Source organism: Spirillospora sp. NPDC052242, from assembly GCF_040679555.1.
Lineage (GTDB): Bacteria > Actinomycetota > Actinomycetes > Streptosporangiales > Streptosporangiaceae > Spirillospora.
Genome location: NZ_JBFAUZ010000051.1, coordinates 1 through 57671 on the forward strand (window position 1 = coordinate 1; position 57671 = coordinate 57671).

General features: G+C 75.9%; 48 protein-coding genes (1 of these 48 running past the window's edge). 31 read left to right on the forward strand and 17 right to left on the reverse strand.

Annotated elements, in window-relative coordinates; genetic code table 11:
- Positions 1-110 precede the first annotated feature (110 nt).
- From AB0L25_RS32670 to AB0L25_RS32700, 7 genes are all read left to right on the forward strand, one after another.
- Positions 111-1685, forward strand: coding sequence for a DEAD/DEAH box helicase (locus tag AB0L25_RS32670; RefSeq protein WP_500176606.1), 1575 nt, complete (start codon positions 111-113; stop codon positions 1683-1685).
- A gap of 68 nt (positions 1686-1753) precedes the next feature.
- Positions 1754-2116 (forward strand): STAS domain-containing protein, encoded by a 363-nt coding sequence (locus AB0L25_RS32675; protein WP_500176607.1) that lies wholly within the window; start codon positions 1754-1756, stop codon positions 2114-2116.
- 65 nt (positions 2117-2181) lie between these two features.
- On the forward strand, positions 2182-3084 hold the full coding sequence (sigJ, locus tag AB0L25_RS32680) for an RNA polymerase sigma factor SigJ (protein ID WP_500176608.1): 903 nt from the start codon (positions 2182-2184) through the stop codon (positions 3082-3084).
- 275 nt (positions 3085-3359) lie between these two features.
- A complete protein-coding gene (gene chvE, locus AB0L25_RS32685) occupies positions 3360-4487 on the forward strand; it encodes a multiple monosaccharide ABC transporter substrate-binding protein (RefSeq protein ID WP_500176609.1) in 1128 nt (375 codons plus the stop codon).
- Positions 4488-4510: 23 nt separating this feature from the next.
- The gene (gene mmsA / locus AB0L25_RS32690; protein ID WP_500176610.1) at positions 4511-6052 is read left to right on the forward strand and encodes a multiple monosaccharide ABC transporter ATP-binding protein; all 1542 of its coding nucleotides are present in this window, start codon (positions 4511-4513) and stop codon (positions 6050-6052) included.
- A complete protein-coding gene (gene mmsB / locus AB0L25_RS32695) occupies positions 6049-7290 on the forward strand; it encodes a multiple monosaccharide ABC transporter permease (RefSeq protein WP_500176611.1) in 1242 nt (413 codons plus the stop codon). The genes mmsA and mmsB overlap by 4 nt, the downstream gene beginning before the upstream one ends.
- A 42-nt stretch (positions 7291-7332) precedes the next feature.
- Positions 7333-8343 carry a LacI family DNA-binding transcriptional regulator gene (locus AB0L25_RS32700; protein ID WP_500176612.1) on the forward strand — a complete coding sequence of 337 codons (1011 nt, stop codon included), beginning with the start codon at positions 7333-7335 and terminating at the stop codon, positions 8341-8343.
- 93 nt (positions 8344-8436) lie between these two features.
- On the opposite strand, the gene AB0L25_RS32705 is transcribed toward AB0L25_RS32700, so the two are convergent.
- From AB0L25_RS32705 to AB0L25_RS32715, 3 genes are all read right to left on the reverse strand, one after another.
- Positions 8437-8751, reverse strand: coding sequence for a PGPGW domain-containing protein (locus AB0L25_RS32705; RefSeq protein WP_500176613.1), 315 nt, complete (start codon positions 8749-8751; stop codon positions 8437-8439).
- 98 nt (positions 8752-8849) lie between these two features.
- A complete protein-coding gene (locus AB0L25_RS32710) occupies positions 8850-9845 on the reverse strand; it encodes a pirin family protein (protein ID WP_500176614.1) in 996 nt (331 codons plus the stop codon).
- Between the two features lie 74 nt (positions 9846-9919).
- Complete coding sequence (locus tag AB0L25_RS32715; RefSeq protein WP_500176615.1) at positions 9920-10087, reverse strand: hypothetical protein; 168 nt, start codon at positions 10085-10087, stop codon at positions 9920-9922.
- Positions 10088-10224: 137 nt separating this feature from the next.
- Between AB0L25_RS32715 and AB0L25_RS32720 the strand changes: the two genes are divergently transcribed.
- Positions 10225-10995 carry an SAM-dependent methyltransferase gene (locus tag AB0L25_RS32720; protein WP_500176616.1) on the forward strand — a complete coding sequence of 257 codons (771 nt, stop codon included), beginning with the start codon at positions 10225-10227 and terminating at the stop codon, positions 10993-10995.
- A gap of 7 nt (positions 10996-11002) precedes the next feature.
- Here the strand turns inward: AB0L25_RS32720 and AB0L25_RS32725 are convergent, their stop codons facing one another.
- From AB0L25_RS32725 to AB0L25_RS32740, 4 genes are all read right to left on the reverse strand, one after another.
- A complete protein-coding gene (locus AB0L25_RS32725) occupies positions 11003-13852 on the reverse strand; it encodes a DUF4132 domain-containing protein (protein ID WP_500176617.1) in 2850 nt (949 codons plus the stop codon).
- Positions 13853-13855: 3 nt separating this feature from the next.
- Complete coding sequence (locus tag AB0L25_RS32730) at positions 13856-16933, reverse strand: DUF4132 domain-containing protein (RefSeq protein WP_500176618.1); 3078 nt, start codon at positions 16931-16933, stop codon at positions 13856-13858.
- A 164-nt stretch (positions 16934-17097) separates the two neighbouring features.
- Positions 17098-20133, reverse strand: a complete 3036-nt coding sequence (locus AB0L25_RS32735; protein WP_500176619.1) for an AAA family ATPase — start codon at positions 20131-20133, stop codon at positions 17098-17100.
- Positions 20134-20200: 67 nt separating this feature from the next.
- Positions 20201-21334 carry an exonuclease SbcCD subunit D gene (locus AB0L25_RS32740; RefSeq protein ID WP_500176620.1) on the reverse strand — a complete coding sequence of 378 codons (1134 nt, stop codon included), beginning with the start codon at positions 21332-21334 and terminating at the stop codon, positions 20201-20203.
- A 124-nt stretch (positions 21335-21458) separates the two neighbouring features.
- On the opposite strand from AB0L25_RS32740, the gene AB0L25_RS32745 reads away from it, so the two are divergent.
- Positions 21459-22145 carry a RibD family protein gene (locus tag AB0L25_RS32745; protein ID WP_500176621.1) on the forward strand — a complete coding sequence of 229 codons (687 nt, stop codon included), beginning with the start codon at positions 21459-21461 and terminating at the stop codon, positions 22143-22145.
- A 16-nt stretch (positions 22146-22161) separates the two neighbouring features.
- A complete protein-coding gene (locus AB0L25_RS32750; RefSeq protein ID WP_500176622.1) occupies positions 22162-22590 on the forward strand; it encodes a cytidine/deoxycytidylate deaminase family protein in 429 nt (142 codons plus the stop codon).
- A gap of 55 nt (positions 22591-22645) precedes the next feature.
- On the opposite strand, the gene AB0L25_RS32755 is transcribed toward AB0L25_RS32750, so the two are convergent.
- Positions 22646-23281 carry a mycothiol-dependent nitroreductase Rv2466c family protein gene (locus AB0L25_RS32755; RefSeq protein WP_500176623.1) on the reverse strand — a complete coding sequence of 212 codons (636 nt, stop codon included), beginning with the start codon at positions 23279-23281 and terminating at the stop codon, positions 22646-22648.
- Between the two features lie 139 nt (positions 23282-23420).
- On the opposite strand from AB0L25_RS32755, the gene AB0L25_RS32760 reads away from it, so the two are divergent.
- From AB0L25_RS32760 to AB0L25_RS32785, 6 genes are all read left to right on the forward strand, one after another.
- Positions 23421-24854 (forward strand): aldehyde dehydrogenase, encoded by a 1434-nt coding sequence (locus AB0L25_RS32760; protein WP_500176625.1) that lies wholly within the window; start codon positions 23421-23423, stop codon positions 24852-24854.
- A gap of 174 nt (positions 24855-25028) precedes the next feature.
- Entirely contained in the window at positions 25029-26234 is a 1206-nt protein-coding gene (locus tag AB0L25_RS32765) for a hypothetical protein (RefSeq protein ID WP_500176626.1), read from the forward strand.
- Positions 26231-26791: a hypothetical protein gene (locus AB0L25_RS32770; protein WP_500176627.1), complete on the forward strand. Its 561-nt coding sequence runs from the start codon at positions 26231-26233 to the stop codon at positions 26789-26791. Before AB0L25_RS32765 ends, AB0L25_RS32770 begins: the two co-directional genes overlap by 4 nt.
- Positions 26784-27440 carry a DprA-like winged helix domain-containing protein gene (locus AB0L25_RS32775; RefSeq protein ID WP_500176628.1) on the forward strand — a complete coding sequence of 219 codons (657 nt, stop codon included), beginning with the start codon at positions 26784-26786 and terminating at the stop codon, positions 27438-27440. The genes AB0L25_RS32770 and AB0L25_RS32775 overlap by 8 nt, the downstream gene beginning before the upstream one ends.
- On the forward strand, positions 27437-30553 hold the full coding sequence (locus AB0L25_RS32780) for a coiled-coil domain-containing protein (RefSeq protein ID WP_500176629.1): 3117 nt from the start codon (positions 27437-27439) through the stop codon (positions 30551-30553). Before AB0L25_RS32775 ends, AB0L25_RS32780 begins: the two co-directional genes overlap by 4 nt.
- Before the next feature lie 20 nt (positions 30554-30573).
- A complete protein-coding gene (locus AB0L25_RS32785) occupies positions 30574-30972 on the forward strand; it encodes a hypothetical protein (RefSeq protein WP_500176630.1) in 399 nt (132 codons plus the stop codon).
- On the opposite strand, the gene AB0L25_RS32790 is transcribed toward AB0L25_RS32785, so the two are convergent.
- A complete protein-coding gene (locus AB0L25_RS32790) occupies positions 30963-31313 on the reverse strand; it encodes a hypothetical protein (protein WP_500176631.1) in 351 nt (116 codons plus the stop codon). The two genes, AB0L25_RS32785 and AB0L25_RS32790, sit on opposite strands and share 10 nt — an antisense overlap.
- Before the next feature lie 112 nt (positions 31314-31425).
- Here AB0L25_RS32790 and AB0L25_RS32795 point away from each other — a divergent pair, with 112 nt between their 5' ends.
- A complete protein-coding gene (locus AB0L25_RS32795) occupies positions 31426-34767 on the forward strand; it encodes a hypothetical protein (protein WP_500176632.1) in 3342 nt (1113 codons plus the stop codon).
- 75 nt (positions 34768-34842) lie between these two features.
- Positions 34843-36366 carry a nitroreductase/quinone reductase family protein gene (locus tag AB0L25_RS32800; RefSeq protein ID WP_500176633.1) on the forward strand — a complete coding sequence of 508 codons (1524 nt, stop codon included), beginning with the start codon at positions 34843-34845 and terminating at the stop codon, positions 36364-36366.
- A 4-nt stretch (positions 36367-36370) separates the two neighbouring features.
- Here AB0L25_RS32800 and AB0L25_RS32805 read toward each other — a convergent pair whose 3' ends face one another.
- Both AB0L25_RS32805 and lon read right to left on the reverse strand, forming a co-directional pair.
- Entirely contained in the window at positions 36371-36856 is a 486-nt protein-coding gene (locus AB0L25_RS32805; protein ID WP_500176634.1) for a VanZ family protein, read from the reverse strand.
- A 154-nt stretch (positions 36857-37010) separates the two neighbouring features.
- Positions 37011-39407 carry an endopeptidase La gene (gene lon / locus AB0L25_RS32810; protein ID WP_500176635.1) on the reverse strand — a complete coding sequence of 799 codons (2397 nt, stop codon included), beginning with the start codon at positions 39405-39407 and terminating at the stop codon, positions 37011-37013.
- Positions 39408-39715: 308 nt separating this feature from the next.
- On the opposite strand from lon, the gene AB0L25_RS32815 reads away from it, so the two are divergent.
- From AB0L25_RS32815 to AB0L25_RS32835, 5 genes are all read left to right on the forward strand, one after another.
- Positions 39716-40534 carry a GNAT family N-acetyltransferase gene (locus AB0L25_RS32815; RefSeq protein ID WP_500176636.1) on the forward strand — a complete coding sequence of 273 codons (819 nt, stop codon included), beginning with the start codon at positions 39716-39718 and terminating at the stop codon, positions 40532-40534.
- A gap of 52 nt (positions 40535-40586) precedes the next feature.
- Positions 40587-40814: a GNAT family N-acetyltransferase gene (locus AB0L25_RS32820; RefSeq protein WP_500176637.1), complete on the forward strand. Its 228-nt coding sequence runs from the start codon at positions 40587-40589 to the stop codon at positions 40812-40814.
- Between the two features lie 62 nt (positions 40815-40876).
- Entirely contained in the window at positions 40877-41527 is a 651-nt protein-coding gene (locus tag AB0L25_RS32825; protein ID WP_500176638.1) for a GNAT family N-acetyltransferase, read from the forward strand.
- 24 nt (positions 41528-41551) lie between these two features.
- On the forward strand, positions 41552-42439 hold the full coding sequence (sigJ, locus tag AB0L25_RS32830; protein ID WP_500176639.1) for an RNA polymerase sigma factor SigJ: 888 nt from the start codon (positions 41552-41554) through the stop codon (positions 42437-42439).
- A 76-nt stretch (positions 42440-42515) separates the two neighbouring features.
- Positions 42516-43634 carry an NAD(P)/FAD-dependent oxidoreductase gene (locus tag AB0L25_RS32835; RefSeq protein ID WP_500176640.1) on the forward strand — a complete coding sequence of 373 codons (1119 nt, stop codon included), beginning with the start codon at positions 42516-42518 and terminating at the stop codon, positions 43632-43634.
- Here AB0L25_RS32835 and AB0L25_RS32840 read toward each other — a convergent pair.
- A complete protein-coding gene (locus AB0L25_RS32840; protein WP_500176641.1) occupies positions 43594-44385 on the reverse strand; it encodes a PP2C family protein-serine/threonine phosphatase in 792 nt (263 codons plus the stop codon). The genes AB0L25_RS32835 and AB0L25_RS32840 overlap by 41 nt on opposite strands.
- A 236-nt stretch (positions 44386-44621) precedes the next feature.
- Between AB0L25_RS32840 and AB0L25_RS32845 the strand changes: the two genes are divergently transcribed.
- The 5 genes from AB0L25_RS32845 to AB0L25_RS32865 are packed head-to-tail and all read left to right on the forward strand — an operon-like array spanning position 44622 to position 48346.
- Positions 44622-45848 (forward strand): MFS transporter, encoded by a 1227-nt coding sequence (locus AB0L25_RS32845; RefSeq protein WP_500176642.1) that lies wholly within the window; start codon positions 44622-44624, stop codon positions 45846-45848.
- Between the two features lie 15 nt (positions 45849-45863).
- Positions 45864-46445: a helix-turn-helix domain-containing protein gene (locus AB0L25_RS32850; RefSeq protein ID WP_500176643.1), complete on the forward strand. Its 582-nt coding sequence runs from the start codon at positions 45864-45866 to the stop codon at positions 46443-46445.
- 37 nt (positions 46446-46482) lie between these two features.
- Complete coding sequence (locus tag AB0L25_RS32855) at positions 46483-46608, forward strand: hypothetical protein (RefSeq protein WP_500176644.1); 126 nt, start codon at positions 46483-46485, stop codon at positions 46606-46608.
- Positions 46605-47552, forward strand: coding sequence for an ATP-binding cassette domain-containing protein (locus tag AB0L25_RS32860; RefSeq protein WP_500176645.1), 948 nt, complete (start codon positions 46605-46607; stop codon positions 47550-47552). Before AB0L25_RS32855 ends, AB0L25_RS32860 begins: the two co-directional genes overlap by 4 nt.
- The gene (locus tag AB0L25_RS32865) at positions 47549-48346 is read left to right on the forward strand and encodes an ABC transporter permease (protein ID WP_500176646.1); all 798 of its coding nucleotides are present in this window, start codon (positions 47549-47551) and stop codon (positions 48344-48346) included. Before AB0L25_RS32860 ends, AB0L25_RS32865 begins: the two co-directional genes overlap by 4 nt.
- Before the next feature lie 62 nt (positions 48347-48408).
- Here the strand turns inward: AB0L25_RS32865 and AB0L25_RS32870 are convergent, their stop codons facing one another.
- A complete protein-coding gene (locus AB0L25_RS32870) occupies positions 48409-49689 on the reverse strand; it encodes an alkyl sulfatase dimerization domain-containing protein (RefSeq protein ID WP_500176647.1) in 1281 nt (426 codons plus the stop codon).
- 13 nt (positions 49690-49702) lie between these two features.
- Positions 49703-51004, reverse strand: a complete 1302-nt coding sequence (locus tag AB0L25_RS32875; protein ID WP_500176648.1) for an MFS transporter — start codon at positions 51002-51004, stop codon at positions 49703-49705.
- 91 nt (positions 51005-51095) lie between these two features.
- On the opposite strand from AB0L25_RS32875, the gene AB0L25_RS32880 reads away from it, so the two are divergent.
- The gene (locus tag AB0L25_RS32880; protein ID WP_500176649.1) at positions 51096-52301 is read left to right on the forward strand and encodes a PucR family transcriptional regulator; all 1206 of its coding nucleotides are present in this window, start codon (positions 51096-51098) and stop codon (positions 52299-52301) included.
- A 1091-nt stretch (positions 52302-53392) separates the two neighbouring features.
- Here AB0L25_RS32880 and AB0L25_RS32885 read toward each other — a convergent pair.
- The gene (locus tag AB0L25_RS32885; protein WP_500176650.1) at positions 53393-53857 is read right to left on the reverse strand and encodes a DoxX family protein; all 465 of its coding nucleotides are present in this window, start codon (positions 53855-53857) and stop codon (positions 53393-53395) included.
- A gap of 114 nt (positions 53858-53971) precedes the next feature.
- Between AB0L25_RS32885 and AB0L25_RS32890 the strand changes: the two genes are divergently transcribed.
- On the forward strand, positions 53972-54433 hold the full coding sequence (locus AB0L25_RS32890) for a MarR family winged helix-turn-helix transcriptional regulator (protein ID WP_500176651.1): 462 nt from the start codon (positions 53972-53974) through the stop codon (positions 54431-54433).
- A gap of 1 nt (position 54434) precedes the next feature.
- The gene (locus AB0L25_RS32895) at positions 54435-55577 is read left to right on the forward strand and encodes an FAD-binding protein (protein WP_500176652.1); all 1143 of its coding nucleotides are present in this window, start codon (positions 54435-54437) and stop codon (positions 55575-55577) included.
- A 213-nt stretch (positions 55578-55790) separates the two neighbouring features.
- Here the strand turns inward: AB0L25_RS32895 and AB0L25_RS32900 are convergent, their stop codons facing one another.
- Positions 55791-56435 (reverse strand): response regulator, encoded by a 645-nt coding sequence (locus tag AB0L25_RS32900; protein ID WP_500176653.1) that lies wholly within the window; start codon positions 56433-56435, stop codon positions 55791-55793.
- Positions 56426-57671: the 3' portion of a sensor histidine kinase gene (locus AB0L25_RS32905; protein ID WP_500176654.1), read on the reverse strand. It continues 47 nt past the right edge of the window; the window shows 1246 of its 1293 coding nt (coding positions 48-1293); its start codon lies off the right edge, out of view; it ends in the stop codon at positions 56426-56428. The genes AB0L25_RS32900 and AB0L25_RS32905 overlap by 10 nt, the downstream gene beginning before the upstream one ends.

Below are 57671 nucleotides of genomic sequence, written 5' to 3' on the forward strand. Positions count from 1 at the left end.
CCGGGGCGGGGGCGGGCCCCCCCCCACGGCCCCCCCCCCCCGCCGCACGCCACGGCATCGCCCGCACGAGCGTGCGACGCGACGCACCGCTCCTGTGGAAGGCTCCCAGCATGCCCCGTCCCGCACGAACCCGCTCGTCCAGACCGCGCCCGGCCAAGGGCGACCGCCGCCCCGGCGCCGAGCGGGCCGCCGAGTTCGCGACCCCGAAGGGGTCCACTCCGCCGCTGCCCCCGGTCGAGGCGTTCGCCGACCTCCCGCTGCCGGCGCCGATCCTCGCGACGCTCGCCGAACAGGGCGTGACCGAGCCGTTCCCGATCCAGGCCGCGACCCTCCCGAACGCGCTCGCCGGACGGGACGTCCTCGGCCGCGGCCGCACCGGGTCCGGCAAGACCCTCGCCTTCGGCCTGCCGCTGCTCGCCCGCACCGCCGGCCGCCGCGCCGAGCCCCGCGCCCCGCTGGCGCTCGTCCTGGTGCCCACGCGGGAACTCGCGCAGCAGGTCACCGAGGCGCTCGAACCGTACGCGCGGGCGCTGGACCTGCGGCTGACCGCCGTGGTCGGCGGCCTGTCGATCAACCGCCAGGCGACCGCCCTCGCCCGCGGCGCGGAACTCGTGGTCGCCACCCCCGGACGGCTGGCCGACCTCATCGAACGCGGCGACTGCCGGCTCGGCCGGGTGCGGATCACCGTGCTCGACGAGGCCGACCAGATGACCGACATGGGCTTCCTGCCCCAAGTGACCTCGCTCCTCGAGCAGACCCCGCCCGACGGGCAGCGCATGCTCTTCTCCGCGACGCTGGACCGCAACGTCGACCGGCTCGTCCGCGCGTTCCTCAGCGACCCCGTCACCCACTCGGTCGACCCGCCGACCGGCGCGGTCACCACGATGGAGCACCACCTGCTGCACGTGGCCGACACCGACAAGCACGAGACGACCGTGCACGTCGCGGCCCGCAGCGACCGGGTGATCATGTTCGTGGCGAAGAAGCACGCCGCCGACCGCCTCGTCCGCAAGCTGACGTCCCGCGGCGTGCGCGCCGCCGCGCTGCACGGCGGCAAGAGCCAGTCGCAGCGCAACCGCGCCCTGGACGGCTTCCGCACCGAGGCCGTCACCGTGCTGGTCGCCACCGACGTCGCGGCCCGCGGCATCCACGTCGACGACCTCGACCTCGTCGTCAACATCGACCCGCCGGCCGACCCCAAGGACTACCTGCACCGCAGCGGCCGCACCGCCCGCGCCGGGCGGCGCGGCACCGTGGTCACCCTCGTGGTCCCCGACCAGCGGCGCGACGTGGACGCCATGATGGCCGCGGCCGGCATCACCCCGCGCACCACCAGCGTGAGCCCCGGCGACCCCGAGCTCGCCCGCATCACCGGCGCCCGTCCCCCGGCGACAGCCGCCCCGCAGCACGGCGCCCGCGACGGCCGCCGCGAAAACGGGCAGGCCGCCGAACCCCGCCGCGGGAACGGGCAGGCCGCCGAACCCCGGCGCGGGAGCACGCAGGCCGCCAAGCCGCACCGCGGGAACGGGCAACCGACCGCCGAACCCCGGCGCGGGAACGCGCAGGCCCCCAAGTCTCGTCGCGGAAACGCGCAGCCGGGCGGCGCCGAGCCGCGCCGCGGGAACGCGCAGGGCGCCGAACCGCGCCGCCGGCCGCGCCGCCGCCCGTCCGCCCAGAACACCTGAGGGCACGGTGGGCGACCCGTCCGCGGCCGTGGAATGACCGGCCGCCCAGGGGGCACATCCTGGACACCATGGCCCTGACCGTGCACAGCCGGTTCCATCCGATCCACACCGACCTGGCCGTCGTGACGCTCGAAGGCGACGTGGACATCTCCACCGCCGCCCGGCTGCGCGACGACCTGGCCGCGCTGCTCGGCGACGGCGCCCGCCACCTGGTCCTGGACTTCGGGGACGTCGAGTTCATGGACTCCAGCGGGCTCAGCGTGCTGGCCGGGATCTCCCCCCTGCTGCCCGACGCGGGCGCGCTCGCCCTGGTCGCGGTGAGTCCCCGCATCCGGGACGTGCTGCGCACCACCGGGCTCACCCGCCTCTTCCCGATCTACTCGTCGGTCGACACGGCGATCCTCGTCCTGCGCTCCGAAACCGGACCGTAGGGCGGTCACATCGGCGCGGTCCCGTTCGTCAATGCTGTGACGATCACCGAGGACGAGGGGCGACGATGGACGAGCGCGATTTCCTGGCCGAGCGGTTCGAGGAGCACCGCACGCACCTGAAGGCGGTGGCGTACCGGATGCTCGGCTCCCTAGCCGAGGCCGACGACGCCGTCCAGGAGGCTTGGCTGCGGCTCGCGCGCACCGCCGGCGACGACATCGACAACCTGGGCGGCTGGCTGACCACGGTCGTCGGCCGGGTGTGCCTGGACATGCTGCGCTCCCGCCGGACGCGCGGGGAGACCCCGCTGGAGGCGCGGCTGCCGGACCCGATCGTCGGCGAGGAGGCCCCCGGCGCCGACCGCCAGGACCCCGAGCGGCAGGCGATGCTGGCCGACTCGGTGGGGCTCGCGCTCCTCGTGGTGCTGGAGTCGCTGAACCCGGCCGAACGGCTCGCGTTCGTCCTGCACGACATGTTCGGCATGCCGTTCGAGGAGATCGCCCCCATCGTGGACCGCACCCCGGCCGCGGCCAGGAAGCTCGCCAGCCGCGCCCGGCAGCGGGTGCGGGGCGCCGCCCCGGCCCCGGACCCCGACCCGGTCGCCCGCCGCCGCGTCGTCGACGCCTTCCTCACCGCGGCGCGCGGCGGCGACCTCGACGGCCTGGTGGCCGTGCTCGACCCCGACGTCGTGCTGCGCGCCGACGCGGGGACGCTGCTGCCCGGCGGCATGCGGGTCCTGCGGGGCGTCCACGAGGTGGCGGGCCAGGCCGCCACGTTCCGGCGCATGGCGACCACCGCGGTCGCCCGTCCCGCCCTGGTCAACGGCGCGCCCGGCCTGGTGAACACGGTCGACGGCGAACTCTTCTCGATCATGAGCTTCACCGTCTCCGCCGACCGCATCGTCGCGATCGACATCCTCTCCGACCCCGAGCGCCTCGCCCGTCTCGACCTGACCGCCCTCGAGCCCTGATCCCGTCCCCGCCCCGGCCATGCGGGCGGTCCTCCCCGTCGAGGGCCGCCCCCGGGCGGGCGATGTTCACCGGCGGCGAGGCACGGCGCCCGTCCGCGGGTCGCGGTGCGGGTGGGGGGACGTCGGGCCTGGTGAGGGGCGGGATCCGCGGGCGGCGGCCGTCCCTCACGGGGGGATCACGGTTGTGATGCGGAGCACACCGGGGTCTTGACATGCTTGTGTGACCGGTAACAGTGTGGCTCGCGAACCATCCGCCACCACCCCCGAGGTGAGATGTGAAGCCACGGAAGCTCGTCACCATGGCACTGGGCATCGGGCTCGCGCTCGGCATGACCGCGTGCGGGTCCAGCGAGAAGACGATCGACAAGGAGCGGGCGAACGCGCCGGTGAAGGGCGCGCTGATCGGCGTGACGATGCCGACGCGGTCGTCCGAGCGGTGGATCCACGACGGCGACAACGTCAAGAAGCAGCTCGAGGGGCTCGGCTACAAGGTCGACCTGCAGTACGCCGAGGACGACATCCCGACGCAGGCCAACCAGATCGACAACCAGATCACCAAGGGCGCCCGGCTGCTGATCGTCGCGCCGATCGACGGCACCGCCCTCACCACGCAGCTGCAGAAGGCCGCCGACCAGGACATCCCGGTCATCTCCTACGACCGGCTGATCCTCAACTCGCCGAACGTCGACTACTACGCGACGTTCGACAACTACCAGGTCGGCGTGCAGCAGGCGACGTCGCTGCTGGTCGGGCTGGGGGTGAAGAAGGCGGACGGCTCGGAGGGCGCCGAGCAGGGCCCGTTCAACATCGAGCTGTTCGCCGGCTCGCCCGACGACAACAACGCCAAGTACTTCTACGACGGCGCGATGAACACCCTGAAGCCCTACATCGACAAGGGCACGCTGGTCGTGAAGAGCGGGCAGACCGACTTCGAGACCATGGCGACGCTGCGCTGGGAAGGGGCACGCGCGCAGGCCCGCATGGAGGACCTCATCACGCGGCACTACCGCGACGGCGCGAAGGTGGACGGCGTCCTGTCCCCGTTCGACGGCATGTCGATCGGGATCCTGTCGGCGCTGAAGTCGAACGGCTACGGCGGCGGCGCGCAGCCGTACCCGGTGGTCACCGGGCAGGACGCCGAGGTCGCGTCGGTGAAGTCGATCATCGCGGGCGAGCAGTACTCCACGATCTTCAAGGACACCCGCAAGCTCGCCGAGGTCACGGTGAAGATGGCGGACGCCGTCCTGAAGGGGCAGGACCCGCCGGTCAACAACACGAAGGACTACGACAACGGCGAGAAGGTCGTGCCGTCCAACCTGCTGCAGCCGGTGATCGTCACCAAGGAGAACCACCGGAAGGTGCTCGTCGACAGCGGCTACTACACCGCGGGCGAACTGCAGTAGCGGCGTCCCCCGGGAGGAGGAGCATGACGGACGCGATACTGCGGATGCGCGGGATCACCAAGAGCTTCCCCGCGGTCAAGGCCCTGCAGGACGTGAACCTGGACGTCGCGCGCGGCGAGATCCACGCGATCTGTGGCGAGAACGGGGCCGGGAAGTCGACCCTGATGAAGGTGCTGTCGGGCGTCTACCCGCACGGCGACTACAGCGGGGAAATCGAGTTCGACGGGGAGCCGTGCCGGTTCTCGGGCATCCGCGACAGCGAGCGGCGCGGCATCGTGATCATCCACCAGGAGCTGGCGCTGAGCCCGTACCTGTCGATCGCCGAGAACATCTACCTCGGCAACGAGCGGCGCGGCCGGTTCGGGCTGATCGACTGGAACCGGACGAACGCCGACGCGGCGGCGCTGCTGGAGCGGGTGGGCCTGCGGGAGAACCCCGTGACGCCCGCGATGGACCTCGGCGTCGGCAAGCAGCAGCTCGTCGAGATCGCGAAAGCGCTTTCGAAGGAGGTGCGGCTGCTGATCCTGGACGAGCCGACCGCGGCGCTGAACGACGCCGACTCCCGGCATCTGCTCGACCTGCTGCGCGGGCTGCGGGCGGACGGCATCACCTGCGTGATCATCTCGCACAAGCTGAACGAGATCCGGTCGATCGCCGACTCGACGACGATCCTGCGGGACGGGCGGACGATCGAGACGCTCGACATGCACGGCGACGGCGTCTCGGAGGACCGCATCATCTCCGGGATGGTGGGCCGCGACCTGGGCCACCGGTACCCCGAGCGGGTCCGCGACGTGGGCGCGGAGGTGTTCCGGATCGAGGACTGGACGGTGCACAGCCCCACCCAGCGGGACCGGGTCGTGGTCGACGGCGCCGCGCTGTCGCTGCGCCGCGGCGAGGTCGTCGGGCTCGCGGGGCTGATGGGCGCGGGCCGGACGGAGCTCGCGATGAGCGTGTTCGGGCGCAGCTGGGGCGCCCGGATCAGCGGGCGGGTGTTCAAGGACGGCGCGGAGGTGCGGATCCGGACGGTCGGGGACGCGATCGCGCACGGTCTGGCGTACGCGACCGAGGACCGCAAGACCTACGGCCTGAACCTCATCGAGAGCATCACGCGGAACGTGTCGGCGGCGGGGCTCGGCAAGCTCGCGAAGGCGGGCTGGGTGGACGACGGCCGCGAGTACGAGGTCGCCGAGCGGTTCCGCCGGGAGATGAACATCAAGGCGCCGAGCGTCCTGGCGCCCGCCGGGGAGCTGAGCGGCGGCAACCAGCAGAAGGTCGTGCTGTCGAAGTGGATGTTCACCGACGCCGACGTCCTGATCCTGGACGAGCCCACCCGCGGCATCGACGTCGGCGCGAAGTACGAGATCTATTCGATCATCAACACGATGGCCGAGCAGGGCCGGGCCGTGCTGGTGATCTCGTCCGAGCTGCCGGAGCTGATCGGGATCTGCGACCGCGTCTACGCGATGGCGGAGGGCCGCATCACCGGTGAGGTGTCGCGGGCGGAGGCGACGCCCGAGCGCCTGATGCAGTACATGACCCAGACCGAGGAGGCCAGTCCATGAGCAGCGTCGCCAAGGCCGGGGAGGCCGTCTCCCCGCCGGCGTCCGGGCCGCCGAAGGGCCGCCGCGGCCTGCCGGTCAACCTGCGGCAGAGCGGGATCTACATCGCGTTCGCGATCATCGTCGCGCTGTTCGCCGTGCTGACCGACGGGCAGCTGCTGTCGCCCGGGAACATCTCGAACATCATCGTCCAGAACTCCTACATCCTGATCCTGGCGATCGGGATGATCCTGGTGATCATCGGCGGGCACATCGACCTGTCGGTGGGGTCGGTGGTGGCGCTGACCGGCGCGATCGCCGCGGTCCTGATGGTGGACCACAACGTGCCGTGGCCGCTGGCGCTGCTGCTGACGCTGCTCGCCGGGGCGGCGATCGGCGCGTGGCAGGGGTACTGGATCGCCTACTTCGGGATCCCGGCGTTCATCGTGACGCTCGGCGGGATGCTGATGTTCCGCGCGCTGACGCTGACCGTGCTCGACAACCAGCGCATCGGCCCGTTCCCCGACGACGTCCGGACGATCGCGAACGGGTTCCTGTCGGGCTACCTCGGCAACATCGGCCTCGGCTTCCTCGGCGGCGCGGACCTGTTCACGCTGCTGGTGGCGCTCGCTCTGGTCGGCGGGTTCGCGGTGCTGGGGTGGCGGCGGCGGCAGGCCCGGATCGGGTACGGGCAGCAGGTCGATCCGATCGCGGTGTTCGCGGCGAAGAACGCGCTGGCCGTCGTCGTGGTGATGTTCATCGCCGTGCAGCTCGCCCGGTTCAAGAACCTCCCGTGGGTGCTCGTCCTGCTCGGCGCGCTGGCGCTGGCCTACACGACGTTGACGAACCGGTCGGTGTTCGGGCGCCGCATCTACGCGATGGGCGGCAATCCCCTCGCGGCGCGGCTGTCCGGCGTGAACGTCAAGTCGGTGACGTTCTGGCTGTTCGTGAACATGGGCGTGCTGTCGGCGGTCGCCGGGATCGTGTTCGCCGGGCGGCTCAACCAGGCGGGCCCGACCGCGGGCAACATGTTCGAGCTGGACGCCATCGCGGCGGCGTTCATCGGCGGCGCGGCCGTGCAGGGCGGCGTCGGCCGGGTCATCGGCGCCATCACCGGCGGCCTGATCATGGGCGTGATCAACAACGGGATGTCGCTGCTCGGCGCGCCCAGCGAGCGGGTCATGCTGATCAAGGGGCTGGTGCTGCTCGCCGCGGTCGCGTTCGACGTCTGGACCAAGCGGCGCAGCGGCGCGGCCCGGTGAACGGCGGCGCCGTCGCCGCCCGCCCGGTATGTTCGGGGTGACATGACCGCCACGCCACCTACCCGGCCGGGCCTGCGCGACGTCGCCCGGCTGGCCGGGGTCTCGCACCAGACGGTGTCCCGGGTCTTCAAGAACCATCCGATGGTGAGCCCGAAGACCCGGGACCGGGTCCTGGCCGCCGCCGCGCAGCTCGACTTCCGCCCGAACGCGGCGGCCCGGGCCCTGGCGACCGGACGGTCCAGCACCCTCGGCGTCGTGAGCTTCGACACCGCCCTGCACGGGCCCGCGTCGATCATCGCGGCGATCGAGCGGCACGCCCGCGAGGCGGGGTTCTTCACCGGCGTGGCGGGGCTGGAGTCGGCGGGCCGCGACACGGTCGCCGGGGCCGTCGAGCGGTTCCGCGACCAGGGCGTGGACGGGCTCATCATGATCCCGGGGCACGTGCCGCCGGAGGAGGCGGTGCGGCACCTGCCGGGCGACCTGCCGACGGTGCTGCTGGGGCCGCCCGCGGCGGTCCCGACGGTCGAGGCCGACCACTACCGCGCGCCCGGCGAGGCCACCCGGTACCTGCTGGGCCTCGGGCACCGGACCGTCCACCACCTGCCGGGGCCGGCGGACTGGTCGGAGGCCACAGAGCGCACCCGCGGCTGGCGGGACGCGCTCGTCGCGGCGGGCGCCGAGGTGCCCGACTGCGCGCCGGGCGACTGGAGCGCCCGGTCCGGTTACGAGCGCGGCCGGCGGCTGGCGGCCGATCCGGACGTGACGGCGGTGTTCGCGGCCAACGACCAGATCGCGCTCGGGCTGCTGTGGGCGATCCACGAGAGCGGGCGCCGGGTGCCCGAGGACGTCAGCGTGATCGGCTTCGACGACATCCCGGAGGCGGCGTTCCTGACTCCGCCGCTCACCACCGTCCGGCAGGACTTCGCGGCCCTCGGCAGGCACTGCGTGGAGCTGCTGCTCGCCTGGCTCGCCGACCCGGGCGGCGCGCCGCCCGGCCGGGCCGGCGTGGTGCCGAGCGAGCTGGTGATCCGCCGCAGCACCGGCCCCGCGTGACCCCTCCGGGCGGCCCGCAGACCCCCGTCACGTGACGAACCCGCGTCGCCTCGGCGGGCGGCGCGGGTTCGGCGGTGCGGGGGGCGGCGGGCGTCAGCCCTTGCGGCGGATCTTCGCCCAGGCCGTCCGGAGGTAGCCGTAGCAGCGCTCGCTGACCCGCTTGGCGGCGGGGAACTCGGTGCCGAGCAGGCCGATGCCGGCGAGGATGACCACCACGCCCGGGCCGGGGATCACCAGCATCACGATGCCCGCGGCGATCACCACCGTCCCGGCCACGGCCACGGCGATCTTGCGCACCGGACCGGACCGGCCCCGCGGAGCCGTGCTCGGAACGTCGGTCGCGGCGGTCTCGGCCGGCGTGTCGGCCACGGTCTCGGGGGCGGGACGGTGCGGCGCGGTGGTGGTCACAGGGCCTCCTGCGGAGCATCGGGAACGGTCCTTGCTCCGTATGACGCACGGAACGGGCCGGATGCGCCCGATCGTGACCCGACTGTGACGGACGCCACTCAGTGCCGGTGGTAGCGGCCGCGGGCCTTCAGCCGCGCGTTCGGCAGCTCGGGGGCCGGCAGGGCGGGGCCGTCGTAGCCGGTCACGGGGGCGAAGCGGGGGTCGGCGTGGACGCCCGAGCGCTCGCGCTCCCAGTCCGTCCGGGCCTCGACGATGTCGTCGTGGGTGCGGCCGACGAAGTTCCACCACATCACGAGGTCCTCGGCGAAGGGTTCGCCGCCGAGCAGCAGGGCGTGGGCGGGCCGCCCGGCCGACAGGGCGAGTTCCGTGCGCCCCCGGCCGAGGTACAGCATGTCGCCCGCGGGCACCTCCCGGCCCTCGACGGTCAGCTCGGCGGACAGGACGAGCACCGCGTACTCGAACCCGGGGTCCAGCGGCAGCCGGACGTCCGCGGAGACGTGCAGCGCGGCGCCGGCGAGCGGCGAGTGGACGCCCGCCGGGGACGCGACCCCGCCGAGCCCGCCGACGAACACCGTGACGTCCGCGCCCGGGACGTCGAGCCGGGGCAGGTCGGTGTGGAACTCGTACGCGGGCGCGGTCGTGCGGGCGGACTCGGGCAGCGCCACCCACAGCTGGGCGCCGTGGAGCACCGGGGAGTGGCCGGGCGGGGACTGCTCGGAGTGCGCGATGCCGGGGCCCGCCGTCATCAGCGACAGGTCGCCGGGACGGACGAGGGCGCGGCTGCCGAGCCCGTCCTGGTGCAGCACCTCGCCCTCCAGCAGCCACGTCACCGTCTGGAGCCCGATGTGGGGGTGCGGCGGGACCTGCATGCCGGCGCCGCCGGTGATGTCGTCGGGGCCGTAGGAGTCGGCAAAGCACCACGCGCCGACCATGCGGCGGTCGCGGTTGGGCAGGACGCGCCGGACCCGCATCGCGCGCGGCCCGCCGAGCGGGACGTCGCGCGGGTGCAGCGGTTCGAGATCCGGTTCGCCGGCGACGGCCGCGTCGGCGGAGCAGACGTCCTGCTCGACGGGACGATCCTCAACATTGCTCACGAGCCGCTCCCCACGCTCCGAAGGCTACCGCCCCGCCCGGGCGCGGGCGGGGCGGGCCTCCCGTGCGGGCGCCGTCAGAGGCCGCGGACGGCGGCGACGGTGAACGGGGTCTCGGGGACGCCCTCGCCGAGCGGGCCGCCCTCGTCGAACTGGGAGCGGACGACGTAGAGGGCGCCGCGCACGCGGACGAGCGTCGTCGGGGCGTCCAGGTCGGCGTCGACGACGCGGCGCTGCAGCCGCACGTCCCGTCCCGTCGCGGACTGACAAGGCGGGCGGGTACTTTCCGTTGCGCGGACCGTGCACACCGTGATCACCATGAACTAGACTGGGCAGTCGCGTTCCTCGACCAACCCCGCTCACTCGTCGAGGTGATCCCCCCATGCTCGACCGGCCCGGCGCCGCCAGCTCACGCGTCTACGACTACTCGCTCGGCGGCAAGGACAACTACGGCCCCGACCGCGACGCCGCCATGGCCGCGCTCGCCATGCACCGCGTCGCGCGGCTCCTCCCCCGGGAGAACCGCAAGTTCATGCGCCGCGCCGTCCGGTACCTGCTGGACGCGGGCGTCCGGCAGTTCATCGACGTCGGCTGCGGCCTCCCCGGCAAGGGCAACGTGCACGAGCTCGCCGGGCGCGCCGACCCCGCGGCCCGCACCGTCTACGTCGACAACGATCCGGTCGCCGTCGTCCACTACCAGGCGCTGCTGCACGCCGTCCCGACCGCGACGGCCGTGCGCGGCGACGCCCGGCGCCCCGCCGACGTCCTCGGCGACCCCGACCTGACCGCCCTCATCGACCTCGACCGCCCGGTCGGGGTGCTGATGATCGCGATGCTGGACCAGATCCCGGAGGCCGACGACCCGGACGGCGTCGTGCGGGCGTTCCGCGACGCGATGGCGCCCGGCAGCCACCTGGTGATCTGCGACCTGGCGTCCGACCGGCTCACCCCCGCCGACCTCGACAAGCACGAGAAGATCGTCGAGCTGCTCGGCTTCCCCGTCGAGTTCCGCCCCGCGTCCCGGCTGGCCGGGTTCTTCGCGGGCCTCGACCTCGTCGACCCCGGTCTCGTCCCCGCGCCGGAGTGGCGTCCCGACCGCCCCTACGACCCGCCGTCCGGCTGGCTGATGGCGGGCGTCGGCCGCAAGCCCTGACCGGACGTCACGGCACCGGGGCGCCCGCGAGCTGCGCGAACGGCTGGACGATCTCGTAGTCGTCGAACGTCTCCCGCCAGGCCGCGAGGTCGCCGCCCAGGTCGGCGGGGTCCGCGACGCGGACGGTCCCGTCCGCGGGCGGGACGAACGCGTCGTCGCGGACGTCGGCGAGCGTGCCGTCCTCGGCGATCCGGAACGCGGTGCCGCCGGCCGTCCACACCAGGCGGCGCGCGACGTGCCGGGCGATCGGGTGGTCGGCGAACAGCGCGCGGAACTCGTCGGGCGTCCACCCGTACCGGTGGGCCATCGCGTTCTCCAGCGCCTCGGCGAGGTACTTCGACGCCGCACGGACCTCGGCCTTGATCGCGGTGAAGCGGCGGCGGGCGGCGGCCGCGCGCTCGGCGTCGTCGCGGGCCCCGGGCGCGGGCAGGGCCGCGCGCCTGCGCCCGTCCCGGTCCTCGACGAACGGGCGGAGCCGTTCGTCGAACCCGATGCGGAACCGGCGCGGGCCGTAGTCGGCCGTCAGGGCGCCGTCGGCGTCGAGGCCGAAGCCGGGGACGATCCGTTCGGCCAGCCGGTCGGCGGGCACCCCGGCGCGCTTCGCCGCCCGCCCGAACCGGCTCCGCGTCCGCTGCTCGACCGCGGGATGCCGCGCGGTCCGGGCCAGGTCGTACAGGTGCAGCAGCGCGACGGGCGTGCCGATCTCGGCGAGGACGTCGATGGCCATCGCCGCCCGGTGGTGCATGTGCTCCGTGGGCCAGCGGCGGATCAGCGGGACCAGCCGCCGGACGGTGTCGTCGTCGCCCGTCGTCCCGAGCGACCGCAGCGCCCAGTAGTGCGCGGGCGGGCCGCCGTGCTCCAGCCACGCCTCGCACAGCGCCCGGCCGAACGCGGCCAGCGAGGCCGGGTCGCACGCCTCGCGGACGGCCGCCGCACCGGGCAGGTCCGGGTCCTCGACGGCGAGCATCGCCGCCAGCCGGGCGGTCGCCTCGGCGGGCAGGGCGGCGGCGCGGTCGCGCACCCGCACCTGTGGCAGCGCGTCCGGGCGCGCCCAGTCGGGCAGCGCGGGGACGCGCACCGGGACGGGCTCGTCCGCGAGCAGCCGCCGGACGGCGTCCGCCGCCGCGTCCCCGTGGACGCGCGCCGCCTCGGCGACCCGGCCGGCGTCCGTCCGCCCGGCGATGGACCGCAGCGCGTGCTCGGCGAACCGGCGCGGCTCCCCCGGCCCGCCCAGCGCGGCGGGGACGAGCAGCGGCACCGCGTCGAGGCCGTGCCGGGCGAACCACGCGCGGACGGGCCGCAGCGGCCCCGCGCGCAGCGCCCACCAGCGGGCCATCAGCGCGGCGACCTCGGCGTCCAGGAACGGGACCAGGGCGGCGCGCGCCCCCTCCCGGTTCGCGGCCGCGACGCGCAGCGCGTGCTCGCGGGCGCGGGACTCGTAGCGCGCGACGAGCGGGCGGATCCATGCCGGCCCGGTGTCGAAGGTCTTCGGCGTCCATCCGGGGAGGACGTCGTCGAGCGCGCCTTCGGGGGCGTGCAGGAAGGCGGTGATCTCCTGGCGGTGGTTCCGGGGGTTCCCGGCCCGCACCGCCTCGATCGCGTCGGCCGGTTCCCCGTCCGCGCTCCCTCGCCCGAGGTCCTTCGGCGGGTACTTCGCGGCGTCGGCGGCCCACCGCTTCCGCTCGCCCGGCTCCCACACGACGCGGCGTCCCGCCGGGGCCCGCAGCCCCGGGACCGGTGCCGGGTCACCGGCCCGTTCCCACGGCGGCCGGACCAGCAGCGGGGGAAGCGCGTCCGGGGGCGCGTCGGGCAGCGTCCTCGGCACCGGAGCCGGGGCGGGCGGCAGCAGGCGCCGCGCCCGCTCCGGGAAGCGGCGCGCCGCGCGGTCGAGGGCGCGCCGGACGTGCCCGTTCCCGGCCCGCTCGGCCAGGACGCGGAACGCCTCGTCGGACGGCACGGCGGCGAGCAGGCCGAGCATCGCGTCGCGGGAGCGGGCCAGGGGCCCGCGGTCGAGTTCGGCGCCGAGGACGGGCGCGAGCGCCGCCGGGCCGACCCGTTCGAGGACGGTCGCCAGGACGTCCGGCATCAGGTCGTCCGGTTCGAGGTGCAGGACGCCCCGGAAGCGGCGCAGCTGGTCGGCCGACCCGAGGGAGCACCACAGCATCCAGTGGGCGTTCCGTTCGCGCTCCGTGCCGGGCGGAGCCGCGCAGCACTCCTCCAGCCAGTCCGCCCGGTCCGGGATCAGGTAGGAGGCGACGATCCGGCGGACGGGCGCGGTGCGCAGCGCGCCGAGCCGTTCGACCACCGGGGCGTCCGCGGCGGCCGCGAGCTCGCGCATCCGCCGGACGCCGCCGCGCCGGGCGTGCCACCACAGGTGCATCGGGTCTTCGTCGCGCGCGAGGCGGACACCGCTCGTCGTGCCGCGGCCGTCCCGATATTCGCGCTCGGGTTCGAGGCCGCTCAGCTCGACGAACGCCGCGGCGGCGAAGGCGAGGCCGTGCCGGGACGTCCAGGCGTCGGCGAGGCCGTCGTACCGGGTCTCGTGCCGCGGCCCGCCCGGGCCGTGGAACCGGGTGCCGAACTCCGCGTCGTGGGAGAGGGCGACCGCGGTCGCGGCGGCGCCGAGGGGGTCGGCCGCGCCGTCCAGGTAGGCGCGCGCGTGGCGGCCCAGCCCGTCGGCGAAGATCATGTCGGCGTCGATGTACTCCTTGAGCCGGTCGCTCAGCCCCGCGACCCGTTCGAGGACGTCGCGGGCGAGCGCCTCGTCCACCGCCGTGTCGGGCGGCACCGGGCCGCCGTTGCGGGCGTGCAGGCGCGCGTGCCACCCGGCGGGGAAGGCCGGCGATTCGTCGTCCATGCGCTACCGTCCCCCGTCCTCGCCGACCAGCCAGAGGACGTCGGCGACGGCCTCGGACGCGAGCGCGGGGTCCGCCGCGTCGACGGTGACGGTGCCGATGCGGTACTCGACACCGGTGCCGACGACCCGTCGCCGCACGGTGACCTCGCACTCGAGGGCGTCCGGGTGCCCGCGTGACAGCAGCGTCCCCGCGAGGTCGCCGCCCGGGTGGCCGTCCTTGCCCAGGGCGGTGGCGGACCAGCGGCGGCGCTCCATGGCGTACACCCGTTCGCCGTCCACGACCCGCCCCTCGAACCGCTTCATGCGGCCCGTCGCGCGCTCGTCCTCGGTCAGCGGGTGGAACGGGCGGCCGAGCTGCCGGAACGGCTGGTCCAGCTCGTAGTCGGCGAACGTCCGCGCCCACGCGTCGAGGTCGCCGCCCAGCTCGGCGGGGTGCGCGAGGCGCACGACGGCCGTGCCCGGCAGAACGAACGCGTCGTCGCGGACGTCGGCGAAGGTGCCGTCCTCGGCGATCCGGAAGGGCGTCCCGTCCGCCGTCCACAGCAGGCGGCGGGCGATGCGGCGGACGAGGGGGTGCTCGGCGAAGTGCGTCCGGAACTCGTCCGGCGTCCACGTGCGGCGGCGGACCATCGCCTTCTCCAGCCGCCGGACGAGGTGGGTCGACGCGGTCCGCACCTCGGCCTTCATCGCGGTGAAGCGGCGGCGGGCGGCCTCGGCGAGTTCGGGGTCGTCGCCCGCGCCCGGCTCGGGCAGGGCCTTGAGCGGCCGCCCGGTGCCGTCGGCGACGTACGGTTCGAGCCCGTCGCCGAAGCCGACCCGGAACCGGCGCGGCCCGTAGTCGAGCGTCGTCCCGCCGTCGGCGTCCAGGTCGTAGCGGGGGACGATCCGTTCGGAGAGCGCGTCGACGGTCAGTTGCGCCCGCGCCGCGACCTGCGAGAACTTCGCCCGCGCCTCCTCCCTGATCCCGGACTTCCCGCCCTTGCGCCTCATCTCGTGCAGATGGAACAGCGCGACGGGCGTGCCGAGGGCGACGAGCACCTCCAGGCCCTTCACCGCCCGGTCGTGCAGCCCCTCCCCCGGCCATGTCCGGACGAACGGCACCAGCCGCCGCACGGTGTCGTCGTCGCCGACCAGTCCGAGCGCCCGCAGCGTCCAGTCGTCCCGGGGCGGGGCGCCCTCGGCCAGCCACTTCTCGAACAGCGCCCACGCGAACCCGGCCAGCGACGCCGGATCGCACGCCGCCCGGACCTCCTCCAGTCCCGGCGCGGCGACCGCGAGCGCGGTCACGAGGTGGGCCGCGGCCTCGGCGGGCAGTGCGGTGGACCGGTCGCGCAGCCGCACCTGCGGCAGGACGTCCGGCGACGCCCACGCGGGGATCTTCGGCAGGACCGGCGGGAGCGCGGGCGCCGTCAGGAGCCGCTCCACGGCCTCCCCGTGCTCCCCCGCCGCCGCGACGACACGCCCGGTGTCCGCCAGTTCCGCGATGTGCCGCAGCGCGTGCTCCGCCTGCCGCCGCCGCGCGCCCGGACGTCCCAGCGCGGCGGGCACGAGCAGCGGCACCGCGTCGGCGCCGTGCCGGGCGAACCAGTCGCGGACGGGACCGAGCGGCTCGACGCCGCGGGCGAGCCACCCGGCCATCCGTTCGGCGACCTCGGCGTCCCGGAACGGCACGAGCGCCGCACGCGCGTAGTCCGCGTCGCTCCTGCGTCCGCGGAGCGCGAACCGCAGCGCGACCTCGCGGGCGCGGAGTCCGTGCCGCGCGACGAGCGGGCGGATCCACCCGTAGGCGAAGTGGTACGTGAACGGAGCCCACCCGGTGACGAGCGCGTCCGCCGCGTCGCCGGGCGCGTGCAGCAGCGCGGTGACGTCCCCCCGGGCGCCGTCGCCTTTCCCGGCGCGGAGCGCCTCGATCGCCTTCCCCAGCGCCTCGTCGGGCACTTCCCCGCCGAGGATTTCGGGGCGCCATTTCGACGCCTCGGCGGCCCACCGTTCCCGCTCGCCGGGCGCCCACACGACGGCCCGCTCGGACGGCGGCTTCAGACCGGGCACGCCCGGCGCCTCGGCCCGCGTCCACGGCGGGCGGGCCAGCAGCGGCGGCAACGCGTCCGGGGGCGCGTCGGGCACGGGCCGTCCGGCCGGCTCGGGACCGGACGGTCCGAGCCGCCGGGCGCGCTCCGGGAACCGGCGCGCGGCGGCGTCGAGAGCGCGGCGCACGTGCGGCCGGTCCGCGCGCTCGGCGAGGACGGCGAACGCCGCGTCGTCGGGGAGCCGCGCCAGCAGCGTGAGGATCGCGTCGCGGTTCGGGGCGAGCAGACCGGCGTCGTCGAGCGCGGCGCCCAGCACCGGCACGAGCGCCGCGCCCGCTCCCGCGTAGGCCGTGGCGAGGACGTCCGGCACGAGCTCGTGCCGGCCGGCCCGCAGCGCGCCGCGGGCCCGCTCGAAGCGCGCGGGCGACTCGGGGCAGCACCACAGCATCCAGTTCGCGCCCCGCTCCCACCGGGAGTCCGTCGGCTCCGCGAGGCACTCCTCCAGCCAGTCCTCCCGCTCCGGGACGAGGTACGACGCGACGACGCGGCGCACCGGCGAGGTGCGCAGCCCGCCGAGGCGCTCGATCACCGCGTCGTCGGCGGCGGTCATCAGCTCCCGCAGCCTGCGGACGCCGCCGTCCCGGGCGTCCCGCATCAGGTCCGTCGAGTATTCGAGGGACGTGCGGACGCCGCGCGTGTCCCTGTCGGTACCGGGCCAGGCCATGTGGGGGCAGATCCCGCTCAGCTCGACGAACGCGCTTACCGCGAACGCGAGCCCGTGCTCGGCCGTCCATGCGTCGGCGAACCCGTCGAAGCGCGTCCGGTGCCGCGGGCCGCCCGTGCCGTAGAACCACCGCGAGATCTTCCAGTCGGACAGCAGGACGAGCGTCGCGGCGGCGCCCACGGGGTCGGCCGCACCGCCGAGGTAGGCGCGGATCGGGTCGAGCAGGCCGTCCTCGACGAAGTAGCGGTCGTCGGTCTCGATCCACTCGCCGAGGCGCTCGCGCAGATCGGCGACGCGTTTCAGCACGTCCCCGGCGAGGGTCTCGTCCACGACCGGGTCCGACGGGACCGGCCCGTCCCGCCGAGGGTGCATCCGAGACCGCCACGAAGCCGGGATGACCGACAAGTCCTGCCACATAGGGCCCGACCCTAGGGCCGGGCACCGACACTCCGCGGGCAGATGATGATCTTCCCGGGTCCGGCGCCCGCGGACCGTCAGACGACGATCTTCGCGGTGGAGCCGCCGCGTTCCTTCGCGATGCGGAGCTGGGCGGGGATGCGGGCGCGCAGCTCGGCGACGTGGCTGACGATGCCGACGGCGCGGCCGCCGTCGCGCAGGCCGTCCAGGACGTCCATGACCTCGTCGAGGGTCTCGGCGTCGAGCGTGCCGAAGCCCTCGTCGACGAACAGGGTGCCGATCTCGGCGCCGCCGGTCTCGGCGGTGACGACGTCGGCGAGGCCGAGCGCGAGGGACAGCGAGGTGATGAACGACTCGCCGCCCGACAGCGTCACCGGGTCGCGCTCCTGGCCCGTCCAGGCGTCGGCGACGCGCAGGCCCAGGCCGCCGGCGCTGCGGCTGCGGTCGCCCGCCGCCTTCTCGATGGTGTGGACGAGCTCGTAGCGGCCCCCGGACATCCGGTCCAGGCGTTCGTTGGCGGCGGCGACGACCTGTTCGAGGCGGGCGGCCAGGACGTACGCGGGCAGCGACATGGCGCGCCGGTTGGCCGGGTCCTTGCCGGAGGCGAGGCCCGCGAGCCGCCGGGCGACCTCGTGCCGTTCGGCGGCGGGCCGCCAGGCGCGGACGGCCGTGTCGAGCCGGGTGCGCAGGTCGGCGAGCCGGTCGCAGCGGAGCGCGGCGGTGTGCGCGGCGGACGCGGCCTCGGTGTGCGCGGACTCGGCCGCGGCGAACCGCTCGTGCAGATCCGGCAGGTCGGGGGCGGGCGCCGCTGCGGCCGCGACCAGTTCGGGGTCGGCGAGCAGGTCGCGGACGGCGGCCTCCTCGTCCTCGAAGCGGCGGAGCCGGTCGCGCAGGTCGCCCTGGTCCTCGTCGGGCAGTTCGGCGGCGAGGACCTCGTCGGGGGTGCGGAATCCCTGCGCCTCCGCCGCGGCCTTCGCGCGGGCGCGCGCCGCGGCGAGCTCGTCGGCGGCGAGGGTCGCGTCGCGCTGCGCCGCCACGGCGGCGGCGAGCGCGTCGGCCTCGCCCCCGAGCCGCGCGATGCGGGCCTCCGGCGTCGCGTCGCCGCCGCGCGCCTCGTCCAGCTCGGCGCGCAGCCGGGCCTGCTCGTCGGCCAGTTTCCGGTCCGCGGCGCGGTTCTCGGTGAGCCGCCGGTCGTTGTCCCGCGCGGCGTCCCGGACGCGTTCGAGTTCTTGCTCGTCGCGGTGCAGGACGGCTTCGAGCCGTTCGGCCTCGGCGGCGCGGGCCTCGGCGGCGGCGAGCGCCTCCCGCGCGCCGTCCAGGTCGGCGGCGAGCGCCTCGACGGACGTCTCCCCCGCGGTCTCGAGGAGGCCGTCGCGTTCGGCGCGCAGTCTCCCGACCCGGTTCGACGCCTCCTCGCGCCGCGCCCCCGCCTCCTCGTACGCGGCCTGCGCCCGCTCGATCCGCTCCTCGGTCGGGACGACCGCGAGGGACGCGACGGGCGCGGGGTGCTCGGTGGATCCGCAGACGCGGCACGGTTCGCCGTCCCGCAGGTCCTCGGCGAGGACGGCCGCCATCCCGTCGAGGCGCGCCTGCCGCAGTTCCTGCACGCGGTCGCGGGCCTCCTGGGCGGCGTCGACGGCGTCGCGGTGCGCGGCCTCGGCCTCGCCGAGCAGGTGCTCGACCTGGTCGCGGCGCTGCGCGGCGTCGAGACGGCGCCGGGCGTCGGCGAGCGCGGCCTCGGCCCCGGGCAGGCCGGCCGCGGCGAGCCGCGCCTCGTCCAGCTCGGCGCGGCGGGTCTCCACGGCGCCGGGCAGGTCGGCGAGGGCGGCGGCGAGCCGCGCCTGCTCCGGTTCGAGCCGCCCGAACTCGGTCGCGAGGGCGGCGCGCTCGGCGTCGACGCGGCGGAGCCGCTCGGCGTCGGCACGCGCGCCCTCCAGCTTCGCGATCTCGTCGCGGCGCGCCCGCTCGGCCTTGACCAGCACGTCCTCGGACGGATTCGGCGGCAGCAGGGCCGCGACGCGCGTCCGCGCGTCCTCGGTCCGGCGGCGGGCCTGCACCGCGCGCCCGTGCCGTTCCTCGACCGCGCGGACGAGCGGGACGACCCGGTCGGCGCGGGCGGCCGCGTCCAGGAGGGACCCGATGCGGGAGCGTTCCGCCGCGCCGTCGCCGAGCGCGTCGCGCCGGGCGAGCGCGTCGGCGTGCCGCCGCCGCCGTTCGGCGCGGACGCGGCCGTCCTCCAGGGCCGCGCGGGCGGCCTCCAGCGCGGCGGCGGCCCCGGCGCGCCGCTCCTCCGCGTCCGCCCGCATGGCGGCGTGCTCGTCCGCCAGCCGCGCCGCCCACGCGGGCAGCGCCGCGACGTCGTCCAGCGGTTCGGCGGGCGGTTCGCCGCTGCGCGGGCGCGGGACGGCCTCGGCGTCCGGGGCCTGCGGCGCGTGCGGCGGCGGGGCGCCCGTCACCTCGGCGATGCGGTCGGCGATCGAGAGCACGTCGGCGCCGAGCCGGTCGGCCTCGCGGCCGGTGGCGGCGCGGCGCTCGCCCAGCCACTTCTCGACGTCCGCGAACACCTCGGTGGCGAACAGCTGCTCCAGGACCTTGCGGCGGTCGTCCGCCTTGGCGCGCAGGAACCCGGCGAACTCGCCCTGCGGCAGCATCGCGACCTGGCAGAACTGGCCGGCGTTCATGCCGAGCAGGTCGCCGATCAGGTCGCCGGTCTCGTCGATGCGGTTGGACACGCCCGTCCACGCCCCGCGAACGAACTCCTCCAGCAGGACCTTGTGCTGCTCTTTCGTCGTGCCGGTTCCGCGAAGTTTGGGACGTTCCCACTCCGGGGAGCGGGTGAGGCGCAGCCGGCGGCCCCGGATCGTCGTCTCCAGCACCACCTGCGGCACGGCGCCGGGGGCGGCGTGGTCGCTGCGCAGCCCCTTCGCCCGGTTGCGGGCGCCGGGCACCTGCCCGTACAGGGCGAAGCACACGGCGTCGAGCACGCTCGTCTTGCCGGCGCCCGTCCGTCCCTGGATGAGGAAGAGCCCGGCGTCCGACAGCGCGTCGAAGTCGATCTCCTCGGTGCCGGAGAACGGTCCGAACGCCGTGACCTCCAGCCGATGCAACCTCACGCCGTGCTCCTCCGCCGCATCCGGGCCGCCGCTCCCGTCCGGCGCGCGCCGCGCGCCTCCCGCCCGCTCACGCCAGGGCCTCCTTCCGGCGGCAGTGCTCGAACGCCTCGTGCAGGAGCGCGCGCTCGTCCTCGCTCGCGGGCGCCCCGGTCACCTCGGCGACGAAGTCGCCCGCGATGTCGAGCTCCGACTTGTCCCGCACGCGCTCCGACCAGGTGCGCGACGTGCCCTCGGCGGCGCCGTCCGGCTCGTAGCCGAGGACGAGCGCGTGCGGGAACCGGCGGCGCAGCCGCTCCATCGCGCCGGACGGGCGGTCCGGGTCGGTGAGCGTGATCTGGAGCCAGCGGTCCTCGTGCTCCGCGTACCGGGCGCTCTCCAGCAGGTCGTCGATGCGGCCCTTGACGCGGGCCAGGCGGCGCGGGACGGGCGCCTCCGCGAACTCGGCGTGGACGCCGTCCGCGCGCAGGTCGACCAGCCAGGAGCCCTTGACGTGCCGTTCTTCGGAGAACGAGTAGGCCAGCGGCGAACCGGAGTACCGGACGCGGTCGTTGACGGCCCACCTGCCGTGCAGGTGGCCGAGGGCGGCGTAGTCGACGCCGTCGAACACCGACACCGGGACGTGCGAGGACCCGCCGACGGAGATGTCGCGCTCGCTGTCGCTGGCCTCGCCCCCGGTCACGAACGCGTGCGCGAGGACGACCGACCGGACGTCCGGGCCGCGGGTCGCGGCGTCGGCGCGGACGCGGCGCATCGCCTCGGCGAGCACGGCGGCGTGGCTGCGCTCGTCCAGCTCCCACTCGTGCCGGGCGAACTCGGGTTCGAGGTAGGGGATGCCGTAGATCGCGGCGTCGCCGACGAGGACGGGCTCCCCCACGCGGGCGAACTCGGTGCGGACGTGCACGCCCGCGTCGTCCAGGAGCTGCGACCCCCAGCCGAGCCGGCTCGCCGAGTCGTGGTTGCCGGCGATCAGCACCACCCGGGTCAGCGCCTTCAGCCGCGCCAGCGCGTCGCTGCACAGCTTCACGGCGTCCACGCTCGGCAGCGCCCGGTCGTAGACGTCGCCGGAGACGAGCACGCAGTCCACCCGCTCCGCGCGGACCGTGTCGACGAGGTGGTCGACGAACGCCTCCTGCGCGTCCTTCAGGGATTCGCGGTGGAAGGATCTGCCGAGGTGCCAGTCGGAGGTGTGGAGGATTCGCATGTCGGGGGCAACCCTAGGACTCACCTCCGACACATCCGGCGCAGAAACGCCGAGTCGCCACAAAGGATCTTCCAATCCCCGCATCCGGGCCGGGCCGCGTCCCGGACGCCCTAGTGTTCGACGGGTGAGCGAACGTCCCTACGTCCTGTTGAGCTGCGCGATGTCCGTCGACGGGTACATCGACGACGCGGGCCCGGAGCGGCTGCGGCTGTCGAGTCCCGCGGACTTCGACCGGGTCGACGCGGTGCGGGCCGGCTGCGACGCGATCCTCGTCGGCGCCGGGACGATCCGCGCGGACGACCCGAAACTGCTGGTCCGCTCGCCCGCGCGGCGGGAGGGCAGGGTCGCGCGGGGGCTGCCGCCCGACCTGACGAAGGTCACGCTGACCTGGAGCGGCGACATCGATCCGGACGCCCGGTTCTTCACGACCGGGGAGTCGCCGAAGCTCGTCTACACCGCGTCGGCGGCGGCCGCGCCGCTGGCCGAGCGGCTCGCCGGCCGCGCCGAGGTGGTCGGCGCCGGGGACCCGCCCGAGCTGACGAACGTGCTCGCCGACCTCGCGGGCCGGGGCGTCCGGCGGCTGATGGTGGAGGGCGGCGGCGGGGTCCACACCGCGTTCCTGACCGCCGGGCTGGCCGACGAGCTGCAGCTCGTCGTGGCGCCGTTCTTCGTCGGCGACCCGTCCGCGCCGCGCTTCGTGCACTCGGGCGTGTTCCCCCAGCGCCCGGACCGTCCGATGCGACTGGAGGAGGTGACCCGCATCGGCGACCTGGTGCTGCTGCGGTACCTGACGGCGGGCCGGCGCGGCTGACGGGCAGGATGGACCCATGGACGATGTCGAGTGGCTGCGGCTGGCGTGCGGGCTGGCGGCGCTGTGCCCGCCGTCGCGGACCGCGTTCTCCGTCGGCGCCGTGATCGTCGGCGCGGACGGACGGGAGATCGCGCGCGGGCACTCGCGGGAGGGCGACCCGCGCGACCACGCGGAGGAGGCCGCGCTCGCGAAGACGTCCGGCGACCTGGCGGGCGCGACGGTGTACAGCTCGCTCGAACCGTGCGGGCGGCGCGCGTCGCGGCCGCGGACGTGCGCGGAGCTGATCGTCGCGTCGGGCGCGCGGCGCGTGGTGTTCGCGTGGCGGGAGCCGTCGCTGTTCGTGGAGGGCACGGGCGCGGAGGTGCTGGAGGCGGCGGGCGTCGAGCTGGTCGAGCTGCCCGCGCTGGCGGACCTGGCCCGCGCGCCCAACGCGCACCTGCTCTGACCGGACGGACGGACGGCGGCCGGACGGGCGGCCGCACGGGCGGCGGGCGCGCCCGTCAGCCGAAGTCGGGCGCGGCGTGCGGGCGTCCCTTGAGCTCGTGGAACCCCGCGGCCCCCGCGACGAGCAGCGTCCCGTCCCAGAGCCGCCCGGCGGCCTCGCCGCGCGGGATCCGCGACAGGACCGGGCCGAAGAACGCGATGTCGCCGACCGCGACGACGGGCGTCCCGACGTGGTCGCCGCCGATCCGCCGCAGCGCCGCCGCCGTGGACGCGCGGACCGCGTCGTCGCGCTCGTCCGAACCGGCCGCCGCGGCGAGCGCCGCCGGCAGCCCGGCCTCGGCGAGCGCGGCCGGGATCGTCCGCTCGTCCATCTCGCCGCGCTCGTGGACGCGGGCGCCGAGCGCGAGGTGGAAGCGTCCGAGCCCGTCGTGGCCGGCGTGCTCCTCGACGGCGGCGCAGACCCGGGCGGGCAGCCACAGGTACCCCTCCGGGTCGCCCTCGGGGTCGTCGTCGCGGCCCTCGTTGAGCGCGGCGAGGCTCAGCAGCCGCCAGCGGAGGTCGAGCGGGCGGACGCGCGCGGCCTCCAGGAGCCAGCGCGACGTGATCCAGGTGTACGGGCAGGCGGGATCGACCCATACGTCCACGATGTCGGCGCTGGTGTCGGCCGTGCCGTCGGCCGTGATGTCGGTCATACGGCCCTTCCTACCGGATGAGACTGGAGTCTCATCCGCTCTTGCCAAGCTCCCGGGGGCCCGTGCGATGCTGGGCCAAGCAAGCACTCGGTTTGACCATGTGGTCACGGCCGCCCCCGAGGGCAGGAGGCACCCCAGCATGCGCGAGCACGATCGGTTCTTCATCGGCGGCGGATGGACCGCCCCGGCCGGAACCGGCACGATCGAGGTCATCTCCCCCCACACCGAAGAGGTCATCGGCCGCGTCCCCGAGGGCACCGAGGCCGACATGGACGCCGCCGTCGCGGCGGCGCGGCGGGCGTTCGACGAGGGCCCGTGGCCGCGGATGACCCCGGCCGAGCGCGCCGAGATCCTGGGGCGGCTCTCGGCGATCTACGCCGAGCGGCAGCAGGGGATGGCGGAGCTGGTCACCGCCGAGATGGGCTCGCCGATCGGGTTCTCGATCTTCGGGCAGGCCGCGATCCCGCAGATGGTGCTCCAGTACTACACCGACCTCGCCGCCACCTACACCTGGGAGGACGAGCGCCCCGGGATGCTCGGGCCGGTCACCGTGACCCGCGAGCCCGTCGGCGTCGTCGCGGCGATCGTCCCGTGGAACGTCCCGCAGTTCACGCTCATGCTGAAGCTCGCGCCCGCCCTCATCGCCGGGTGCACCGTGGTCGCCAAGCCGTCCCCGGAGACGCCCCTGGACACCTACCTGCTGGCCGAGTGGATCCAGGAGGCGGGCCTCCCGGAGGGCGTGGTGAACATCGTCCCCGCCGGGCGCGAGGTCGGCGCGTACCTGGTGGCGCACCCGGACGTCGACAAGGTCTCGTTCACCGGCTCCACCGCCGCCGGGCGCAAGATCGGCGCCGTCTGCGGCGAGCAGCTCAAGCGGGTGACGCTCGAACTCGGCGGCAAGTCCGCCGCGATCGTCCTGGAGGACGCCGACCTCGCCACGACGGTCGAGGGGTTCAAGCTGGCGTCGCTGATGAACAACGGCGAGGCGTGCGCCGCGCAGACCCGCATCCTCGCCCCGCGCAGCCGCTACGACGAGGTCGCCGACGCGCTCGCCACGATGGTCGGCGGGCTCACCGTCGGCGACCCGGCCGACTACACCAGCGAGATCGGCCCCCTGGTCGCGCAGCGCCAGCAGGAGCGCGTCGAGGGCTACATCCGCCTCGGGCAGGACGAGGGCGCCAAGCTCATCACCGGCGGGCTGGACCGCCCGCACGACCGCGGCTGGTACGTCGCGCCGACCGTCTTCGGGGACGTCCGCAACGACATGCGCATCGCCCGCGAGGAGATCTTCGGGCCGGTCCTCGTCCTCATCCCCTACGAAGACGAGGACGACGCCGTCCGCATCGCCAACGACAGCGAGTACGGCCTCGGCGGCTCGGTGTGGACCGCCGACCCCGACCACGGCGTCGAGGTCGCGCGCCGCATCCGCACCGGGAGCTGCGGCGTCAACATGTACGTCATCGACCCCAACACCCCCTTCGGCGGCTACAAGAACAGCGGCATGGGCCGCGAGCTCGGCCCCGAGGGACTCGCCGCGTACCTGGAGCACAAGGCCATCCCGCGCCAGGGCTGAACCCGGCGCGTCCACCGTCCGGTCGATGCGGGATCCCCCGCACCGGCCGGACGGTCGCCCGACCGCGCGGCGGCGGCCGGGGCGGCGTTCGAGCGGGGGCCGCCGCGCCCGGGGCGGCGCGCTGACGGCGTCCGATTCCGCGATCGTCGGTCCGGAGCCGTACGGTAGTGCGCCGTGTCCCCTACCACCGACGATGAAGCCGCCAGCCTGGACGACGTCCTGGTCGGCGAGGCCGTCCTCGGCGTCTACCGGCAGATGTTCGCGGCCCTCGCGCGCGACAGCGGCGCGGTCGTCGACGACCCCGAGCTGGTCGACGTCGCCGAGACGCTGCTCGCCGCGTTCGCCGACGCGGGCGAGGAGGGGCTGAGCCGCGAGCAGATGCGGTACGTGTGCCGCGGCTACCCGGCCGACGTGTTCGAGAACCGGCTGCGGGTGCTGAAGGGGCTCGGCGCCGTCCGGGAGGTGTTCCCGAAACCGAACCAGCTCCGGTACCGGGCGTCGTTCACGAGCGTGGTCGGGCTGATGTTCGTCCGGCGGATGATGCTGGACGGCGGGCAGAGCGAGATGCACCGGCTGCTGGCGCTCGAGCAGCTCAACGTCGCCGACCCGCGGATGACGGCCGAGCAGGCGCGCGACGGCGCGGACGGGCTCGCGCGCGCGTTCCGGCTGTGGAGCGTGGAGCTGCTGACGCTGACGAACGGGACGATCGAGGAGCTGCGCGAGCAGGCGCCGAAGCTGTGGGGCACCGAGGAGATCCTGGTGCGCGCCGAGCGGCTGCACGGCGCGATCCTGCGCCGCTGGCCGCAGCTCGACCGCACCTGCACCGACCTGCGCGCCGCGATCTACGCCTACGGGGACGCGTCGCGGCGGGCCGCGGCCCGGCTGTCGGACTCGGCGGGCACCACCCGGAACCTGACGCTGCTGCCGCCGGAGACGTGGCGGACGTTCTCGCGCACCGCGTCCCGCGAGGAGCTGGCGGCCGTCCTCGACGGGTTCGTGTTCGACGCGCCCGCGCCGTGGCACGAGCCGGCGGCGGTGGTGACCGCCGTCGAGGACGGCCCCCGCGCGACGCCGCCGCGGCCCGCGCCGCCGCGCCCGTCCGTCCCGGACGCGGGCCTGTCCCGCGACACCGGGTCGGACGACGCCGCCGCCGAACGGTTGCGGGCGGTCGCCGAGGAGGCGCTGCGCGGCCGCGACCGCGCCGCCGTCGCCGACGTCCTCGGCACCGACTGGGCGTCCGCGCGGCGGATGCTCGCCGACATCTCCGCCGCGCACCTGCACCCCGAGCTGCCGTACCGGCTCGTGTGGGAGGACGGCCTGGACGCGCGGCCCGGCGGGGTGCCCGCGTGGCTGTCCCCGGGATGGTTCGAGCGGGCATGAGCGAACGGCCGGACGAAGGGGGCGGCGTGGATCCGCAGGTGCTGGCGCGGGCCCGCGCCCGCGTGCTGGGCGTCCCGTCGATCGACGCGGCGGAGCCCGTCCCGTCCGGGGTCCGCACGGCGTCGGACGGGACGCGCGTGTGGATGCTGCCGGAGTGGCCGGACGGCGCGACGCCCGCGCTGCTGGAGGAGTACGACACGGCGCCGATGCCGCTGGACCGCGCGGGGCAGGCGCGCCGCGTGCTGGCCGCCGCGCTGCGCTGCTGCTGGCTGCGGCTGGACGACGCCCCGTGGCCGGGGACGCCCGCGCCGGTCGGGCACGTGCTGGAGGTGTACGGGGGGATGACGCGGGGCGACGCCGACCTCGCGCGCCGCTGGGCGACCGGGGAGCTGCGGCGGCTCGCCGACACCGGCTGGCTGCTGCTGGACGGGGACGCGGGCACGGTGCGCCCGGGCCCCCGCACCGCGCTGTGGCCGGAGGGCTCCCTCGCGTCCCTGCGCGACCTCCTCCGCCGCCTCCCCCACCCGCCGCGGCCGGAGGAGCCGGGCGGTGAGTGAGGTGTTCGAGGCGCTGCTGCGGCCCTACGACGAGCGGCGGCGGGCGGAGCTGGTCGCGGCGTACACGGCGGTGGAGCACGCGGCGGAGCCGGTGCCGGAGGTGCGGTTCCCGGCGCTGCGCGAGCCGGCGCTGCGCCGCACGGTCGAGGGGATGCTCGCGCTGAGCGGCCGGACGCTCGTGCGGTCCGACCGGACGAAGTGGATCTCGGGCTACCGCGACGACGTCGCCGCCGAACTGGCGCGCGATCCCGCGTGCGTCCCGTCCGTCCGGGACCGGGCCGTGCTGACCCTCGTGCTGATCCACTCGGTGGCGATCCCGCGCGCCGCGGGGCGGCTCGGCGACGACTCGTGGCTGTCGCCGTTCCCGACGCCCCTCGACGAGCTGCGGCGCCGCACCCAGCTGCCGGTGGGCGAGCTGGACGCGGCGCTGCGGCGGCTGCGGCTCGCGGGACTGGTGTCGCAGGTCAAGGCGGGTTCGGAGGACGCGGGCGGGTTCGTCCCCGGCCCGCAGTTCCACCGGCTGACGCCCGCCGCGCGGCGGCGGCTGCAGGAGGAGCTGATCCTGGCGGCCGGGCCGGACTCGCCGCTCGCGGCGGCCATCCGGGCCCGCCGCCGCAACCGCGAACACGATCAGGGGGAGAACACGTGACGGCCGTGCTGGAACCGCTCGTCCCGGGCCCGGCCCGGGACGCCGAGAACGTCGTCGGCGAACGCACGCTCGTCGCCGTCCAGGCGGTGAACATCTCGCGGCTGTCGACGCATCCGGTGCCGACCGTGCCCGGCACGCTGATCGTGGTGGCCGGGCAGGGGCCGAAGGACTCCAACGGCGCGGGCAAGTCGTCGTTCATCGCCGCGATCACCGCGCTGCTCGGGGACGAGCAGTGGCGGTTCGCGTCCGGGGCCCGCGCGGTCGCGGAGCTGCTGTTCAACGCGGAGCTCGCGGCGCAGGGCGACAGCCGGTGGGCCAGCGCCGACCACGGCTACATCGTCGGCGTCTTCGACCACGCCGACCCGCCGGAGGGCGCCGCGGCCGAAGACGGCGAGGCGGAGGAGACGGCGCTGACCGTCTGGCTGCGCGTGAACGTCGACGCCCCGCATCTGGAGATCCGCTGGCGGCAGGGCGTCCACCTGGCGGCGGCGCCGTCGGAGGCCGACCGGGTCGCCCTCGCCGACCGGCTGTGGGCGGGGCTGCCGCGCAGCGCGGGCCGCCGCGACCTCGTCGCGAAGGACCTGAGCCGCGTCCTGTACGGCGGGCGGGTGCGGTGCGTGTCGTTCCTGTCGACGTCGGTGCGCAGCAAGGTCGCGACGAACCTGCTGTCGCAGCCGCTGAACGAGATCACCCCGGAGCGCATCTTCAGCGCGATCGCGGCGCTGACCGGCCTGGACCGGGAGCTGGAGGCCGAACGGCGGTCCCGCGCGGAGGAGCACCGGGAGCGGGCGAAGGCCGCGGAGGCGACCGAGCGGCTCGTCGAGTGGGAGCGGGAGGCGGCGGCGCTGCTGAAGACGTTCGACCGCCGCGACCGGGCCCGCGCGGACGTCGACGCGGCGCTGCGGCACTGGCGGACCCGGCAGGCGCGGCTGCTCGCCGACGCCGCCGCGGCCGACGCGGCGCTCGCCGCCGAGCAGGAGGCGCTGCGCGCCGAGGCCGACGGGCTGGGCGCCGCCGCGAAGGCGGCCGAGCAGGAGATGGAGCAGCTCACCGGCGGCGCGCTGGACGAGCAGGTCGCCTCGGCGGAGTCGGCGCTCGCGGAGCTGAAGGGGCAGGTGGACCGGCTCGGCGCGGACAAGGCCGTCGCGCAGGACCGTCTCGAGGAGCTGCGCCGCCGCGTCGCCGAGCTGGAGGAGCGGCGCCGCGACGCCGACGGCCGCGACGAGGCCGCCGCCCGGGCGGGCCTCGCCGCCGCCGAGACCCGCCGGGACGAGGCGCAGCAGGAGTTCGGGATGGCACGCGGCGCCGTCGCCCGCGCCGAGCGGGCCCTCGCCGAGGCCGAGGCGGGCGCGAGCAGCGCGCCCGCGCAGATCCGCGCGCTCGCCGCCGCCGGGATCGCCGCGGTCGGGCTGCTGGACGCGGTCGAGCTCGCCCCCGGCGTCCGGGACCGCTGGGAGGCCGCGCTGTGGCCGTTCCGGGAGGCCGCCGTCGTCGGGACGGACGACCTCGACGCCGCGGCCGTCGCGCTCAAGGACCTGCCCGGCTCGATGATCGTCCCGGCGGACGGCGACGTCGCCGCGGGCGGGGAGCCCCTGGACGGGCACCCGGACGGCGTCCGGTGCGCGCTGCCCCTCACCGGCTTCTTCGCGGCGCTCGAGGACGGCGCCCCCGGCGGCGTCGTCATCGTCGGCGGGTTCCCCGAGCCGGTGACCGGACGGGTCGCGCGGGTGCAGGCGGCCCGCGCGGAACTCGAAGCGGCGCAGGAGGCGCTCGAGGCCGCGCGGCGGGCGACGTCCGACGGGGCCGCCGAGGTCGCGTTGGCCGGACGCCGGCTCGCGGGCGCGCGCGCAGCGGCCGAACTGGACGACGTCCGGTCCCGCATGGCGGAGCTGCGGGCGGAACTGGAGGAGCTCGCGGCGGGCGAGGCGCGCCTCGGGCCGCGCCTGGGCGCGGCCGAGCAGACGCTCCGGCGCCTGCAGGCCAAGGCCGACACGCGCGCCCTCGAGGTCGACCGCCTCCGGGGCCGCCGCGACGGGCACGAACGGGACCGCGACCGGGTGCGGGCGCGCTCGTCCGAGCTGGCCGACCGGCGCGCCGCCCTCGGCGTCGAGGCCCTCGAGAAGGAGTGGGGCGGGTCCCGGGACGGCGCCGCCGAATGGCTGTCGGGCCTCACCGACGACGAGGCGACCTGGACGCCCGCCGAGTGGTGGCACACGGCCGAGAAGCACCTGTCGGAGGCGCTGCGCCGCGTGTTCCCCGACGGCGCGTCCGACGAGGACATGCCCGAAGAAGTGCGGTTCCTCCTCCGGGAACGCGCCGACGGCGAGGGCCGCCGCACCGAACGCGAGCAGGCCACGTTCCCCCGCCTCGTCAAGGCGCTGCAGGCGTACCTGCGCCAGCAGGAGGACTACGAGCGGCACCAGCGGCGGCAGATCGAGGTGCAGCTCGCGGGGCGCCGCGCCGACCTGGAGAAGGCGCAGAAGGGCGCGGCGGACGCCGCCGGCGCCGCCGAGGCGCACCGCACCGCGCTGACCGCCGCGATCCGCGCCCGCCTGCAGCGCGTGTCGGAGGAGTTCGAGAAGCTCGACGTGGACTACGGCGGCTACGGCGCGACCCTCGAGTTCCCCACCCCCGAACCGCCCGGCGACCCCGAGCAGGAGTGGCGCTGGCGGGTCACGCCGAAGTGGCGGCGCTCCGACGGGCAGCGGTACGTCCCGTACAACCGGCGCGCCAACACCGCCCTCATGGACGAGAAGGCCGTCAAGCTCGTGTGCGCCGCGGCGCTCGCCAGCTCCGGCGGCGGGCGGCTGTGCCTCGTCCTCGACGAGCTCGGCCGCAACCTCGGCAAGGAGCACCGCAAGGAGGCCGTCGCGCTGTTCCGCAAGATCGGCGAGACGCACGGCATCACGGTCATCGGCGCGCTGCAGGACGACATGGAGCCGTACGCGATCGACGCCTGCGGCCAGTACGTGAAGCTGCGCCGCTCGTCCGACACGATGCCGTACAACGAGCCGCCGGTCGTCGTCGCGTACGACGAGCACGAGGAGCGCGTCCGCCGCCTCGCCGCGCAGATCTCGGCCGGGCGCGGAACCGAGGCGGACCCGGCGGACTGACCCCGGCACGATGGCGGGTCATGCGCACGGACATGCGGCCCGCCGACGCCCTGCTCGCGGAGATCGAGCCGCTCGCCCACGCCGAGCGGCGCCGCCGGGTGGCGGAGCTGCGCCGGCTCGCGGGCGGGCGGGAGCTCGTCCCGCTGCTGGTCGACCTCGGGCAGCGCGGCCCGTACGAGCGGGGGCTGGCGCTGGCCCTCGCGGCGGCCGCACGGGACGAGGCGTCCCGCGAGCACATCGCCGTCGTCCGCGCCGCCGCCGAGGCCGACGGCGCACGCGCGCACCTCGACTCGCTGCTGGACCTCGTCCTCACCGCCGACCTCGACGTCTCCCGCATCGACCCCAGGTGGACGCACCGCTGGACGTCCCGCCGGCAAGCCTTCCTCGCCCTCCTGGCCCGGGGGGCGAGTCACACGTAAAGGTGCCCACCGGTCACCTCGGCCATCCGAACAGCGGCCCGGACCAGCGCCAGCCGGTGAAGCAGCGCGGTAAGAAGCGACGTGGACCGGCGCCTCCCGGGAACGACGTCGGCCCAATGTCCGGCCAGCACGTCGAGTTCCTGCGCGAAGGCCGCCAGTTCCTCATGCGCGACGGTCAGTTCACCGCGTTCCAGCCGAGCAAGGATCGGCAACCCCAACGCCAACGCGGGCCCGACCCAGTACTCGACCACCGTGCCATGCCCGCCCAACGGCACTTCGTAAAGCTCCCGAAGCTCCCCGTGACCCGCTTTCCTCCCATAGACAGTCACGTCGAAAGACACATCGAAACCCTACGACGGCCAGTGCGGCGGTATGCGGCGGCGGCCCTGGCGGCTTGTCAGCGTGGGGGTAAAGCGGGTGAATCCGGGCGGGGGATCCGGGAGGATGCGCGGCATGCGTGCTGATGAGCTGCTCGACGAGATCGAACCGCTGTCCTACCCCGACCGGGTCCGCCGCCTGGTGCGGCTGCGGGAGTCGGCGGGCGATCCGGCGCTCGCCGCGCTGCTGGACGAACTGGGCGGGCGGGGCTGGTACGAGCGGGCGACGGCGCTGTTCGTCGCGTCGGCGGTGCGGGACGACGCGTCGATCGCGCACGTGCTGGGCGCGACGCGCGACCCGGACGCGTGGATCGCGCGGCAGGCGGTGCGGCTGTCGGTGCGGTACGCGCCGGGGCCGGAGGCGCTGCTGGAGAGCCTGCTGGACGCGCCCGCGGCGATCCGCGCGGAGACGTACCGGGCCGTCCGCAAGCACCGGCGGAGCGATCTCGCGGACGCGCTCGTCGGGCCGGTCGCGGAGCGGTGGGGCGACGGTGAGGCGGCCGCGCTGCTGCCCGCGTGCGGTCCGGACGTCACGGCGACGCGCGTCCGGGCGCTCGCGCACGCCGTCCCGAACCGGCACTCGCTGGGACGGGCGCACCCCGCGGCCGTCCTCGACCACGCGGAGGAGGAACTGGGGGCGCTGGCGGAGGGCGCGCGGGCGTCCTGGTGGCAGTGGCACGGGACGGGCGTCGCGGCGGCGCTGGAGCACGATCCGGTGCGCGTGGTGGGGCTGCTCGAGGAGTACTGGCACACCGAGGAGCCGCCGTGGGCGCTGCTGCCCGGGATCGGGCGGCTGCTGGACGCGGAGCCGGACCGGACGCTGCGGCTGCTGCTGTCGGACCGGCGGCGGGTGGGGGCGCTGGTGCGGCGCCGCGCGGTGCGGGAGCGGATCGTCCGGATCGGCGGGGACGCGCTCGCGGAGGTCGCCCGGGCGGTCCGGGGGGACGAGCGGACCCTGCGGCTGCTGCTGAAGGCGGTGCCGCCGAGGCAGCGGGGCGCGCTGTTCGACACGGCGATGCGCGGCGTCGACCTGACCGCCGCGGTCCTCGATGACCCGCTGCTGGACGTCCTGCCGCGGGACGTCCGGGTCCGGGAGGCGCGCCGGATGCTGGGGCTGCGCGCGGTCGCCGACCACCCGGACCAGGTGCGGCGGGTGACCGCGCACTTGCCGTTCGAGGAGGCGCGTCCCGTGCTCGCCGAGCTGACCCGGCGGCCGGACGCCGAGGAGCGCGCGGCGGGGTACGCGCTGCTCGTCCGCTGCGCAAGCCGCGAGCGGGACCCGGAGGTGCTGGGCACGGTCCTGGAGTCGTTCGGCCGGCTCCGCAACGAGCAGGACCCGGTGCGGCTGAGCGCGCTGCACGCGCTGGCGTCCGTCCCGGAGGGGCTGCTGCGCGGCGAGCACGCGGAGGCCGTCGAACGGTTCGCCGAGAACGCCCTGGACGCCCGCGACTGCTCGTACACGACCCGGCAGGAGCTCGCGCGGCTCGCGGTGGCGTTCGCCCGGCAGGGCGCGCTGCGGGACGACGGCGACCTGGCGATGTTCGGCGTCGGGCTGCTGGAGCGGGTCGTGGGGCATTCGGGGTTCCCGCACCTGACCCGGCTCGACCGGGGGCTGCCGCGGGGGCGGGAGCACCGGCTCGTCGAGCATCTGGCGCCGCTGCTGGAGCGGGGCGCGCGCCGCGACGACCACGCGCTCGCGCTGACGCTCGTCCGGGCGCTCGGCCGCCGCGCCCACGGGGTGCCGGTGCTGCAAGACGCGCTGGAGAAGGCCCTCGACGCGACCGACGACCGCACCATCACGACGGCGATCGCGCTGTGGCTGGAGCCGCCGGGGACGCGCGGCGAGCGGGTCGAGCGGGTGGTGGGCAAGGACCCGTCGGCCGTCGCGGTCCCGGCGGTGCTCGCCGCGATCGCGTCCGAGCGCACCGACCTGCTGCACCTGGTCCTGTCCGGGGGCACGGCCGGACGGTTCCGGCGGGACGACGTCGCGTACGTCCCGCGGATGGAGAGCGCGTGGACGCGGCGCTGGACGGCGCGGCAGCACGCCGATTACCTGCGGCTGCTGGAGCGGGCGGCGGGCGACGAGGGCGCCGCGGAGTCCGCCCGCGGACAGGCGGTCGCGGCGATCGCGACGGTGCCGGGGACGGGCGCGGAGCGGCTGCGCCCGTACCTGGAGTCGGACGACGCGCACCTGCGGCGGGCGGCGCTGACCGCCGCGCCGTGGACGTCGGCGCCGCAGGACGTCCTGCCCGATCTGCTCGCGCGGGCGTCGTCCGACGACGCGCACGTCGCCGTGTACGCGGCGGGACGGGCGGCGCGGTTCGTCCGGCCGGGCGCGCTGGGGCCGCTGCTGCGGCCGGTGCTCGCCGACGGGAAGATCACCGCGCGGAAGGAGGCGCTGCGGATCCTGCTGCGGACCCGGGCGCCGGACGCGCTGTCCGTCGTCGCGGAGGCGTGGGACGATCCGGGCCAGCACCGGGACGTGCGCGCGGCGATCGCGTCGGCGCTCCGCCCGTACATCGCCGAGCCGGTCGCGCGGCGCGTCCTGGCGGAGGCCGCGCGGGGGCCGCGCGACCTCGCGCGGCAGGTGCTCGGCGGGTGGCCGCACGAGATCGAGGAGCGGTTCCGGGGCGAGTACGCGGCGCTGATCGTGCGGGTGGCCGGGTCGGACGACCCGGAGGCCGCGGACGCGGCGCTGGAGGTGCTGGGCCGGTGGGCGCAGTGGGCGCCGGAGGTCCCGGGGCTGCTCGCGGGCGTCCTCACCGATCTCGGGGAGACGCGCCGCTGGCGCTCCGCGATGGCCGCGCTGCTGTCGTGCGTCCAGGCCGGCCTGGGGGCGGACGAGCTGGGCGCCGCGGCGGCGACGCTCGCGGGGGCGGCGGACGGCGCCGACGCCGAGGCCGACCGCGACCTGCCGGCCGCGCAGCGGCTGGCGGCGCTGGTGTCGGCGATCCGCCGCGCCGCCGTCCGGGACCGCGCCGCGGCCGGGCCCGCGCTCGGCGCCGTGGCCGGGCGGCTGCCGGAGCCGCTCGCGCTCGAACTGGCGGCCGCGACGCTCGACTGGGACTCCGACGACGCGGCCGACGCCGTGGACGCGCTCGCCGACGGCTGCGCGGGACTCGGCGTCCTCGCGGTCGCCGAGATCGCCGAGGCCCTCGCGGGGAGCGAGGACGACGAGCTCTACTACACGTACGGGTACGCGGAGCCGCCGGACGCCGAGGACGTGCACCCGCACGCGGTGCGGCTCGCGGAGCGGGGCGACCTCGCGGGCGGCCTGCTCGCGTGCGCGCTCGCCGGACGGCTCGGCCCCGACGCGGGCTGGCCGCCGGAATGGCGCGCGCTGCTGCGCGGCCTGCGCGCGCACCCGGAGGCGGACGTGGCGTACACGGCCCGCCGCCTGTACACGGCCGAGGAGTAGCCCGGCGCGGCCGCGCGTCGCGTCCGGCGGCGCGGCGATCTTGAGGGGGCGCCTAGCAAGCATTAGGTTGTCGACATGCGGGTTCTCGTCACAGGCGCCTCCGGGTTCGTCGGGTCGCACACCGTCCGGGCGCTCCTCGCGCGCGGGCACACGCCGCGCGCGCTGGTGCGCGATCCGGGGAAGGCGGCGCGGGTCCTCGGGACGCTGGGCGTCGCGGACGGCGACGTCGAGTTCGTCCGGGGCGACATGCTGGACGCCGGGGCCGTCGCCGAGGCCCTCGAGGGCTGCGACGCCGCGATCCACGCGGCCGCCGCGATCGGGGTCACCGGCCACGGCCGCGACGTCGTCGACGCGAACGTCGCCGGGACCCGCAACGTCGTCGGCGGGGCCGTCGACGCCGGGCTCGCCCCGGTGATCCACGTGTCCACGATCGGGGTGTTCGTCCCCCCGGCCGGCCCGCTGATCACCGCGGACGCGCCCCTCGCCGGCCCCCGCACCGGCTACGGGCGCTCGAAGGTCGCCGCCGAACGCTACGCGCGCGGCCTGCAGGACGACGGCGCGCCCGTCACGATCGTCTACCCGGGCGGCGTGTTCGGCCCCGACCAGCCCGTCCTCGACGCCCTGCCGGAGGGGCTCGCCGGGGCGCTGTCGAAGGTCTGGCCGCTGCCGGGCGGCGGCGTCTCGGTGCTGGACGTCCGCGACCTCGCCGAGGCCCTCGCCCGCGCCGTCGAGTCCCGGCAGGGCGCGAGCCGCTGGGTGCTCGGCGGCCACTACCTCACGTGGCCGCGGCTCGCGGCGCTGTGCGGCGCGCTCACCGGCGTCCGGCCGCGCACGTTCCGCGTCCCGTCCCCGGTGATGCTCGGCCTCGGCTCCGCGCTCGACGCGGCCAAGCGCGTCCGCACCTTCGACTACCCGCTGACGCGGGACGCGGCCGAGTTCATGGTGACGCTCGTCCCGACGGACGACCGCCCGATCCTGGACGCGCTCGGCATCACCCTGCGGCCCGTGGAGGACACGGTCGCCGACGGGCTGCGCTGGCTCGCCGCGTCCGGGCACCTGAACCCGCGCCGCGCGGGGCGGCTCGCGCCCGCGGCGGCGCACGTCCCCGCCGCCGAGCGCACCGCCGTCCAGCGGGTGCTGGGCCCGGTCTTCCACCGGGTGTCCGGGTCCGCCTGGTTCGCGAAGGCCGGGCCCCGGATCGTCCCGCCCGTCGACCGGACCCTGAACCGGCTGACCGGCGGCCGCCTCATGCTCGGGCAGCTCCTCGTGCCCAGCCTGATCCTCACCACCACGGGCGCCGTGAGCGGCCGGCCCCGCCCGACCCCGCTGGCGTGCCTGCCCGAGCGGGACGGCTCGTGGCTCGTCGTCGGCTCCAACTTCGGCCGCGAGAAGCACCCCGCGTGGACCGGCAACCTCCTCAAGACGCCGGAGGCCGAGGTCCTGTTCCGGGGCCGCGCCGTCCCCGTGAAGGCGCACCTCCTGGACGACGACGAACGCGCGGAGGCGTGGCCCCGGCTCGTCCGGGTCTGGCCGGTGTACGACCGTTACGTGGAGCGCACCACCCGGCGGCTCCGCATCTTCCGCCTGACCCCCCGCTGACGCGTCACGAACCGCGCAGGGACCGGGACAGCCGGCGGCCGAGGAGCAGGTACGCGAGGACGACGCCGGCGACGTTCAGGATCACGTCGTCGATGTCGAAGGCGCGGCCGACCACGAACGCGCCCTGCACCAGCTCGATCGCGAGCGAGAACAGCGCCGTCAGCACGGCGAGCCGGACCGGGCCGCGCAGGCGCTTGGCCACCAGCGGCAGCAGCACCCCCATGGGGGCGAGGAGGGCGAGGTTGCCGCCGAGCTGGAGCACCGCCTCCTTGGTCGGGCGGTCCAGGTAGAAGCGCAGGGAGTCGCCGGGCCTGAAGTTCGCCCCGGCCTGCCCCTCGTCGCGGACGGGCGTCAGCGTGAGCTGGAACGCGACGTAGCAGAACGCGCCGAGCAGGCCGAGCGCCGCGACGGCGACGGCGGCGCGCAGCGCGAGGACGTACCTGGGGACGCGTTCACCGGGCGGGGCGGGCTGCCACATTTCGACCAACACGGCGCCCCTCCTCCCCCGGGCGCGCCCGCCCATGCCCGCCGGCACGAATCGGACATCCGAAATGCCGCGCAACTCCCGAACCCGAACCCCGCCGGGGCGCCGTGGACAGGCGGACGCCCGCGACCCCGTGCGGGGTCGCGGGCGTCCCGGCCCGTCAGGCGGCGACGGCCGTCGTGGCGGGCTCCAGCGCCAGGTCCAGGACCTCCCGGACGTCGCTGACGGTGAACACCGTCATGCCGTCCAGCACCTCCTGCGGCACCTCCTCCAGGTCGGGCTCGTTGCGCTTCGGGACGATCGCGGTGGTGATGCCGAGGCGGCTCGCGGCCAGCAGCTTCTGCTTCAGCCCGCCGATCGGCAGCACCCGCCCGGTCAGCGACACCTCACCGGTCATCGCGACGTCCGGCCGCACCGCACGTCCCGACAGCAGCGACGCCAGCGCCGTCGTCATCGTGATGCCCGCGCTCGGGCCGTCCTTCGGGATCGCGCCCGCCGGCACGTGGACGTGGACGCCGCGGTCCTTCAGGTCGCCGACCGGCAGCTCCAGCTCCGCGCCCCGCGACCGCAGGTAGCTCAGCGCGATCCGCGCCGACTCCTTCATCACGTCGCCGAGCTGCCCGGTGAGCGTCACCCCGGTGTCGCCGGTCTCCCGGTCGGCCAGCGACGCCTCGATGTACAGGACGTCCCCGCCCGCGCCGGTCACCGCGAGGCCGGTCGCGACGCCCGGCACCCCGGTGCGCCGCTCGCCGCGGCTCAGCTCGACCTCCGGCGTAAACCGGGGCCGGCCCAGGTAGTCCTTGAGGTCGTCGCGGCCGACCGAGACCGGCAGCGTCGCCTTCTCCAGCGCGACGTTCGCGGCGATCTTCCGCAGCACCCGCGCGATCGACCGGTCCAGCGACCGGACGCCCGCCTCGCGGGTGTACTCGGACGCGAGCAGCCGCAGCGCCGCGTCGTCCAGCGTCACCTCCGACGGCTCCAGCCCCGCCTTGTCGAGCTGGCGCGGCAGCAGGTGGTCGCGGGCGATCGTCACCTTCTCGTGCTCGGTGTAGCCGTCGAGCTGCACCAGCTCCATCCGGTCCAGCAGCGGCCCGGGGATCGCCTCCACCACGTTCGCCGTCGCCAGGAACAGGACGTCGCTCAGGTCGAGCTCGACCTCCAGGTAGTGGTCGCGGAACGTGTGGTTCTGCTCCGGGTCCAGCACCTCGAGCAGCGCCGCCGTCGGGTCGCCCCGGTAGTCGGCGCCGACCTTGTCGATCTCGTCCAGCAGGACGACCGGGTTCATCGACCCCGCCTCGCGGATGGCCCGCACGATCCGGCCGGGCAGCGCGCCCACGTACGTCCGCCGGTGGCCGCGGATCTCGGCCTCGTCGCGGACGCCGCCCAGCGCGACCCGGACGAACTCGCGGCCCATCGCCCGCGCGACCGACTCGCCCAGCGACGTCTTGCCGACCCCGGGAGGCCCGGCCAGCGCGAGCACCGCGCCGCTGCGCCGCCCGCCGACCACGCCGAGCCCCCGTTCCTCGCGGCGCTTGCGCACCGCCAGGTACTCGATGATGCGCTCCTTCACGTCGTCGAGACCCGCGTGGTCGGCGTCCAGGATCTCGCGGGCGCCCGCGATGTCGTAGGCGTCCGCGCTGCGCTCGTTCCACGGGATGTCGAGGATCGTGTCGAGCCAGGTGCGGATCCAGCCGCCCTCCGGCGACGCGTCCGACGACCGCTCGAGCTTGTCGACCTCCTTCAGCGCGGCCTCCCGCACCTTCTCGGGCAGGTTCGCCGCCTCGATCCGGGCGCGGTAGTCGTCCTCCTCGTCGGCGGGGTCGCCGTTCAGCTCGGCCAGCTCCTTGCGGATGGCCTCCTGCTGCTGCCGCAGCAGGAACTCCCGCTGCGTCTTCTCCATGCCCTCCTGCACGTCCTTGCGGATCGTCTCCGCGACGTCCAGCTCGGCCAGGTGGTCGCGCGCCCAGCCGATCACGAGGGTGAGCCGCTCGACGACGTCCGGCGTCTCCAGCAGCTCGACCTTCTGCTCGTCCGACAGGTAGGGGGCGTACCCCGCGTTGTCGGCGAGCGTCGAGGGGTCGTCGATCTGCTGCACCACGTCGACGACCTGCCACGCGCCCCGCTTCTGCAGGATCGCGCTGACGAGGCCCTTGTACTCCTTGGCCAGTTCCTGCGCCCGTCCGGACGGCGCCTGCTTCTCGATCAGGGTCCCCTCGACCCACAGCGCCGCGCCCGGCCCGGTCGTCCCCGTGCCGATCCGCACCCGGGCGACGCCGCGCACGACGGCCCCCGGCTCCCCGCCGGGCAGCCGCCCCTCCTGCTCGACCACGCCCAGGGTCCCGACCGCCGCGTACTGCCCGTCCAGCCGCGGCACCAGCAGCACCCGCGGCTTGCCGGGCGTCCGTATCCCCGGCCCCGTCGTCTGCGCCACCGCCCGCGCCGCCTCGATGGCCGCCCGCACCTCCGCGTCGCCGGACAGGTCGAGGGGCACCACCATGCCCGGCAGAACGGCCCCGTCGTCCAGGGGCAGCACCGGCAGCGTCAGGGTCTCGCTCATGCTCACTCCAAGTCCGTGTCGTGCCGGCCCCTCGGGAGGACCGGCGACCCAACCCCGGAAGGTTGAGTCATCCACACTCAAGAAAACGGAGCAGCGATTTGTTTCCTCCCCCCGTTCGCTCTCAGCGATCAAGCCCGGAGACCCTCCCTGCCCTCTCCAGGCGAACGTGTGCGGACCAGCGGGTGACGGCGGCCCGGGACGGCCGGCTCACCGTCCCTCGGACGCACCTGGCGCTGGTGTCGGCGCCGGCGCCGGGCCTGCTGCCACGAAGGTAGGCGCCCGGCCAGAACCGAGCTTAGGATCGCCGGGTGAAGGTCCGATCTCTCGCATTTCGCACAGATCTCCTGCTCCGCCGTCTGGCCGGCTCGGTCATCGTGGACCACCCGTCTCACCAGGTGGTCCGGACGCCCGCCAACCCGTCCTTCTGGTGGGGCAACTTCGTGCTCGTCGCACCCCACGCGCTTGCAGAGGCTCCCGCCCTGTTCGCGGCGGAATTCCCGGAGGCGTCGCACCTGGCGATCGGGGTGGACGGGACCGAGGGCGAGGCGGGCCGGCACGCAGAATGGGAACGGCTCGGAATCAGCGTCGAGACCGACACGGTCCTCACGGCCTCCTCTCTCAAAGTCCCCGCACGGCCGGCGCAAGCCGACCTGCGCAAGCTGACCGAGGCCGACTGGGAACAGGCGGCCCGCCTGCGGCACGCGTGCGATGAGTCGGAACCCTCGGAGGAGAACACCACGTTCCGGACGGCCAAACTCGCTGAGGAACGACGCCTGTGCGAGGCGGGCGACATCACCTGGTTCGGCGCGTTCGTGGACGGTGAGATGCGCGCGGGCCTGGGCGTCGTCCTCGACGGCCAGGGACTCGCTCGCTACCAGCAGGTCGAGACCCATCCCGCCTTCCGCCGCCGCGGCCTGGCCTCCTCGCTCGTCCACTTCGCCGGAGTGCAGGCCCTGGCCGAGGGAGCCCGAACACTCGTGATCGTCGCAGATCCAGATGCCGAAGCGATCGGGATTTACCGATCACTCGGATTCACCGACACCGAACGCCAAGTCAGGCTTCAGCACACGGCCGACACCCCCTCTGAAGCAAAGCCTCGCGCCACAGAATCCGCCAAGTTGAGTTGAACACCAGACCGACGCAACACGCCCCGACACTTGTCGGATCGCAGCCCAACGCATGACACTCGCGGGCGAGCACTACCTCGGCACGCTGGTGCTCCGCCACCGGCTGACGGCGGCCCTCGCCGACGCGGGCGGCCACATCGGTTACCACGTCGTCTCGCAGTGGCGTCGCCAAGGCCACGCCACCCGAATGCCGGCCGCCGGGCTGGACGAGTGCGCCCGGCGCGGCCTCGCGCGCGTGCTGCTGACCTGCGCGCCGGGCAACGAGGCGCCCCCGCGGTGACGCGCCGGGCCGGGGTCGTGGTCCGGATTAATGGTTTTCCGCTTCGCGGGCCGGAACGGATAATGAGGCCGGTGAAGCTGACTCATTGGCCGATGTTCGGGCTCACCCTGCGGACGCCGCGCCTGGAGCTGCGGCTGCCGGATCTCGCGGAACTCCACGCGCTGGCCGAGCTCGCCGCCGACGGCGTCCACGACCCCGGGACGATGCCCTTCATGACCGCGTGGACGGACGGGACGCCCGAGGAGCGGGCGCGGAACGCGATGCAGTACCACTGGCGGCAGCTCGCGGAATGGACGCCGCGGAAGTGGTGCCTGGACCTGGTCGTGTTCCTCGACGGCCGCGTCGTCGGGACGCAGGGGGTCTCCGCCGCCGAGTTCGCGGTCGTGCGCGAGGTCGGCACGGGGTCGTGGCTCGGGCGGCGCCACCAGGGGCGGGGCATCGGGACGGAGATGCGCGCCGCCGTCCTGGAGCTGGCCTTCGCCGGTCTCGGCGCCGAGACCGCCGCGAGCACGGCGTTCGTCGACAACCCCGCCTCGCTGGCGGTGTCGAAGAAGCTGGGGTACGAGCCGAACGGCGTCGACCGGGTCCGGGTGCACGACGAGATCCGGCGGGACCAGCGGCTCCTGCTCGACCGCGCCGGGTGGGAGCGGCACCGGACGGTGGACGTCGAGATCGCGGGGCTCGAGCCGTGCCTGCCGCTGTTCGGCCTGTGAGGGTGTCGAAGTAGGGTCGGCGGCATGGCGAGTTCGGACGCCCCGGACGTCGAGGTGTTCGAGGGGCAGCGGCCCCGGCTGATGGGGCTCGCGTACCGGATGCTGGGGTCGGCGGCCGAGGCCGAGGACGTCCTGCAGGACGCCTACCTGCGGTGGAGCCGGGCCGATCGCGTCGAGGTGCCGGCGGCGTGGCTGACGACGGTGGTGACGAACCTGTGCCTCAACCGGCTGTCGCTGGCGCGGGTGCGGCGGGAGCGCTACGCGGGCCCGTGGCTGCCGGAGCCGGTGCTGACCGCGGACGGGGCGCTGGGGCCGCTGGAGACGGTGGAGCAGCGGGAGTCGGTGTCGTTGGGCGTGCTGGTGCTGCTGGAGCGGCTGTCCCCCGCGGAACGCGCGGTGTTCATCCTGCGGGAGGCGTTCGGGCATCCGCACCGGGAGATCGCGGAGATCCTCGGCATCGGGGAAGACCATTCCCGCCAGCTCCACCGGCGGGCGCGCGCGCACGTCGGGGAGGACGGCCGGAAGCGCGACGTCGACGCCGGACGGCACCGGCGGATCGTCGAGACGTTCTTCGGCGCGACGCTGGACGGGGACGTCGCGGCGCTCGAGCGGCTGCTGGCCGAGGACGTCGTGGCCGTGGCGGACGGCGGCGGCGAGGTGACGGCCTCGCGGCGGCCGGTCACGGGCCGCGCGGCCGTCCTGCGGTATCTGGCCGGGCTCGCGCGGCGGCCGGAGGCCGCGCTGGTGACGTCGCGTGTCGCGGAGGTCAACGGGGAGCCGGCCGTCCTGATCTGGATCGAGGACGCGCTGTACGGCGTCCTGTCGGTGCGGGTCGAGGACGGACGCATCGACCGTGTGCGGACGATCCTGGCTCCGCGCAAGCTCGCGTTCGTCGCCGATCAGCTCGTGTGATCGGCGTCACCCGGCGCGGCCGTCACGGACCGGGCGTCCGTCCGGTTCAGCTTCCGACTCTCAACGAGGAGGAAGCATGACCCACCGCATCGTGGTGCTCGGCGCGGGCTACGCGGGGCTCGGCGCGGCCAAGCGCGCCGCCAAGGCCGCCGGACGGGACGCGCGGGTGACGCTGGTGAACGCGTCCGACCGTTTCGTGGAGCGCGTCCGGCTCCACCAGCTCGCGGCCGGCCAGGACCTGGCGGACCTGCCGCTCGCGGGCCTGCTCGACGGGACGGGCGTCGACCTCGTCGTCGCCCGCGCGGCCGGCCTCGACGTGGACGCCCGGAAGGTCCGGCTGGACGGCGGCGCCGAGCTCGGCTACGACACGCTCGTCTACGCGCTCGGCAGCGCCACCGACCTGGACGCGGTGCCGGGGGCGCGCGAGCACGCGCTGACGGTCGCGGGCGCCGCGGAGGCCGGGCTGCTGCGGGACCGGCTGCCGGGCCTCGCGTCGGTGACCGTGGTCGGCGGCGGCCTGACCGGCATCGAGGCGGCGACCGAGCTGGCCGAGTCCCGGCCGGGGCTGCGCGTCGGCCTGGTGACCGACGGGCCGCTCGGCGCGAGCCTCGGCTCCCGCGCGCGCCGCTACCTGCACCGGACGTTCGAGCGGATGGGCGTCGCGGTGCACGAGGACACGCCGGTCGCCGAGGTCGCCGCGGGCGGCCTGACGCTGCGGGACGGGCGGGACCTGCCGGCGGACGCGGTCGTGTGGACCGCCGGGTTCCGCGGCCCGCCGCTGGCCGCCACCGCCGGCCTGGACGTGGACGAGGGCGGGCGCGTCCGCGTGGACGGGACGCTGCGGGCGCTGAGCCACCCGGACGTGATCGCCGTCGGGGACGCCGCCGTGCTGCCCGTGCGGAACCGCATGTCGCGGATGTCCTGCCAGATCGGCGTCCAGATGGGCCTGCAGGGCGGGACGGCCGCCGCGGCCCTCGCCCGCGGCCGCGAACCCGGACGGGCGCGGCTGCGGTACGTCGGGCAGTGCATCAGCCTGGGGCGCCGCGACGCGCTCATCCAGTTCAGCCACGCCGACGACACGCCGATCGAGCGGGCTGTCCTGACCGGGCGCGCGGCGGCGCGCGTCAAGGAGGTGATCGTGCGCGGCACGGTGCTCACGATGCGGCACCCCGGCGTGATGGCGCGGGCACGCTGACGAGCAGGGCGGTGACGTTGTCCGCGCCGCCCGCGTCGAGCGCGCGGCCGACGAGGGCGCGCGCGTCGTCCAGCGGGCTCCCGCCCGGCATGGCGGCCCGCAGCGGGGCGGGGTCGGGCAGGTACCGCCACAGCCCGTCGGTGCAGAGCAGCAGGCGGCCCGCGCCGCCGGGGCGCAGGCTGCGGCAGCGGGGTTCCGGTTCCCCCGCGTCGGCGCCGAGCCAGGCGGCGATCGCGTCGTGCTCCCCGACGTCGTCCTCGGTGAGCGCGGTGCCGGGGCCCTCGTCGGGGAGCCAGTAGGCGCGGCTGTCGCCGATCCAGCTCGCCCACAGGCCGTCCGGTCCGGCGACGCCCGCGACGTACGTGCACGCCGGGGCGGACCGGACGGACGTCGCGAGCGCGGCGACGGCGCGGCCCGCGCGGGCGGCGGCCTCGTCCAGCGCGGTCTCGGGCAGGACGCCGGCGGGGAGCCGGGCGGCGAGGACGGCCGCGGCCGTGTCGGCGGCGACCCGGGCCGCCCGGTCGGCGCGGGGCGCCATGGAGACGCCGTCGCAGACGACGCCGATCGTCCACGGCCCGGCGGCGACAAGGGCCATCGCGTCGGCGTTGACGTCCCGGCGGCCGCGGTCGGCGACCCCGGCGGCGCCGGGGACGGCCGTCTCCAGGTGGGCGCGGTAGGCGGGCTGCGCGGCCCCGCAGTCCCAGCAGCGGCCGTCGGGCGCGACGGTCCCGCCGCACTGCACACAGGGCATGACGGGAAAATAGCTTGCCGGGCGGACGAACCGCATGAGACCGTGCGTCCGCTCCCACGAAAGGACGATCGATGCGCCACCCGGTTCTCCGCACGGCCGCGACGGACGCCTCGGCGGCGGAGCGCGCCGCGCCCTGACCGGGCGCGCGGCCCGCGCTCCACGGCGCCGAGGCGAGCCCCCGACGGCCCGTCCCTCGCGGAGCCCGACGGCTCCGCCGCGTCGAATCGTGGAGTCACGTGTCCTCGCATCCCCCTTCCGCGGCGCCCGCGCGCCGCGCCGAGCCGGCCCCGCCGAGCCGCCGGCTCGTCTTCCTTCTCGCGCTGACCTGCGGTGTCGCGGTCGGCAACCTCTACTTCCCGCAGGCGGTCGGCCCGCTGGTCGCGGACGGCCTCGGCGTCTCCCCCGGCGCGGCGGCGCTGGTGGTGACGGCCGCGCAGTTCGGCTACGCGGCCGGGAACTTCCTGCTGGTGCCGCTCGGCGACCGGATCCCGCACCGGACGCTGATCGTCGTGCTGCTCGCCCTGACCGGGGTCGGGCTGCTGGCGGCGGCCGGGTCCCCGGCGCTGCCGCCGCTGCTCGGCGCGAGCGCGTTCGTCGGGCTCACGACGGTGGTCGCGCAGGTGATCGCGCCGATGGCGGCCGGGCTGGTGACCGACGAGCGGCGCGGCGCCGTGCTGGGGACGCTGCTGAGCGGGTCGATCGGCGGGATCCTGCTGGCCCGCGCCTTCGGCGGCGTCGTCGGCGAGCGGCTCGGCTGGCGCGGCCCGTACGCGGTGTCGGCGGCGGCCGCGCTGGCGCTGGCGATCGTGCTGGCGGCCGCGCTGCCGGCGGCGCGGCCGCCCGCCCGGGTGCCGTACCGGACGCTGCTCGCGGCGGCGCCGCGGCTGCTGCGCCGCGAGCCCGCGCTGCGGCGTTCGTGCCTGTACCAGGCGACCGTCTTCGGCGGGTTCCAGGCGGTGTGGACGGGCGTCGCGCTCTACCTGACGGGTCCCGAGTACCGGCTCGGGGCGTCCGCCGTCGGCGTGCTGGCCCTGGCCGGCGGGGTGACGATGGCGTGCACGCCGGCCGCCGGACGGCTCGTCGACCGGCGGGGCGCGGACGCGGTGAGCCTCGCCGCGATCGCGGGGACGATCGCGTCCGCGGGCGTCCTCGCGCTGGGCGTCCTCGGCGGCACGGCGGGGCTCGTGGCGCTGGGGGCGGGCACGCTGCTGCTCGACGTCGCGATGCAGGCCGGGATGGTGGCGAACCAGGCGCGCATCTTCGCGCTCCGGCCGGACGCGCGCAGCCGCGTCAACACGGCGTACATGACGTGCGCGTTCCTCGGCGGCAGCACCGGTTCGTGGCTGGGCGCCCGCGCGTACGCGGCGTTCGGCTGGCCGGGCGTCTGCGGGCTGGTGGCCGCGCTGGCGGCGGTCGCGCTGGCCCGTCACCTCCACCACCTGTGCAGTTCTCATTATCGATAATGATAAAGTGCATTCGTGAGCACATCGAAGGAGCGGTGGGAGGAGCTGGCGCTCCACCCGGTACGGCTGCGGATCCTGCGCTCGGTCGCCGCCGGGCGCCGCACGACGCGGGAGATCGCCGGGATGCTGCCGGACGTCCCGCAGGCGACCCTGTACCGGCACCTGGCCGCGCTCGCCAAGGGCGGCCTGCTGGAGGCGACCGAGGAGCGGCGGATCGGGCAGGAGCGCGTCTACACGCTGCCGCCCGGCGGGGCACGGCTCGACCCCGAGCAGCTGGCCGCGGCGACCGCCGCGGACCACGGGCGGTACTTCACCGCGTTCGTCTCCAGCCTCCTGGCCGAGTTCTCCCGCTACCTGGCGCGCGACGAGATCGACATCGTCGCCGACGGCGTCGGCTACCAGCAGGTCGTGCTGAACCTGGACGACGCGGAGTTCGCCGAGTTCGCGCGCGGCTTCACCGAACTCGTCGGCCCGCTCCTCGCCAACGAGCCGGGCGGGGGACGGACGCCGCGCCTGCTCGCGAGCGTCCTCATGCCCGTCGACCCGCCCGACAAGGCGCCCGCCGGCGAACCCGGCGAAACGCCCGACGACACCTGACGGCCCGAACCCGGGCCGCGACGAGAAAGGCGATGCCATGGCCGAAGTGAAGGTCGCCCGCGACCGCATCGACATCGAGTTCAGCGCGTGGGAGCGGACCTGGACGCGCCGCGGCCGGGTCACCGTCCCGCTCGCCGCCGCGGACCGCCGGGGCCGGACGTGACCGGGCCGCGGGCCGAGGCGACGCGGGCCGAGGCGACGCGGATCGAGGTGAACGGGCTGACCAAGCGGTTCGGCGACGTCGTCGCCGTGGACGGCGCCGGCTTCACCGCCGAGCCGGGCCGGGTCACCGGCTTCCTCGGCCCGAACGGCGCCGGGAAGACCACGACGATGCGGATGATCGTCGGCCTCGTCGCGCCGACGTCCGGGTCGGCGACGATCGGGGGGCGGCGCTACCGCGACATCCCGAACCCGTCGGCGACGGTCGGCGCGGTGTTCGACGCCGCGACGTTCCACCCGGCGCATTCGGCGCGCGACCATCTGCGCGTGTACGCGGCGATGGGCGGGCACCCGGACGGGCGCGTCGACGAACTGCTCGACGTCCTCGGGCTCGCCGCGGCCGCGCACCGCCGGACCGGCGGCTTCTCCACCGGCATGCGGCAGCGGCTGAACCTCGCGACCGCGCTGCTGGGCGATCCGCGGGTGCTGCTGCTCGACGAGCCCGGCAACGGCCTGGACCCGGAGGGCACGGCGTGGCTGCGGACGTTCCTGCGCCGCCTCGCCGGCGAGGGCCGCACGATCCTGTTCTCCAGCCACGCGCTCGGCGAGGTGCGGCGGATCGCCGACGACGTCGTGGTGATCCGCGGCGGCCGGGTCGTGACGGCCGGGCCGCTGGACGGGCTCGCGGGCGCGGCATCGGTCGTCCTGGTCCGTTCGCCGGACGCCGCCGAGCTCGCGCGGGCGCTCGTCCGGGAGGCGCCGCCCGGACGTCCCGTGCGCGCCGAACCGGCCGGGCCGGACGCGCCCGAGGAGCTGCGGGTGCACGGGCTGGACGCCGCCGGCGTCGCGGCCCTCGCCGCCGCGCACGGGCTGCGCGTCCACGGCCTGGCCACCGAGGAACTCGACCTGGAGCGGATGTTCCTGGAACTCACCGGAGGCGCGCGATGAACCGGCTGGTCAGGGCGGAGTTCCGCAAGCTGCTGGCCACCCGGGCCTGGCTCGGGACCCTGCTGCTCGGCGGGCTGGCCGGCGGCGGGCTCGTCGGCGTGCTGACCGCCGTCGGCCCGGAGAACTTCGACCCGCCGATGCCGGGCCTGCACACCGCGGAGGGCGTCCGGTCGGTCCTCGGGCTCCTCGGGTACACCGCGATCGTCCCGGCCGCGGTCGGCACGCTGGCGATGGCGTCGGAGTACCGGCACCGGACGGCGGACGCCACGTTCCTGTTCGCGCCGCGCCGCGGGCGGGTCCTCGCGGCGAAACTGCTGGTCCACGGCGCCGCCGGGGCCGGGTACGGGGCGGTGCTCGCGGGCGCGGCCGCCGCGGCGTTCTTCGGCGTCGCGGCGGCGAAGGGCGTCGACCTGGGGCTGCCCGCGGGGACGATCCTCGCGCTGCTCGCCCGCATCGGCGTGGCGATGGCGGTCTACACGCTGCTCGGCATCGGCATGGGCGCGCTGATCCCGAACCGGACGGCGGCGCTCGGCGTCGTCGTCGGCTACCTGTACGCGGGCGAGACGCTGCTGCTGATGGTGCCGGGCGTCCGGTGGCTCTACCCGTGGCTGCCGGGCGGGGCGACCGCGGCGCTGACCGACTTCACCGCGGTCGCCGACGCCCTCTCGCAGCAGATGGCGACCGATCCCGTCCGGCTGCTGCCGCCGGTGGCGGGCACGCTCGTCCTCCTCGGGTACGCGGCCCTCGCCGCCGCGGCCGCCGTCGCGGCGCCGCTGCGCCGCGACCTCACCTGACCCGCCGCCCGGCCCCGCCCCCGGCACGGGCGCCGGGGCCGGACGGCCGGACGGCCGGACGGTCAGGCGATCAGGCCCGGGATGGTGCTCGGGGTCGCCTCGCCGCCGGCGGCGCGCCGCGACTCGTCGGCGGCCCACTTGAACACGCCGGTCGCCATCAGCGACGGCTCGGCGGCGGCGCGGGCGGCGTACACCTCGGCGCGGGCCCCGTGCAGGGCGGCGTCCTGCGGGTCGGCCTGCACCGCCATCTCCGCGAGGTGCGCGGCCAGCCGCAGGTCGCCGTCCGCGGCGGCGCGGCGGGCGGCGTCGGCGACCTTCGCGGCGCCGCCCGCCAGGTCCGCGACGGCCCGCGCCACGGCGGCGTCCGGGGCGGGCTTGAGGTGCGCGGGGTTGCCGTCGTACCAGCCGCCGTACATGCGCCACAGGTTCCGGACGATGAACTCCGGCTCGTCGTACTTCGCCTGCAGGTAGACGCGGTCGGCGAGGTGCGCGGGCGGGGTCACGGCGTGGACGATCTCGTCGAGGCGGCGGCCCTCGTTGAGCAGGCCGAGGGTCTGGTCGACGATGCTCTCCAGCCACTCGGCCGTCTCCAGGAGCGCCTGCTCGATCCGGTCGGCGCCGAAGATCGGGGCGCCGTGCGACGGCATCATGATCTCCGCGCCGAGCGCGGCCATGCGGCGCAGCGCGTGCGCCCACTCGCGGGGGTAGCGCTGCACCTTCTGCGGGTTGCCGCAGTTGGGGGCGAGCCAGATGAACAGGTCGCCCGGCAGGAGGAGCCTGTGCTCGGGGACGTAGGCGACGGCGGCGTCGTCCGTCTCGCCCTTCGCGTGGAACAGCTCGAACGTGAGGTCGCCGCGGGTGACGGTCAGCGCGTCGCGGAACGTCACGTCCGGGTGCCGGTACTCGGTCGGCCAGCGCAGGTCCGGGATCTGGAACTGCCGCTGGTTGATCACCGCGTTGTACCCGGCGGTGAGGGCGTACCGGTCGAACCGGTCGCGGACGTTCTCGTGCGCGACGACCTGGACGCGCGGGCCGTCCTCGGCGTCGAACGGGTCCATGCCCATGACGTGGTCGACGTGGCCGTGCGAGTAGAACGCGAGGCCCAGCGGGTCGGACGTCCACTCGCGGATCCGGGCGTGCGTCTTCCCGGCGTACGCCTTGTTGCCGGTGTCGAACAGGATCAGCTCGCCGCGCGTGCGGAACGCGATGACGCTGCCGAAGCCGGGCTTCCAGCCGAGCCCGTCGGCGATGTCGATGACGCCCTTCCCGCCCATCCCGGTGTTGGCGATGCTGTCGTCGCTCGCACCGGACCACACCTTGTCGGCATATGCCCTGATGTTCATCTCTTTCCTTTCGTCAGTGCGCGGGAGCCGCCGCCGACGGGCGCGCAGCGTCGAGCGCGGCGCGGTCGCGGGCGGGACGCACGAAGGCGGCGGCCAGCAGACCGCCGACGATCATGAGTGCGGCGCCGAGGTCGAACGCGGCGCGGAAGCCGGCCTCGGCCGTCCCCGCGGCGTCCACGATCGCGCCGGTCAGCACCGGGCCGAGCGCCCCGGCGAGGGACGCCAGCGCGGTCACCGTGCCGAGGACCGCGCCGCGCTGCCGGACGGGCGCGAGCTCGGCCGCCGCGGCCTGCATCAGCCCGAAGAACGAATTGCCGAACGTGTAGGCGACCATCAGCACCGCGATGAACGCCGCTCCCCCGCCCGACCGGGTGACCAGCAGCATCGCGGCGCCCGACAGCACGACCGCGGCGCCGCCGAGGTACCCGAGCGCCGCGCGGCTGGACCGTCCGGCGCGCGTCATCCTGGTCGAGGCGTAGCCGATGGACAGCATCACGACGATGCCGACGACCTGCGTCGCCGCCGCGATGACGCTCGCCCGCTCCAGCTCCATGCCGTGCACCCGCTGCAGGTACTGCGGCAGCCAGGTGATCGCGACCGCCATCGTCCAGTACGCCGCGAAGCCCGCCGCGAGGCCGCCCAGGACGGTGCCGCGGGTGATCAGCCGCAGGTACGGGAAGCGCGGGCCGTCCGCCGCCGCGGCGCGCGCGGAGTACCCGCCCTCGCCGCCCTTCGCCAGCCACAGCCCGACCCACAGCACCCCGAGCAGGCCGGTCACCAGGAACGCCGACCGCCAGCCGACGTTCGTGATCAGCACCGCGAGCGCCGGGGCGCCGAGCGCGACGCCGAACGCGCCGCCGGTCGTCAGCAGCGTGCTGGGCAGCGCCCGCTCCCGGTCGGGGAACCAGCTGAACGCGGTGTGGTTCGCCATCGCGAACGCGGGCCCCTCGGCCATCCCGAGCGTCACCCGGGTGATCATCAGGGTGAGCAGGCCCGCGGCCGGCAGCGCGACCGCGAGCTGGGACGCGCTCCACACGGCGACCAGGCCGACGAGCAGCCACTTCGCGGGCACCCGGTCGGCCAGGAACCCGACCGCGACGCCCGACACGCTGAACAGCAGGAAGAAGACGCTGCCGATCGAGCCGAACTCGGTGTCGGTCAGCCGGAGGTCCGCGCGGATGTGGTCGCCGGCGAGGCCGAGCACGGCCTTGTCCATGAAGTTGATCATCATGAACAGGACGAGCAGGACGACGACCGTCCACGCCCGGCGGGAACTCGACGCGTCGGGGATCGGGGGTTTCGCGGTGGGTGCCATGCGCGCTCCGTCCGTTCTGGTACGGATCACCCTCCCTCCCGGACGCACGCCTCCACAATCGGCGGCCGTCCCGCGTTCACCCGGGATCGCTGTGACATGTCACAATCGCGCTGAAGGGGGGCCGGTCATCGACGAGCGGGAGGCGCGGCGCGTCGCGGCGGCGCTGGCGGCGCGCTGCGAGCCGAAGGTCAACCGGCTCGCGCGCGAGCTGGCCGAGCGGCGGTTCGCCGCCATCCCCGACTACGCCGACCTGCCCGCGGACATGCGCGACCTGGAGATCGCCGCCACCGCCCGGTTCGCCATCCGGCAGTTCCTCGACATGGCCGCCGGAACCCGCGTCGACCACGACGACCTGCGGCTCTTCCTCGAACGCGCCGCCCAGCGCGCCGAGGAGGGCGTCGGCCTCTCCACCCTCCTGTCGACGTACTACATCGGCGCCGAGCTGATCTGGGACGCGCTCGTCGCCGAAGTCCGGCCCGGCGAGCAGGACGCGCTCCCGCTCCTCGCCCGCCTGCAGATCCGCGGGACGAACCGGGTCGTCGCCGCCGTCGCCGACGCGTACCAGGCGGCGCAGGCCGCGATCCAGGACGAGCGCCGCGACGCCCTCCGCGAGATCGCGCGGGCCCTCCTCGCGGGCGAACCGGCGCGCGCCACCGCCGACCGCTACGGCGTCCCGCTCCCCGACTCGTTCCTGGTGCTGAACCTGCCGCCGCCCGAACGCCCCACCGGCGTCGCCGAGCGCCGCCTGCAGCGCCGCGTCCGCGCCGCCCTGGAGGGCTTCGCCGGCGGCGCGCCGCTCACCCTCCTCGACGGCCGCGGCGTCCACGTTCTGCTCCCCCTCCGCGCGGCCGACCGGATGGACGAACTCCGCCGCGCCCTCGCCCGCGCCGAGCCCGTCACCGCCGGCGCGGCCCGCGCCCGCACCGCCGAGATCCCCGGCGCGTCCGCGCGGGCCGCCCGCATCGCCCGGATCGCCCGCGCCACCGGACGTCCGCCCGGCGTCTACGAGCTCGGCGACGTCCTGCTCGACTACCACCTGAGCGGCGCCCCGGACGGCGGCCCCGCGCTCGCCGCGGCCCTCGACCCCCTCGACGACCACCCCGAGCTCCTCGAGACCCTCCGCGCCTTCCTCGACCACGACCTCGACCGGCGCCGCACCGCCGCCGCGCTGACCGTCCACCCGAACACCGTCGACAACCGCCTCGCCCGGACGTCCCGGCTGATCGGCGTCGACCCGCGCACGACCCGCGGCACCCTGCTGTGCGCGACGGCCCTCGCCCTGCGCCGCCTGGGCTGACCCCGCCCCGCGGCGGCCGCCCGGCCCCGCCGCCCGGGGGCGCCGGGCAATGCGAAGGCAAAGTCTGGTGACGATCATGATTCCGCGCGCTGACCCCGGTTTACGCGAGCATGACCCGGGGGTACTTAACGCAACGAGTTCGTGACAGCGAGTGAACGAGCGGACCGCGGGGCGGCAAAGCCCCAGGTCCCGGACGAGAGGAGGCCGAGATGCGACGCACCGCGGGTGACGGCCTCACCGGCGCGGCCGAGGGCGTCCCCGGCACGTCCCGCCCCGGCGCGCGGCGTCCCCCGACGCCGGCCGCGGACGCCGTGCACGGCGGCACACCTCGGGCCCTCGGCCGCACCGGACCGTCCCGTTCCCCGTCCCGCGAGCACCCCGCCCATCACCGGACGCCGGCGCCGTACGCCCCCGCGGCGCCGGCGCTCCCCCGCGGCCGGGCCGGCGGCGCCGTGCCGGACGCCGCCGGCCCGGACCGCACCCCGCCGAGCGCCCCCGCGGGCCCGCGCCCGTCCAGGCACGGCCCCGCACCCGTCCGGTCACCGCCCCGCCGCCACCGCCCGCCCCGAGCGGACGCGGCGCCCGGCGCCACTCGAGGCCCGCCCTCCCCAGGGCCCGGCGGCGCTCCGCAAGCCCGCGAGCACCCGGCCGGCACGCCACGGCGGGTGCGCCCCGGCAGGTGACGGTCGCCCTCGCGGGCACCGTCCCGGCGCCGGCACGGCTCGGGCAGCGGTCCACCGCACGTCGGTTCGCCGCACGTCGGTCAGTGCATGTGCGGGACGGACTGATCCCTCGGTCCTCCCCTGTCGTCCCCTCGGCGGTCGCCTTCCCTCCGGCCGCCGAGGGCTCTCCCGAACATCACGCGGGTGTCGGCGCGGCGCCCGTCCCCGTCCCGCCGTCCGGGTCCGTGCGACCCGGCGGCCCGTCCCTGACAGGAGGTGAGCGACCGGTTCCCAACCCGACCGGCCATGCGCCGGTGACCCGAAGGCGGCCGGTACTCCGTCCGACCCCCGTCTCGGCCGCCACACGCAGTCAGGGATCGCTGCGGAGCCGGGCCCGGGGGGGGGGCGCCCCCCGCCGGGCGGGGCGGGTCAGGCCGCCGCGCCCTCGCGTTCCGGGGCGTCGGCCGCGCGGCGCCGCCCGCCCCAGAGGACGGCGTCCAGCGAGAACCGGCCCGCCCCCGTGAGCGCGAGCAGCAGGGCGACGGCGCCGAGGACGAGGACGAACTCGTAACCGCCGTCGCTCGCGAAGAACCCGGCGTCCTTGTGGACGTACCAGAACGCGCCGGCCATGTTCGCGGCGAGCAGCACGCCGACCAGCGGGACGAGGACGCCCGCGATCAGCGCGGCGCCGCCGAGCAGTTCCAGCCAGGTCGCGAACGTCGCCGCGGCGCCGGGCAGCGGGATGCCGAGGCCGTCGAACATCGCGGTGACGCCGGCGTGCCCGGTGTCGTTGAGCTTCTGCCAGCCGTGCGCGACGAACACCGCGCCGAGGACCAGTCGGCCGATGAGCAGCCCGGCGTGGAGCAGGTCGGGGTGTCGGCGAGACGGGAGCATGCCTCTCCTCCGGTTGAAGGTTCAAATATGAACTAACTGAACGCTACCAGAGGTGGTTGAATTCCAGACCACCTAGAAACTTCAGGTTGGATACAGGCCAACTAGAATCACCGCATGAGCGATGCGGGGGTTCCGCTCGACGACGCGGAGATGCGCGCCTGGCTGGCGTTCCTCGCGGCCGGGCACCTCATGGACCACGAGGTCGAGCGGCAGCTGAAGCGCGACGGCGGGCTCTCGCATCCCGAGTTCGAGGTCCTGGTGCGGCTGAAGTGGGCCGACGGCGGGCGGCTGCGGATGTCCGACCTCGCCCGCGAGGTGATGATCTCCAAGAGCCGGCTGACCTACCAGGTCACGCGGCTCGAACGAGCCGGGTTCGTCCGGCGCGCCGGCTGCGAGACCGACCGGCGGTCGGTGTGGGCGGAGCTGACCGACGAGGGCGCCGCCGCGCTCGAGCGCGTCCGCCCCGGGCACCGCCGCGTCGTCCGGGAGTCGCTGATCGACGTGCTGTCGCGCGAGGAGATCGAACTGCTCGGCGACGCGCTCGGCCGCGTCGCCGACCGCCTGCGGAAGGGGTAGCGTGCGCGACTTCGGCGGGATCGTCGAGCGCTCCCCCGCGCGGGTCGTCCGCCCCGGGTCGGCCGCGGAGGTCGCCGCCGCGCTCCGCGAGGCCGCCGCGGACGGGCTGGCCGCCGTCCCGCGCGGCCTCGGGCACTCCACGTTCGGGCAGTCGCTGACGGGCGGCGTCTCGCTCGACATGCGCGGGCTCGCCGGCGTCCACGCGGTCGGGACGGACGGGCCGCGGGGCGCGCACGCGGTCGTGGACGCCGGGACGACCTGGCGGGAGGTCCTCGACGCGACGCTGCCGCACGGGCTCGCCCCGCCCGTGCTGACCGACCACCTCGACGTCACCGTCGGCGGGACGCTGTCGGCGGGCGGCGTCGGCGGCGGCTCCCACCGGCACGGCCTGCAGGCCGCGAACGTCCTGTCGCTGGACGTCGTCCGGTACGGGCTGGACGCGGAGCGGGGGGCGGTGACGTGCTCCCCCGCCGCCCGGCCGGAGCTGTTCGACGCGGTACGGGCCGGGCTCGGACGGCACGGCGTCATCACCCGGGCCGTGCTGCGGCTGGTCCCCGTGCCCGAGCGCGTGCTGTCCTGCACGATCCCGTGCCGCGACGCCGCCGAGCTGCTGCGGGTGCAGCGCGAGACGCGGGCCGAGCACCTGTCCGGGCAGGCCAAGCCGGCGGACGGCGGCGGGTGGCGGTACGAGGCCAAGGCCGTGCTGCACGGCGGCGCCCCGCCGCCCGGCACCGCCGAGGCCGAGGAGCTGCCCTACCTCGACTTCGCCGACCGGCTCCGCCCGGACGTCGCGGAGCTCGTCGCGCTCGGCGAGTGGGCGCGCCCGCACCCGTGGGGCATGGTGTTCCTGCCCGGGGACCGCGCCGCCGCCGTCATCGAGGCGGAGCTCGCGGCGGCGGACCCGGCCGGCGTGGGCCTCAGCGGCGTCGTCCTGATCAAGGCGCTGCGCACCGGGCGCGTGCCCGGGCTCGCCGTCCCGCCCGACCCCGTCCTGCTCGGGATGCTGCGGACGGCCTCGCCGGGCTGCGCGCCCGTCCCGGCGATGCTCGCCGCCAACCGCGCGCTCCTCACCCGCGCCCGCGCCGTCGGCGGCACCCGCTACCCCGTCGACTCCGTGGACGACGGCACGCCCGCCCCGGGATGACCCCCGGCCCAGCCCGCCGCACGCCGCCGCCGTCGTCCGCCCGACCAGGACCTCGGACGCGCCGCACACGCCAACACCGGCGGAGCACCCGCCCCGCCGGGCCGGGGCCAGGCCGGCGGACGCGGGTCACGAGACCTTGAGGTCACGGAGTCACCAGGTCACGGGGGCACGGCCACGCACGGGCCACGCACGGGCCACGCACGGGGTGAGGGGTTACGACTGCAGGTAGCGCAGGACGGCCAGTACGCGGCGGCTGTACCCGGTGGCGGCCGACAGGTCGAGCTTGTCGAAGATCGCATTGACGTGCTTCTCCACGGCGCTCTGCGAGATGTGCAGGTGCGCGGCGATCGACCCGTTGGTATGCCCCTGCGCCATGTGGCCGAGGACGTCCCGTTCGCGCGGCGTCAGGCGGGCCAGCGGATCGGCGTGCGCGCTGTGCGCGAGCAGCCGCCGGACGACCTCGGGGTCGAACGCTGCGCCGCCCTCGGCGATCCGGTCGAGCGCGTCGAGGAACTCGTCGACCTGCGCGACCCGGTCCTTGAGCAGGTAGCCGACCCCGCCGGTGTCGGCGGTGATCAGCTCGGCGGCGTACCGCTTCTCCACGTACTGCGACAGGACGAGCACCCCGACGCGCGGCCAGCGGCGGCGGATCTCCAGCGCGGCGCGCAGCCCCTCGTCGGTGTGCGTGGGCGGCATCCGCACGTCCACGACGACGACGTCGGGCGGCGCCGCCGCCACGGCGGCGAGCAGCGCGTCGCCGTCGCCGACGGCCGCGGCGATCTCGTGGCCCTCCTCGGCCAGCAGCCGCACCAGGCCCTCGCGCAGCAGCGTCGAGTCCTCGGCGAGCATCACCCGCACGGCAGCTCCGCGGCGATCACGGTAGGTCCGCCGGGCGGGCTGTCCACGGCGAACGTCCCGTCCAGTGCGGCGACCCGGCGGGCCAGCCCGGCCAGCCCCCCGCCGCCGGGGTCGGCGCCCCCGGTCCCGTCGTCCTCGACGCGCACGCCGAGCCTCCCCTCCCGCTCCGCGACGTCGACGCGGACCCGGCCCGCGCCCGAGTGCTTGTTGGCGTTGTTGACGGCCTCGCAGACGACGAAGTACGCGGCGGTCTCGACCGGGTGCGGGGGCCGCTCGGGGACGTCGTAGCCGATCGTCACCGGGACCGCCGACCGTTCGGCGACCGTCTCCAGGGCCGCCCGCAGGCCCTCGCCGTCGAGCGCCGCCGGGAACACGCGCCAGCTCACCTCGCGCAGGTCGTCCAGGGCCCGACGCGACTCCTCGTGCGCCTGCCGCAGCAGTTCGGCGGCCCGTTCCGGGTCGGCGCCGCCCGCGCGGCGGGCCCGCCCGATCAGCATGCCGAGCGCGACGAGCCGCTGCTGGACGCCGTCGTGCAGGTCGCGCTCGATGCGGCGGCGCTCGTCGTCGACGGCGTCCACCACCTGCGCGCGCGTCACCCGCAGTTCGGCGATGCGGCGGCGGTAGGCGTCCAGCGGGCTCGGGCCGAGGCGGCGGCGGGCGGTCGCCCGCTCCAGCGCGACGACCCCGGCGAGCCCCTGGACGGCGATGAACAGCAGCACGATGCCCACGAGGAGCGTGTAGACGACGATCCAGAGGTGCGGCGGGATGCCGTCCATGTAGTCGCCGGTGATCCACCAGCTCGCCATCAGGCCGATGCCCAGGCCCGCGCCGTAGACGATCAGGAACAGGATCGTCCCGCCGAGGAGCCCGATCGGTGCGCGCAGCGCCAGGTAGGCGAGCGCGCGTCCCGGGCCGTCCGCGGCAGCGCTCTCCTCGGCGAAGAACGCCGCGAGCCTGCGCCGTTCCAGTTCCGTGAGCCCGCGGGCGGCGGCGGCGACGGCGTCCGGCACCGGACGTTCGCCGCGCGAGACGGCCAGCGAGAACGGTGCCAGCACGGCCGCGACCAGCAGGAACGCGAGTTCGCCGAGGGCCGTCAGGGTGCCGAGCACGAGCCCGGCGGCCGCGCGCGCGGCCGTCCGCAGGGCGCTGCGCCCGCCGGCGGTACCGGCAGCGGCCGTGCGCTCCCCGGGAACACCGGGAACGTCCTGCGCGGCGAGCCCTCCGTGGAGGTCGGCT

Excerpts from the sequence above, each read along its gene's own strand:
- AB0L25_RS32670 (WP_500176606.1), top strand. The coding sequence starts at position 111 with ATGCCCCGTCCCGCACGAACCCGCTCGTCCAGACCGCGCCCGGCCAAG.
- AB0L25_RS32675 (WP_500176607.1), top strand. The coding sequence starts at position 1,754 with ATGGCCCTGACCGTGCACAGCCGGTTCCATCCGATCCACACCGACCTG.
- sigJ (WP_500176608.1), top strand. The coding sequence starts at position 2,182 with ATGGACGAGCGCGATTTCCTGGCCGAGCGGTTCGAGGAGCACCGCACG.
- mmsA (WP_500176610.1), top strand. The coding sequence starts at position 4,511 with ATGACGGACGCGATACTGCGGATGCGCGGGATCACCAAGAGCTTCCCC.
- mmsB (WP_500176611.1), top strand. The coding sequence starts at position 6,049 with ATGAGCAGCGTCGCCAAGGCCGGGGAGGCCGTCTCCCCGCCGGCGTCC.
- AB0L25_RS32700 (WP_500176612.1), top strand. The coding sequence starts at position 7,333 with ATGACCGCCACGCCACCTACCCGGCCGGGCCTGCGCGACGTCGCCCGG.
- AB0L25_RS32720 (WP_500176616.1), top strand. The coding sequence starts at position 10,225 with ATGCTCGACCGGCCCGGCGCCGCCAGCTCACGCGTCTACGACTACTCG.
- AB0L25_RS32725 (WP_500176617.1), bottom strand. The coding sequence starts at position 13,852 with ATGGACGACGAATCGCCGGCCTTCCCCGCCGGGTGGCACGCGCGCCTG.
- AB0L25_RS32740 (WP_500176620.1), bottom strand. The coding sequence starts at position 21,334 with ATGCGAATCCTCCACACCTCCGACTGGCACCTCGGCAGATCCTTCCAC.
- AB0L25_RS32750 (WP_500176622.1), top strand. The coding sequence starts at position 22,162 with ATGGACGATGTCGAGTGGCTGCGGCTGGCGTGCGGGCTGGCGGCGCTG.
- AB0L25_RS32755 (WP_500176623.1), bottom strand. The coding sequence starts at position 23,281 with ATGACCGACATCACGGCCGACGGCACGGCCGACACCAGCGCCGACATC.
- AB0L25_RS32760 (WP_500176625.1), top strand. The coding sequence starts at position 23,421 with ATGCGCGAGCACGATCGGTTCTTCATCGGCGGCGGATGGACCGCCCCG.
- AB0L25_RS32770 (WP_500176627.1), top strand. The coding sequence starts at position 26,231 with ATGAGCGAACGGCCGGACGAAGGGGGCGGCGTGGATCCGCAGGTGCTG.
- AB0L25_RS32785 (WP_500176630.1), top strand. The coding sequence starts at position 30,574 with ATGCGCACGGACATGCGGCCCGCCGACGCCCTGCTCGCGGAGATCGAG.
- AB0L25_RS32795 (WP_500176632.1), top strand. The coding sequence starts at position 31,426 with ATGCGTGCTGATGAGCTGCTCGACGAGATCGAACCGCTGTCCTACCCC.
- AB0L25_RS32800 (WP_500176633.1), top strand. The coding sequence starts at position 34,843 with ATGCGGGTTCTCGTCACAGGCGCCTCCGGGTTCGTCGGGTCGCACACC.
- lon (WP_500176635.1), bottom strand. The coding sequence starts at position 39,407 with ATGAGCGAGACCCTGACGCTGCCGGTGCTGCCCCTGGACGACGGGGCC.
- AB0L25_RS32820 (WP_500176637.1), top strand. The coding sequence starts at position 40,587 with ATGACACTCGCGGGCGAGCACTACCTCGGCACGCTGGTGCTCCGCCAC.
- AB0L25_RS32825 (WP_500176638.1), top strand. The coding sequence starts at position 40,877 with ATGAGGCCGGTGAAGCTGACTCATTGGCCGATGTTCGGGCTCACCCTG.
- sigJ (WP_500176639.1), top strand. The coding sequence starts at position 41,552 with ATGGCGAGTTCGGACGCCCCGGACGTCGAGGTGTTCGAGGGGCAGCGG.
- AB0L25_RS32835 (WP_500176640.1), top strand. The coding sequence starts at position 42,516 with ATGACCCACCGCATCGTGGTGCTCGGCGCGGGCTACGCGGGGCTCGGC.
- AB0L25_RS32840 (WP_500176641.1), bottom strand. The coding sequence starts at position 44,385 with ATGCCCTGTGTGCAGTGCGGCGGGACCGTCGCGCCCGACGGCCGCTGC.
- AB0L25_RS32855 (WP_500176644.1), top strand. The coding sequence starts at position 46,483 with ATGGCCGAAGTGAAGGTCGCCCGCGACCGCATCGACATCGAGTTCAGC.
- AB0L25_RS32865 (WP_500176646.1), top strand. The coding sequence starts at position 47,549 with ATGAACCGGCTGGTCAGGGCGGAGTTCCGCAAGCTGCTGGCCACCCGG.
- AB0L25_RS32870 (WP_500176647.1), bottom strand. The coding sequence starts at position 49,689 with ATGAACATCAGGGCATATGCCGACAAGGTGTGGTCCGGTGCGAGCGAC.
- AB0L25_RS32875 (WP_500176648.1), bottom strand. The coding sequence starts at position 51,004 with ATGGCACCCACCGCGAAACCCCCGATCCCCGACGCGTCGAGTTCCCGC.
- AB0L25_RS32885 (WP_500176650.1), bottom strand. The coding sequence starts at position 53,857 with ATGCTCCCGTCTCGCCGACACCCCGACCTGCTCCACGCCGGGCTGCTC.
- AB0L25_RS32890 (WP_500176651.1), top strand. The coding sequence starts at position 53,972 with ATGAGCGATGCGGGGGTTCCGCTCGACGACGCGGAGATGCGCGCCTGG.